This is a genomic window from Caulobacter sp. 602-2, assembly GCF_011043625.1.
Classification (GTDB): domain Bacteria; phylum Pseudomonadota; class Alphaproteobacteria; order Caulobacterales; family Caulobacteraceae; genus Caulobacter.
Map to the genome: position 1 here is coordinate 1 of NZ_JAAKGT010000006.1, position 54,398 is coordinate 54,398.

Genomic DNA, 54,398 nt, shown 5'->3' on the forward strand with positions numbered 1-54,398 from the left:
GAGGGGGAGGATCTGATCAGCGGGATGCTCCCCCTCTGGGGGAGCTGTCGCGGCGCGACTGAGGGGGCGCCGAAGGCGCTCTACCGCGTCCCGGGATCCGGCAGAGGGTCTATCCCCACGATCAGGTCGTCGCGGATCAGGTAGGCGATGATGGCGGTGTTCTGGGACCAAAGGCGGCCGTCGGGGCGGCGCAGGGCGATCTCGACGTCGGCATGGACCCAGCCGTCGGCCTGGCGGCGCACGCGCATCAGGCTGATGTCGACGCCGGCCATGGCGAACTGCCGCTCGAAATAGCCTCGCGCGGCTTCCAGGCCCACGACTTCGCCGCCCTCCAGGACGTTGGCGAAGGCGATGTCGGAATGCAGCTGTGCGACCACGGCTTCGATGTCGCGCCGGCGCGTCGCATCGAAGTGCCGGGTCAGCAACACTTCCGCCTTCGCCATGCTCACGCCTCGTCCAAACGCTCGACGATATCCATGCGCGACACGCGCTCATCGTGGAACGTGTAGATATGTCGCACGCAGCTGTCGGACCAGAGGCGCCCCTCCAGGTTATGCACGGTCTGGTTCGTGGCCACCAGGATGCGGCCGTCCTCCATCACCGTGAACTCCATGGGGGCGGCCTCGACCCGCACCATGCCGTCGCGACGCGTCCAGAAGGCGCGCATCGCCTCGACCCCCACGACCCTGCCGCCGCCGATCTGGTCGGGCCAGTCGACAGCGGGGTCCAACTCGGCCGCGAAGGCGTCGAAGTCGCCCTTGTTGTAGGCGTCGTAGAGCCGGGTCAGGAGGGCGATGCGCGGGGTCATTGGGCTGATGATGGAGCGGGGGCTGGCGAGGGCTCGGGCTTGTAGCCCGTCTCGACCTTCAGATAGGCGATCAGGTCGATGCGGTCCTTGGGGTTGGACAGGCCAGCGAAGGTCATCTTGGTGCCCGGCAGGAAGGTGCGCGGGTTGTCCAGCCAGTGGTCCAGGTGTTCGGCGTCCCAGGTGAAGCCGGCGTTCTTGACGGCGTCCGAGTAGGTGTACTTCGGATGGGTCCCGGCCTTGCGGCCGAAGAGGCCGTAGAGGTTGGGGCCGGTCATGTTCGGGCCGCCTTGCGTGATGGTGTGGCACGAGCGGCAGAGGGCGAACTTGCTCTGGCCGTTCAGCAGGTCGCCGGTGTCGTACGGGGCGGGGAGGGCGGCCAGGGCCGCGGCCTTCTCGGCGGGGGTCGGGGGCGGCGCGGGCGGCGGGGTCGCAGCGCCTTGGCCGGAGGTTTCACCGCTCTTGGAGCAGGCGGCCAGAGACAGGCTCATGGACAGGCAGAGCGTCGCGGCGGCGACGACGGTGAGGGTACGCATCACAATCCCCGTAGGCGTTATGTCGCAAGGCTTGCGACGCCGCGCCGCATTCAAATCCAAGCCGGTTTCTGACCCGTGAATTCATCGCGGAACGACGTTATTCGGTCAAGGTCTTGCCGCAGTTCAAAACGGCTCCCTGCGACATCGTCTGCTATCTAGCGAGATTCGCTTGGGAAATGTGATTTCGAGAACCGTGGGTATGCACGGAAGAATTTGACCGACGTTAACCATGATTCTACCGAAGAAGGGCGGGGGCTGATCCCGCACCCTTAAGAAGCGGAAACCGTCATGGACTGGAACGAGGAACGTACCGCCACGCTCAGGAAGTTGTGGCTCGAAGGGTTGAGCGCCAGCCAGGTGGCGCGCCAGTTGGGCGGCGTCAGCCGCAGCGCCGTCATCGGCAAGATCCACCGCCTGGGCATCACCGTCCGCGAGACGCCGGTGCGCCAGCGCGCCGTCACCGTCCGGGTGTCGCGCCAGGCTCCGCGAGCCCGCACCAGCGCCCCGGCCCAGGCCCGTCCGGCCGCCCGCCCGCAGGCCTCGGTCATGGAAGAGCTGACCCCCACGGCCGGCATCCTCGACCTGTCGATGCACTCGTGCCGCTGGCCGATCGGTAATCCGGACGCCGGCGACTTCGGCTTCTGCGGCCGCGAGACGACCAGCAAGCGCGCCTCGTACTGCCCCGACCACACCCAGGGCGCCTTCCGTCGCTTCCAGAGCTCGGCCGACATCGACGCCTGGACCCGCCAGAGCCTGCCCCAGGAACGCCGCGTCCTCTGACGCGCCCTCAAAAGCCCTCTCAGAGAGAGACATTCCCATGATCCTCATCGAGAACGCCGCCGGCAGCAGCCAGGTGATCACGATCATCCAGGAATTCGCGGGCCACTCGGTCTCGCGCGACCTGCAGCCGGGCGACGCCGCCCGCATCCCGGTCGGCCAGTTCAAGTCGATCGTCGTGCGCGAGACCTATCCGGAAGACTGGATGAGCCGCGTGCGCAGCCGTCAGGCCGCCGCCTGAGGCCAGTAAGGGTTTAGATCTTCGCGGAACAGCGCGCTCGCCCGTAGGGAGGCTGGAGCCAAGCGCTGAGGATCGCGAAGCAAGCCAGACAGTCCGCGTAAAGAACGACCCCCGCGAACCCGGTTCGCGGGGGTCGTCTTTTTTCAGGCCGGCGGCGAGGCCGGGGCCGTGGCGCGGATCAGCTCGTTCAGCAGCAGGCGGCCGCGCGGCCAGGCGCCGTGGCCGGAGTCGACATTGATGTGGCCCGCGCGGCCCAGGTCGACGAAGCGCGATCCCCACCCTCGGGCGAAGGCCTCGGCCCGGTCGATGGCCACGTAGGGGTCGTCGCGGCTGGCCACCACCAGCGAGGGGAAGGGCAGGCGCGGCCGGGGGATGGGCGAGAAGCCGATCAGCAGGCGGCCGGCGGGACCCTCGCGATTGACGTCGGCCGGCGCCACCAGCAGGGCGCCGCGCACGCCCCGGCCGCCGGTCACCTGGGCCAGGTGGCAGACGAGGGCGCAGCCCAGGCTGTGGGCCACCAGGATCGCGCCGGGACGGCTGCGCACGGCCTCGGCCAGGCTGATCGTCCAGTCGCCGAGGGCGGGACGCTCCCAGTCGACCTGATCCACGCGCTCGGCGGTGGGCAGGGTGCGCTCCCAATGGCTCTGCCAATGGTCGGGACCGGAGTTGTAGAGGCCCGGCACGATCAGGATCGGCGGATCGCCGGCGGGATCGGGCGGCGAGATGAAAGACATCGCTGAACTCTTCAAGACGGGACCGCGCGAAGCGGATTTGACCTGCTTGTCGCTCCCGCGAGGCGGGAGGATCAAACCAGATCAATTCAATAGGAATTGAGAAGTGCTGATGACACCATGCTGGCAGCAGGCCGCCTTGCCCTCGAACGGGGGAACGCCCAAGCTCCCGATCCGTTTTGGACAGCGGCCCGCCCACACGGCCCGTCAGCGCCAGGAGCGTGCATGAGTCCCGACGACACCCTGGTCCTGGCCTCCGTCAACGAGGCTGCAGACACCCCGCTTGCCCGCTATCGCGCCGTCCGCGCGCGGACCGAGGCGCTGGCCGCGCCGCTGTCGCCCGAGGACCAGGCCGCGCAGTCGATGCCCGACGCCAGTCCGACCAAGTGGCACCGGGGCCATTCGACCTGGTTCTTCGAGACCTTCCTGCTGGCCCCGTACGCGCCGGGTTACAAGCCCTACGATCCGGCGTTCGGCTACATCTTCAACTCGTACTACGAGGCCATGGGACCGCGGCAGCCGCGGCCGGAACGGGGGCTGCTGACCCGCCCGTCCTGCGCCGATGTCGCCGCCTATCGCCGGCATGTGGACGCGGCCATGGCCCGGCTGCTGTCTGGCGCGCTGTCGCCCGAGATCCTGGAGCGGCTGGACCTGGGCCTGGCCCACGAGGAGCAGCACCAGGAGCTGCTGCTGATGGACATCCAGCACCTGTTCGCCCAGTCGCCGCTGCACCCGGCCTATCGCGAGCGCGACGAGCCGCCGCGCGCCGCCGCGCCGGCCCTGGGCTTTGTCGGCTTCGAGGGCGGGCTCGAGGTGATCGGCGCCGAGGCGCGCGGCTTCGCCTTCGACAACGAGCGGCCGCGCCACCGCGTGTTCCTGGAACCCTTCCGCCTGGCCGACCGCCTGACCACCAACGGCGAATGGCTGGGCTTCATCGAGGACGGCGGCTACGAGCGGCCCGAGTTCTGGCTGTCGGACGGCTGGGCGAGCGTCCAGGCGCAGGGGTGGCGCGCGCCGCTCTACTGGCGCCAGGACGAGGACGGCGCCTGGAAGGCGTTCGGCCTGACCGGCCTGCGCCCGCTGGATCCCGCAGCGCCCGTGGGCCACGTCAGCTACTACGAGGCGGCCGCTTTTGCGACCTGGGCCGGCGCGCGCCTGCCCACCGAGGCCGAGTGGGAGGTCGCCGCACGATCGGGCAGAGGCCTGCGGCAGATGTCGGGCGAGGCCTGGCAGTGGACCGCCAGCGCCTATGCGCCCTATCCGGGCTTCCGTCCGGGGGCAGGGGCGCTGGGCGAGTACAACGGCAAGTTCATGGTCGGCCAGATGGTACTGCGCGGCGGGGCGGCGGGCACGCCGCCGGGCCATGCGCGGGCGAGCTATCGCAACTTCTTCCATCCCGGCCAGCGCTGGATGTTCTCGGGCGTGCGCTTGGCGCGCGACGGCCAGGGCGGGCGTGAGCGGGCGGTGGACGTGGGCTTCCGCGACGACGTGCTGGGCGGTCTTTCCGCCGAAGCCAAGAGCCTGCCCAGCAAGTATTTCTACGACGCCGAGGGCTCGCGCCTGTTCGAAGAGATCACGGTGCTGCCGGAATACTATCCGACCCGCACCGAGACGGCGCTGCTGCGCCGCATCGCGCCCGAGATCGCCGCCCGCATTCCCGAGGGCACGGCGATGATCGAGTTCGGCAGCGGGGCCAGCACCAAGACCCGCATCGTCCTGGACGCCGCGCCGCAGCTGGCGGTCTACGCCCCGATGGACATCAGCGCCTCGGCCCTGGACGCGGCCGCGGCAGCCATCCGCGCCGACTATCCAAGGCTGACCGTGGCGCCGGCCCTGGGCGACTTCACCCATCCGCTGGGCCTGCCGGCGGCGGCGCGGGGACGGCCGGCGGTCGGCTTCTTCCCGGGCTCGACGATCGGCAACTTCCCGACGGACGAGGCGGTCGCCTTCCTGGCGGCGGCGCGCGAGCTGCTGGGCGCCGGCGCGCTGTTCGTGGTGGGGGCCGACATCGCCAAGGGAGCGGACGTGCTGATCCCGGCCTATGACGACGCGGCCGGCGTCACCGCGGCGTTCAACAAGAACCTGCTGGCGCGCATCAACCGCGAACTGGACGCGGACTTCGATCTGGACGCCTTCGCCCATCGGGCGGTGTGGAACGCCGTCGAGAGCCGGATCGAGATGCACCTGGTCAGCCTGCGCGACCAGACCGTCGAGATCGCCGGGCGGTCGATCGCCTTCGCCGCCGGCGAGACCATCCACACCGAGAATTCCTACAAGTACGACCCCGACGTCTTCGCCGCGATAGCGGAAAAGGCCGGCTGGCGCGTCGAGGCGCGCTGGATCAGCGATGCGCCGGCGTTCGGCGTCTTCGCGCTTCGCTCCTGAGAGCGGAAATAAGAAGTCGCGGCCGGCCGCTGGATGGCGGACAGCCCAAGAGCCCGGATCGGCAAGACCGATCCGGGCCCTAAAATCCTGATACGTGCGCCACCACCGTCGGCTGCGTCGCCCGTCCCCCCCTCGGCCGCGGCATTCCTAGAGGTCGCGAGCGCCGAGGCGGCCGCCGCCACGCGACGAAGAACCGCCCTTGCGGCCGGCGTTGGCGGCGAGATCGCGGTCCTTGGCGAAGCTGCGCTTTTCACTGGGGACGCTGGCGCCGCCCTTGCGAGCTATCTCGCGGCGACGTTCCGGATCCATGGCGGCGAAGCCTCGGCGGCCGCGGGGCCGTTCGCTGTCGAGGTCCATGTCTTGCTCCTAATCGGGACTGGTAACGGGAGGAAACGAGCCCGGAGCGGCTCCATAGGGCCGATCGTCGCCCGGCTGCACCGGAGGCGGCTGCAGCGGGACTTCGTCGGGCGTCGAGCCCGGCGGATCGTCCGGCGTTTGCGGCTCCAGCGGAGGCGGGGCGTCGGGGTCGGTCATGGCGTCGTTCCGGTGTTCCGGTGAAGTAACCGGTGAAGCCGAGTTCGGTTTCACGTGTCAGGCGAGACAAATGCAGCGTTAAGGACGATTGTCTGGGGAAAAGGCAGGCTGAGAGCGATGCGCAAGAGCACCTTTGGGACTGGTAAATCGTCATTAATTACAAGGCATTGGCGTCTCATTGCGGGTGTTCTGACGGGCCTTCTGGGGTGGGTTTTCGCCGGTCAGATAAATCTGCCCGAAAGCACGCATATTTTGATCGGGTGGGATGTCGGCGCCGCGATCTACGGCATTTTGCTGTGGCGCCTGTTCCTCACCGCCGACGAGGCGACGCTTCGCGCCAAGGCCGCCGAGGAGGACGAGGGTCGCTCGCTGATCCTGTTGATCGTGCTGTCGGCCATCGCCGCCAGCCTGGCCGCGGTGGTGGCGGCGATGATCGGGGCGCGCTCTCAGGCGGCTTTCGCCAGGAACCTGACGGCGGCCTGCGCGGGCGTCACCCTGGTGCTGTCGTGGATCGTGCTGCACTCGGTGTTCGTGCTGCACTACGCCCACCGCCATTTCGGCGGCGGGGCGGGGAAGGGCGGGTTCGGCTTTCCCGGCGAGCCGGCCCGCACCTACAAGGACTTCGTCTATCTGGCCTTCAGCATCGGGGCGACCTTCCAGGTCTCCGACAACGACGTGCGCACCGGGGCGCTGCGCAACCTGGTCACCGCCCATGCGGTGACGGCCTATTTCTACAACACCGCCATCCTGGCGCTCGGCATCAACATCATCGCCGGGGTGGTGGCGGGGTGAGGCCTCAGCGCGGCGGGCGGCGGCCGCCCTTGCCGCGCCGGCCGCCCTCGCGCGGCTCTTCCTCGCCGTTCATCATGCGCTGGGCCCGGGTCTGGGGCAGCTCGGCCAGGGTCAGGCGGCCGTCGCCGTCCTTGTCGAGCAGCTTGAAGCGGGCGTTGGCCGCGCGGGTCGCCTCGTCGCGGGTGATGCGGCGGTTGAAGTCGGCGTCGGCGCCCATCACCGGCTGGGGCTCGGCCAGCAGGGCGTAGGGCGTGGCGCCCAGCAGCATGTTGCCCAGGCCCCCGTCGCGGCGGGGACGCGGGCCCTCGCCGTCGGGGCCGCCGCCGCCCGAGGGCGGACCCTGTTGCGGCATGGCCGAGGCCTGGACGATCTCGGGGGCGATGTTGCGCTCGTAGGCCGAGACCTCGAAACCGTCGAGGACGCCCGACTTGTCGGCGTCCAGCCTGTCGAAGAAGCGCAGGGAGTCGGCGAGGAACTCCTCGCGGGTCAGCGCGCCGTCGTGGTCGGCGTCGGCCCCCGCGAACCATTGGGCGACCGGATAGGGCTGGCCGGGATCGGCGCGGAACGGCTCGCCGGCTGGACTGATGAACACCTGCCGGCCCCCGCCCATGCCCCCGCCCATGCGAGGCCCGCCGGGGCCGCCTTCGCCCGGAGGCGGGCCGCCGCCGAAGCCGGGACGACCGCCCGGCCCACGGCCGCCTGGCCCGTCCGGCGGGGCGTGACCGCAGGCGGCGAGCGAGAGGGCGGCGAGGGCCAGGAGAGGCAGGGCGCGTGCGGTCATGGAAAGAAGCTCCTTCCGCTCGCTTGAAGCGCCGCCGCATTGCGCGGTTATGTCGGTGCGGCCGCGCTTGATTGCGCGGCCGCAACAACCGTCAGGCCGGCAGGGTGACGCGAGCCCGAAGGCCGCCGCCGGCGCGGTTCACGAGGGCCACGTCACCGCCGTGGGCGCGGGCCAGCGAGCGGACCACGGCCAGGCCCAGCCCGATGCCGCCGGTCTCGCGGTTGCGCGAAGGCTCGCCCCGGAAGAACGGCTCGAACACGCGGTCGAGCTCGGCGGACGGCACGCCCGGGCCGTCGTCGTCGATCTCGAGGATCGCGCTGCCGCCCTGGCGATAGACCCGGCCGCGCGCGGCGCCGCCGTACTTCAGGGCGTTCTCGACCAGGTTGGTGACCAAGCGCTTGAGGGCGATCGGGTCGCCCTCGATGACGATCTTCTCGCTCTCTTCGGCCGTGGCGTCGCCGCCGGTCTCGGCCGCTTCGTCCATGACGCTTTCCAGCAGCGAGGCCAGTTCCAGCTTGGTGCGCTCTGCCGGACGGCTGGTGTCGCGCACGAAGGCCAGGGTGGCTGAGATCATCGCCTCCATCTGGTCGATGTCGCTTTCGAGCTTGCTCCGGACGTCGTCGGGCGTGGTCTCGATGCGGAAGCGCAGGCGGGTCAGCGGCGTGCGCAGGTCGTGGGCCACCGCGCCGATCATGGCCGTGCGGTCCTCGACGTAGCGGCGCAGGCGCTCCTGCATCTCGTTGAAGGCGTTGGCGGCGGCGGCCACCTCGGCCGAGCCCGACAGGCTGAGCGGCGGGGCGCGGGGGTCGCGGCCCAGGCGTTCGGCGGCGGCGGCGAAGGCCGTGATCGGGCCGGCCAGGCGACGGGCGAACAGCCAGGCCAGCGGCGACACCGCGACGACCGACAGGGCCAGGATCAGCAGGATCCGCACCTGCCAGGTGTCGCGCAGGACGGTGAACTTGGGCTCGACCACCAGCCAGCGACCGTCGGCCTGGCGGATGCCCAGCTCGAAGTCGCCGAACAGGAACGGCTCGTCGCGCATGACGGCCGCGATGCGGTCGGTGAGCACCTGCACGCCGGGAGGCTTGGGGCCCGTCGCGCCGGGCGGCGGGGGAGGCGGGCCTCCGGGCCCCCCAGGGCCACCGGGACCGCCCGGACCTTCGGGGCGCGGGCCGCCGGGGCCAGGAGGCGGCGGCGGGCCCTTCTGGCGCTGCGTGCGGACGAAGAAGCGGGGGCCGTTCTCGGTGCGGATCGAGATCCGGTCGACGGGCACGTTCAGTTCGCGGCCGATGGCGACCTTGAACTCGGCGCGGCGCTGGGAGTCCTCGCCGTCGGGCTTGATGCTGGTGCGGTGGCGCACGATCAGCGGGCGGCCGTCGCGCGGGTGCACGGTCTGGCCGGTCTTCAGCGCCCGGCTTATCTCGCTGAGCTTGTAGAGCTCGGGCGGGGGCGGCGGCACGTTGAACACGACCGCCACGCAGATCAGGATCGTTGCGACCAGTGTGACGAGCGCCAGTCCCAGGGCCTGGGCGAACAGGGGCGCGCCGCCGCGCCCCGGGACTGCGAACTTCATGGCGTGCGGGTGACCTTGGGCGTGAACATGTAGCCCTCGCTGCGGATCGTGCGGATCAGCTCGCCGCCGCCGCCGTCGTCCAGCTTGCGGCGCAGCCGGCTGATCTGAACGTCGATGGCGCGGTCGTAGGCGTCGCTGTCGCGGCCACGGGCGAGATCGAGCAACTGGTCGCGGGTCAGCACGCGCTGCGGGCGTTCGACGAAGGCGCGCAGCAGCGAGAACTCGCCGCTGGAGAGGTTGACCACCACCGACTGCGGCGAGCGCAGTTCGCGGCGGACGAGGTCCAGGCGCCAGCCGGCGAACTCGCAGGCGGCCCCCATGGTGTCGTCGCTGGAGCGCGGCTCGGTGCGGCGGCGCAGGACGGCGCGCACGCGGGCCAGGAGCTCGCGCGGATTGCACGGCTTGGGCAAGTAGTCGTCAGCGCCCAGTTCAAGGCCGACGATGCGGTCGGTTTCCTCGCCCATGGCCGAAAGCATGATGATCGCCGGACCGTCCTGGGCCGCCAGGCGGCGGCAGATGGCCAGGCCGTCTTCGCCCGGCAGCATGACGTCGAGCACCACCAGGTCGACCGGGCCCTTGGCCAGGGCCTGCTCCATGGTGCGCGCGTCCTGGGCCGTGTCGACGACATAGCCGTGGCGGACGAGGAAATCGGACACGACGTCGCGGATGCCCGGATCGTCGTCGACGATCAGGATGCGGGCGCCGGCGCCCTTGGCGGTGTCCGCGACGGCGGCGGACGAGGCGGTGGTCGGGGAGGTCTCCATGCCGATGGTCCTTTCATGCCCCTGTCACCGTCAGATTTCACGCTTGCAACAGGCGCGCAACCTGATCGTGGCCGTCTAGCGTCAAATCGCCACGGAGCGTCTTCATGAACCGACTCGTTTCCACCGTCCTTGGATTGTCGCTGCTGGCGGCGAGCGCCGCCCACGCCCAGCCGGGGGGAGGCATGCGCAGCCCCGACGCCGACGGCGACGGCGTGATCACCGCCGCCGAGTACGAGGCCTCGGCCCTGCAGCGTTTCGAGCGCCTGGACGCCAACAAGGACGGTTTCATCGACGCGGCCGAGATCGAGGCGATCCGGCAGCGCTTCGCCCAGATGGGCGGCGGCAGCGGTGGCGGCCCGAGCCGGATGCTCACCGCGCTGGCGGGCCAGGACGCCGACAAGGACGGCAAGGTCAGCAAGGACGAGGCCCTGGCCTCGAGCCGCGCCCAGTTCGCGGCCGCCGACAAGAACGGCGACGGCAAGCTGACGAGCGACGAGTTCCGCCCGGGCCCGCCCGGCGGCCCGCCGCCGCGTCAGTAGGGGCGGCTTACCCCGGCGAGCGGTTCACCGGAGCCGTGTAGCCGGGGCCCTTCATGGCCGCGACCGCGCGGTCGCCGACGAAGGGGTTGGTGCGGCGCTCGGCGCCGAAGCTCGACATCGGTCCGTGCCCGGGCACGAAGCGGACGTCGTCGCCCAGCGGCCAAAGCTTGCCGGTGATGGCGTCGATCAGGTCCTGGTGGTTGCCGCGCGGGAAGTCGGTGCGGCCGATCGAGCCCTGGAACAGCACGTCGCCGACCTGGGCGAACCTGGTCTCGCGGTGGAAGAACACCACGTGGCCCGGCGTGTGGCCCGGGCAGTGCAGAACCTCGAACTCCGTCTCGCCCAGGGTGACGACGTCGCCGTCCTCCAGCCAGCGGTCGGGCACGAAGATGCGCGCCTCGGGCATGCCGTACATCTCGCCGCTTTCCTGGATGCGGTCGATCCAGAACTGGTCGTCCTTGTGCGGGCCCTCGATCGGAACGCCGGTCTTGGCTTTCAGCTCGGCCGCGCCGCCGGCGTGGTCCATGTGGCCGTGGGTGATCCAGATCTTCTCCAGGGTCAGGCCCTGGTCGTTCAGCGCGCGCAGCAGGCGGTCGACCTCGCCGCCCGGATCGATGATCGCGGCCTTCCTGGTCTTGGAGCACCAGACGATCGTGCAGTTCTGCTGCAGCGGCGTGACCGGGGCGATGACGGCGCTGATGGGCGACGGGGAGGTCAAGGTGTCGACTCCAAACGAAAACGGGCGGGAACCGAAGTTCCCGCCCGCCTGAACTAGAGAGACTAGGTCCCCAAGATCAAGACCGTTCCTCGGGCGAACCCGGGGCCGGGGCGCCCGGCATCGGCGGCACGGGGCCGGCCGGCGCGTCGGCCGCCAGTTCCGGAACCTCGACCAGGCCGCGGGCCAGGTGGCTCTTGCGGATGCCGTAGGCCAGGTAGATCATGAGGCCGATGGCGCCCCAGATCGGCAGCACCAGCATGGCTTCGGCCGGCAGGTTGAAGTAGAGGGCCGCGCAGCCGACCATGGCCAGCGGACCGACCACCCACACCAGCGGGGTCTTGAACGGACGCGGACGGTTCGGGTCCTTCACGCGCAGCACCATCACCGCGATCGCCACCATGAAGAAGGCGAACAGGGTGCCCGAGTTCGAGATGTCGGCCAGCTGACCCACCGGGAAGAAGGCGGCGGCGATGGCGACGAAGATGCCCGTGACGATGGTCACGATGTAGGGCGTCTTGAACTTCGGGTGGATGGTGGCGAGCTTCTCGGGCAGCAGGCCGTCGCGGGCCATGACGAAGAAGATGCGGGTCTGGCCGTAGATCATCATCAGGATGACCGAGGGCAGGGCCAGGTTGGCGGCCAGGCCCAGGGCGTTGCCGACCACCGGCCAGTTGATCTCGCGCAGGACGTGGGCGAGGGCTTCGTTCGAGCAGACCAGGCGGCCGCTGTTGTCGGCCAGCGAGCAGGCGGCCTGGAAGGCGGCCGAGCCGGGCTGGACGGCCGAGCCGTCGGCGCTGAACACCGGCTGGGCGCCGATGGCGCCGATCGCACCGGCGGCTACCAGCAGGTAGAAGATGGTGCACAGCGCCAGGCTGCCGATCAGGCCGATCGGCACGTTGCGCTGCGGGTCCTTGGTCTCTTCGGCGGCGGTCGACACGGCGTCGAAGCCGACATAGGCGAAGAAGATCGAGGCGGCGGCGCCGACGATGCCCATGCCGCTGGTGCCTTCCGGACCGAACCAGCCGTTGGGGGCGAAGGGCGAGAAGTTGCCGCTCTTCAGGACCGGGATGGTCAGCACGATGAAGGCGGTCAGGGCGGTGACCTTGATGGCCACGAGCACGGCGTTGACGCGGGCGCTTTCGGTGGTGCCGACGACCAGCAGGGCGGTGACCGACAGGGCCACGATGATGGCCGGGACGTTGACGATGCCGGCGCTGAAGTCGGCGACCGGGATGAAGCCGTTCATCGACCAGGCCGGACCGGCCTTGAACAGGGCGGGCCACTGGAAGCCCAGCGCGTTCTCGATCAGGCCGAGGAAGTAGCCCGACCAGCCGGCCGACACGGCGCTGGCGGCCACGGCGTATTCGAGGATCAGGGCCCAGCCGACCATCCAGGCCAGCGGCTCGCCCATCACGGCGTAGGAATAGGTGTAGGCCGAGCCCGAGACCGGGACCATCGAGGCCAGTTCGGAGTAGCAGAGCGCGGCGATGGCGCAGACGGCGCCGGCGATCACGAAGCTCCACATCATGCCCGGGCCGGCCTTCTGGGCGGCCGCGGCGGTCAGGACGAAGATCCCCGTGCCGATGATGGCGCCAACCCCCAGCAGCGTCAGCTGGACCGGTCCGAGCGAGCGATGAAGGGATTTTTTCTCAGCCGTCGCAAGGATCGCATCAAGCGATTTAACGCGCCACATAGTTCCTCCTGGATAGGCAAGACTCCCCCCCGGGGGTCGCCTTTGGAAAATTTTGCGGACGGTGACCCGTTTATGAGCATGGGGTCAAGGCCGCGCCGCCGAAGCGCGTAAATGTTCTCCGCCGAGGAGGCTAGTCCAGTCCTGCTTGGCGTTGATCCCCAGCCCAGCTAAAGCCGGCGCGATGCTGCCCATTTTTCAGGCCATTCCCGCGCTCAAAGGCGCCTTGTCCGACCGCGAGACCGCCGTTCTCGTGGCCCCGCCCGGCGCGGGCAAGACCACGGCCGTTCCCTTGGCCCTGCTGGAGGAAGCGTGGGTCGGCGGCGGCAAGATCGTCATGCTGGAGCCCCGCCGGCTGGCCGCCCGGGCGGCCGCGTCGCGGATGGCCCAGACCCTGGGCGAGGCGGTCGGCGAGACCGTGGGTTTTCGCGTGCGGCTGCAGTCGAAGGTGTCGGCCAGAACCCGCGTCGAGGTGGTCACCGAGGGCGTCTTCACACGGATGATTCTCGACGATCCGGGCCTGGACGGCGTGTCGTGCGTGATCTTCGACGAGTTCCACGAGCGCAGCCTCGACGCCGACCTGGGCCTGGCCCTTGCCCGCGATTCTCAGGGCCTGCTGCGCGACGACCTGAAGATCCTGGTGATGTCGGCCACCCTGGACGGCGCCCGCGTCTCGGCCCTCTTGGCCGACGCGCCGGTCGTCGAGAGCGAGGGCCGGATGTTCCCGGTCGAGACCCGCTATCTGGGGCGCGACGACCGCCAGCGCCTTGAGGAGCGGGTGGGGCGCGCCGTCGAGCGGGCCCTGGCCGAGGAAAGCGGCTCCATTCTCGTCTTCCTGCCCGGCCAGGGCGAGATCCGTCGCGCCGAAAGCTGGCTGGCCGAGCGCCTGCGCCGCCCCGATGTCGACCTGGCGCCGCTCTATGGCGCGCTGGAGCCGGCCGAGCAGGACCGCGCCGTGCAGCCCGCGCCCGCCGGCCGCCGCAAGGTGGTGCTGGCCACCTCGATCGCCGAGACCAGCCTGACCATCGAGGGCGTGCGCGTCGTCATCGACGCGGGCCTCTCGCGCGTGCCGCGCTTCGATCCGTCCAGCGGCCTGACCCGGCTGGAGACCGTGCGGGTGGCCCGCGCCGCCGCCGACCAGCGCCGGGGTCGCGCCGGCCGAACCGAGCCCGGCGTCTGCTACCGCCTGTGGGACGAGCCGGAGACCCGATCGCTGCCCGCCTTCGCCCGGCCCGAGATCCTGGAGGCCGACCTGTCGCGCCTCGCCCTCGACCTCGCCCGCTGGGGCGCCAAGGACGCCGACGGCCTGGCCTTCCTCGACCCGCCGCCGCGCGCGGCCTTCACCGAGGCCCGGTCGCTGCTGAACCGGCTGCAGGCGCTGGACGCCAATGGCGGGCTGACCGCGCACGGCAAGGCGCTGTCGAACATGCCGCTGGCCCCGCGCCTGGCCCACATGGTCGCCCGCGCCGCCGCCAGCGGCCAGGCCCACCGCGCCGCCGAGATCGCCGCCGTGCTCAGCGAGCAGGGCCTGGGCGGCCGGGGCGTTGATCTGCGCGGCCGGCTGGAGGGCTTTGGCCGCGACCGCACGCCTCGCGCCCGTGACGCCCGCGCCCTGGCCGAGCGCTGGTCGCGGCAGGCCGGCAAGCCCAGCGGCGCCGAGCCGCTGGATGACGCCTTGCTGCTCGCCGAGGCCTATCCCGAGCGGGTGGCCCGCGCCCGCGGCAAGCCCGGCGAATACCAGCTGGCCAGCGGCCGCGGCGTCTATCTGGAGCCGACTGACGCCCTGGCCCGCGAGACCTGGCTGGCCGTCGGCGAACTGGGCGGGGGCGAGGCCCGCGACCGCATCCTGCTGGCCGCCCCCCTGGACGAAGAAGCCTTGCGCGCCGCCTTCGCCGACCGCCTGGTCGCCGAGGACCGCCTGGAGACCAGCGGCGGCGGCAAGCTGCGCGCCAAGCGCCTCTTGCGCCTGGGCAAGCTCGTCGTCGACGAGAAGATCATCGAAAAGCCCGACCCGGCCCTGATCGTCGGGGCCCTGGCCGACCAGGTGCGCAGCGACGGCCTCTCGGCGCTGAGGCTGGGCGAGCGGGGCAGGGGGCTGCTCGACCGCGTGGCCTTCCTGCGCGCCAACGACGGCGACGCCTGGCCGGACCTGTCGGAAGCGGCCCTGGTCGCGCGGCTGGACGAATGGCTCGAACCCCTGCTGGCCGGCCGCTCGTCATTGGCCAGCCTCGACGAGGCCACGCTGGAGGCGGCGATCAAGACCCTGATCCCGTGGGACATGCAGGGCCGCATCGAGGCCCAGGCCCCGGCCCGCTTCACCGCCCCCACCGGCTCGACCTTCGCCATCGACTATGGCGCGGAAGGCGGCCCGCGCGTCGAGGTGCGGGTGGGCGAGCTTTACGGCCTGGCCGAACACCCGTCGGTGGCCCACGGCAAGGTCCCCCTGACCCTGGCCCTCCTGTCGCCCGCCCACCGCCCGATCCAGATCACCAAGGACCTGCCGGGCTTCTGGAAAGGCTCCTGGCGCGAGGTGAAGGTCGAGATGAAGGGGCGTTATCCCCGGCACATCTGGCCGGACGACCCGGCCAGCGCGGCGCCGACGACGCGGGCGAAGCCGCGCGGCACTTAGCCGCTTAGGTCAAGCTTGCGAGACCACGCCTGCTGCGCGCTAAATCAACTTGAGGGGTGCGCTACAGGGAGGTGTTCATGCGCGCCGTTTTTGCTTCAGTGGCCGGCGTTCTGCTTTTGTCTTTCGGCTCGCTTTGTCATGCCGGCGCCTATTCCGACGGCATGTCGAAATGTCTGGTCCGGTCGGCGACTGCCGACGACAAGGCGAGTTTGGTCGTGTGGATGCTCGTCGCGATCAGTTCGCATCCCGCCGCTAAGCCTTATTCCCAGGTGACGCCAAAGCAACGCGCTGATGCGATGGTTGCCGCAGCTACTGTCCTGGACCGTCTTGTCCTGGTCGCGTGCCGACGAGAAGCGGTAGACGTGCTGAGGTACGAGGGGCCGAACGCCCTCGCCAACTCATTCGAGCTGCTCGGAAAAATCGCCACGCAGAGCTTGATGGTGGACCCCGGCGTTTCTCGAAATCTTGGCCTAGTAGGCGCCTACATCAACTCAGATGGATGGAGCGCGCTGGGCCAGGAGGCGGGACTGCCGGAAAACGGCTTGTCCATACGATAGTCGAGCCGATGCGAAGCCGGCAGAGACGCCCTCGACCCAAGCCTCCCCGCACACACGGTGCATGAGGATCCTCTGAAAGGGCGGAGGCCTGCTTCCCCGCCCGATCCAGATCATCAAGGATCTGCCGGGCTTCCTGAAAGGCTCTTGGCGGGAAGTGAGGGGGAGATGCAGGAGTTGTATGGCATCGCGCGCATCCGTCGTTGGCCCACGGCAAGGTCCCCGGATCCTAGTCCAAGCGGCGTAAGAAGACGCCACCGGCCTCAATGTAGCGCGGGGCGATTGGCTGGACAGTTGCTCGGCTGAACTGGTGGGGCGCAGTAAGGAGAAACTCGAGGCGCCATGTAGCTTTACGTGGCGCGGGGCGCTCATGCCATTTGCACGGGAATCATGGCCGCTGTGTTAGAAGTCCTCCAGAATAGGGGCGGGCCGAACCGATGGCGGAAATGACCGAGCAGGAACTCTTCCTGGCGCAGCTCTTCAACCCTAAAGCCATGGCAGTCTATGCGCGGGTGCAGGGCAAGCGCTTTGTGCATTACACATCTGCCCAGAATGGGCTGACGATCATCAAGAACGCCGAGATGTGGATGCGCCACGCCTCGGTGATGAACGACTTCATGGAGATCGAACATGGTGCGGAATGCCTGAAGGCCGCTTGGGACTCGCAGGCTGGTCAAGTGTTTAAGACTTGGCTCGCTGGCCTTTTTGATGGGTTTCTCGACCGTTTGGTCAACGAATACAACAATGGTCAGGAACACCTGAAGAACGAGACCTACTTGACGTCAGTTTCGGTGCATGAAGACGGTGCCGAGGACGCCTACGGCCGACTGTCGATGTGGCGTGCCTATGGAGCGACAACGGGCGTGGCCCTGGTCGTCAACCCGACCGCGTTCATGGGCGATAGTGAGGTGCTGGGTGCCTATTCCGCCCCGGTGATCTATCAAAACCATGGGGAGTTCGTGGCGTGGTACGCCGAGTGGACGGCAACTCTCATGGCTCAGGAGGCAATGCTCAAGGCGCTGGGGCCCGATGAGGTGTTCGCTTACCTTATCCATGCCTTCCGGCAGATCCTGCTGTGCACGAAGCACCCGGGCTTCTACGAAGAGCAGGAATGGCGCATCTATCATACGCCCGCCTTCGATGGTGGCCCGGACAAGGCGCTGGTTAAGAGCTTCGAGACCGTCCACGGTGTGCCTCAGCCGGTGATGAAGATACCGCTCAGACCTGAGGTCGGTGTGCCGGGCCTGGCAATTCGGGAATTGCTCGATCGGGTGATCATCGGACCGACCGAGCACGCCTATCCAATATATCTGGCCTTCAAGGACGCGCTGCAGGCGGCGGGGATCGAGGGCGCGGGTGCGAAGATCACCCGGTCGAACATTCCATTGCGGCAATAGCGGGGGGCAGTGGTTGCATGTGCGAGGGAAATGAGGCGGTGAGTGGCGGGGAGGTGTAGGGCAATCAACGCTCCCGCATCCTTGCCCCCCAACAACAAACCACCCCGCCAGCCTTGCGCTCCCCGACCCCCACGGTGCATGAGGAACCCTGACACGGCGAGGCCTCTGCTTCGCCGCCCGCGCTAACCGGCCTTCCGGCGACGGAGGGAGGACAAGAGACATGACCGAAGCTGCTTCCAAGACGATCAAGGGTCGCACCGGCGACTGGGAAATGGTGCTGGGCCTCGAGGTTCACGCCCAGGTGGCCAGCAAGTCCAAGCTGTTTTCGGGCGCCGCCGTCGGCTTCGGCGCCGGTCCCAACGAGCAGGTCAGCCTCGTGGACGCGGCCATGCCGGGCATGCTGCCGGTGCTGAACCGCTTCTGCGTCGAGCAGGCGGTGAAGACGGGCCTGGGCCTGAAGGCGCAGATCAATCTGAAGAGCCGCTTCGACCGCAAGAACTACTTCTATCCCGACTTGCCGCAGGGCTATCAGATCAGCCAGTTCGACCAGCCGATCGTCGGCGAGGGCGTGGTCGTGGTCGAGCGCGACGACGGCACGACCTTCGACGTGCGCATCGAGCGTCTGCATCTGGAGCAGGACGCCGGCAAGTCGCTGCACGACCAGGATCCGAACGCCACCTATGTCGACCTGAACCGTGCGGGCACGGCGCTGATGGAGATCGTCTCCAAGCCCGACATGCGCACCTCGGAAGAGGCCGCCGCCTACGTGAAGAAGCTGCGGACGATCCTCGTCTATCTGGGCACCTGCGACGGCGACATGGAGAAGGGCAACCTTCGCGCCGACGTCAACGTGTCGGTCTGCCGTCCGGGCGACTACGAGAAGTTCCGCGAGACCGGCAGCTTCAAGCACCTGGGCACGCGCTGCGAGATCAAGAACGTCAACTCGTATCGCTACATCCAGCAGGCCATCGAGTACGAAGCCCGTCGCCAGATCGAGATCCTGGAAGACGGCGGCACGATCGACCAAGAGACGCGCCTGTTCGACCCGAACAAGGGCGAGACCCGCTCGATGCGTTCGAAGGAAGAGGCGCACGACTACCGCTATTTCCCCGATCCGGACCTGCTGCCGCTGGTTCTGGACCCGGCCTGGGTGAAGGAGATCGAGACCACGCTGCCGGAACTGCCGGACGCCAAGAAGGCGCGCCTGCAGTCGGAGTACGGCCTCTCGGCCTATGACGCCGGCGTGCTGATCATCGACGCCGAGCGGGCCGACTACTTCGAGGCCGCCGCCAAGGGCCGCGACGCCAAGCTGGTGGCCAACTGGGTGACGAACGAGCTGCTGGCCAAGCTTTCGGCCGCCGGCACGGCGTTCCCGGACTCGCCGCTGCCCTCGTCGGACATCGCCCAGCTGGTCGAGCTGATCGAGAACGGCACGATTTCGTCGAAGATCGCCAAGGAGGTCTTCGAGCACATGTGGGCCGGCGAAGGCCGTCCCGCGCAGATCGTCGAGAAGCGCGGCCTGGTTCAGATCAACGACACCGGCGCCATCGAGGCGGCGATCGACGAGCTGATCGGGGCCAACCCCGACAAGGCCGCGGCGGTGAAGGAAAAGCCCCAGGCCATCGGCTGGTTCGTCGGCCAGGTCATGAAGGCCACCGGCGGCAAGGCCAACCCGGGCACGGTCAACGACCTGCTGAAGGCCAAGCTGGGTCTCTGAGGTTCGGTGCGTCCTTCGAGGCTCCCCTTCGGGTCGCGCCTCAGGATGAGGGACCTATTGCACTGACTTCCTCTTCCTGAGGCGCCCGCGCAGCGGGCCTCGAAGGACGCACAGACCAAAAGAAAAGGGCCCGTCGCGAAAGCGGCGGGCCCTTCTCTTTTCGGAGGGGACTCGAACTGGGACGCGCCTATTGCGGCGTGGTCGGGTCCTGAGCGGACGACGAGGCGGCCGGATCGCCCGTGTGCTTCTTGTGCTTCTTGGACCTCTGCTCGGGCTTGGCGGCGTCCTCGGCCGCCGGGGCGGTGGTGGTCGAGGTCTCGCCGGGGGCCGTGGCCGAGGTCGGCTCGCCCGCGCTGGCCGCGCTGTCGGCCTGCGGCGTGGTGCTGTCAGTGGTCGCGGGGGCGGTGGTCGAGGCCGACGGATCGGTCGTCGTGGTCGACGAGCCCCAGCTGCTGCTGCTGCTGGACGAAGGCGGAGGGGTCTGGGCGGAGGGATCGGCCGGGGCCTGCTGGGCCAGGGCCGAACCGGCGTAGCCGGCGGCGGCGAGGGCGAGGACGGCGGCGGAGATGCGCAAGCTCTTCATCGGTAAGCGCCTTCGTGTCTGCTGCGTCGGACTGTGACGCGAGGCTCACGCTGGCGGCGGCTTGCGGCCGAAATGACCCGACAATCGGGCTTTGCGGCCCGATGCATGGCGCACGCGCGGCGAGCGTGGCGCAAAAACGGCGCCCCAGGTGGTGTTCCCGGGGCGCCGCAAGACTTTTCAGATATCGACGAAATGCCGACGATCTAGTTGTTGATGATCTCGAAGATCAGGCCCGTGGCGATGGCGGCCAGCACGTAGTCGTTGCCGGCGCGGTACCAGTAGTAGCCGCGGGGCGGGTGACGCAGGTGGTAGCGGCCGTAGTCGTGCACGACGTAGCCGCCGCCGCGATAGTAGGGCGGCAGGTAGCCGCCGCGACGCCAGGCGTTGTAGCCCGGGCGATAGTCCGGACGGCCGTAATAGTGGGCCGGCGGAGCGCCGTAGTGCCAGCGGTCACGATAGTAGTAGCCGTTGTAGCGGCGGTCGTCCCAGCGGTCGTGGCGGTTGTCGCGGCGGTCGTCGCGACGATCCCAACGGCCGTCACGGCGGTCATCGCGGCGATCCCAGCGGTCGCCGCGGCGGTCGTCACGACGGTCCCAGCGGTCCTCGTGGTGGCCGCGGCCCTGGGCCGAGGCCTCGGTGGCGACGGCGGCCATCGGGCCGGCGACCGAGGCCACGGCGGCGATGGTGAGCAACAGACGTTTCATACTGACGTCTCCTTGTGGTCAGCGGTCGCCTGACGGCGGCCTAGTCCCTCGACCTTGGAAACAAGATTGATCCCCGGCGCCTGAACCGTCGCTGAACGGTCATGTCAGGATGGGTGTTGGCGTCGCGCGCGGGCGTGGCCATGTTCTGCGTCATCAAGACCGACATCAGGGAGTCGCGTGCATGACCAGCCCCATCGAGCTGCACTATTGGCCCACGCCCAACGGCTGGAAGATCTCCATCGCGCTGGAGGAGATGGGCCTGCCCTACGAGATGGTCCCGGTGAACATCGGCGCGGGCGAGCAGTTCAAGCCGGAGTTCCTGGCCATCAGCCCCAACAACCGCATGCCGGCCATCGTCGATCCGGACGGTCCGGACGGCCAGCCGATCTCGGTCTTCGAGTCCGGCGCCATCCTGCAGTACCTGGCCCGCAAGACCGGCCAGTTCTACGGGCAGGGCGAGCGCGACCGGGTGAACATCGACCAGTGGGTGATGTGGCAGATGGGCGGTCTGGGGCCCATGGCCGGCCAGACCCACCACTTCCGCCAGTACGCCGGGGCGATCATCGCCGATCAGCGCCAGCTGGCCTACGGCGCGATCCGCTACACCAACGAGACCCACCGCCTGTACGGGGTGCTGAACAAGCAGCTGGCGGGCAGGGATTTCGTCTGCGGCCAATTGTCCATCGCCGACTTCGCCATCTGGCCGTGGGTCGTGCCGTGGAAGAACCAGGGAATCCAGATCGAGGAGTTCCCGAACATCAAGGCGTGGTTCGAGCGACTGAATGCGCGCGAGGCCGTGCAAAAGGGCTTCAAGCTCGGGGCGGAACTGCGTTCCGGCGGCCTGCAAGCGTCTGGAAAAGCTGCCGAAGAGGCGCGCAAGGTTCTGTTCGGCCAGCGGGCGCGTTAACCACCCGTATACCCGTGTTTATCGGGTGTTACTTCAATGATCGAGGCGTGTTGTCGCGCCTCGATTCATGATCTCTGCGCGCTTAACTATATGTTCAGCGAGCAAGGTTTTCTCTGTGTTCATGGCCGAGCTGGACCACTGGGGATCAGCCGGAAGGACTGGGGAACTGAAGTGATGATGATGAGCATCGAACCGCCCGCCGTCGTGATGGGCCTGCCGCTGCCGACCGCTGAATCGACCGGCGACGAGCTGTTCCGCATGGGCATGCTGTATTCGACCGGCCAGGGCGGCGCGCCGCTGGACTACGTCTCGGCCCACATGCTGTTCAACCTGGCCGCCATGCGCGGTTCGGTCGAGGCCAAGGTCTATCGCAAGGAACTGTCGCAAGAGATGGCCAGCGAAGACGTCGCCGAAGCCCAGCGCCAGGCGCGCCAATGGCTGGCTCACGGCTGAACCACGGTTCAGCCGTCTCTACTCTCGGGCCGGACGCTCTCTGGATCCGGCCGTGACTTTCAAGGTCAGTTGCTGAAGCCGTTGATGGCGTAGCTGAAGCTGATCGGCAGCAGGTCTCGGAAGTACTGCTGCATGAACAGGCCCGTCTCCGCCGCCCCGCTGCGCGGCACGTAGACGATGTCGAAGCGGCGAAGCGGCACCAGGTCCGCGCCGCGCGGGTCGGTCAGACCCTTCAGAAGATCCGCCGTGCGCATCATGGCCCGACCGTCGGGGCCGCGCCGGATGATGATCACCTGGCTGCGCTTGGACGAGCTCTTGAACCCGCCGGCCTGGATCACGGCCCGCAGGGCGTCGCCGTCGCCGGCCATGTCGTAGACGCCGGGATTGCCGACCTCGCCGCCGACGAACACCTTCAGCGGCGCCGTCGCCTTGACCGCCACCTGCACCTGCGGACGCAGCAGCTGCTGGCCGTAGGCCTGGGTCAGCGAGGCTTCCAGTTCCTCGATCGTGCGGTCGGCGGCCATGACCGGTCCGACCAGCGGCAAAGCGACGCGGCCGTCGGGCTGCACCACCACCGACTTATTAAGCTCCGTGGCTGAAGGTACGGTCACCTCGAGCTCGTCGCCCGGATAGAAGCGGTAGGCGGGTTCGCTCTCGCTCCAGTCGGCGTAGCCGATGTTGGGGAACTGGCCGGTGGGCCGCGGGGCGGGCGTCAGCGGCTCGCCGTCGACGTGGCCGCAGGCCGAGAGGCTGGCGCTCGCGAGCGCCAGGGCCAGGGCGGTGGAGAGAGCGTTGCGCCGATCCATGCGACGGTTCTTACCAAACATAGGTAACCAAACCTTAAGCCCGGAAGCCCCAGGGTCATGTGGAAATTTGGACCCATTGGATTCGCATGTCGACGAGCGCCTGGACCAGCGTGCCGCACGACCCGCCGTCGCGACGCGACTGGGCGGCGCGGGCCCGCTATGCGCCGACCGATTTCATCACGCTGCTTTGGCGTGAGCGCTGGCTGATGCTGGGCGTGTTCCTGGTGATCCTGTTCCTGGGCGCGGCCTTCGCCTACACGCTGAAGAAGACCTACACCGCCAATTCCAGCCTCTTCGTGCGCCTTGGCCAGGAGTACGTCTACGAGCCGCGCGCCGGCGACGCCGCCCGCGGCGCGGTGCCCGACGTCGACCAGGTGATCCAGTCGGAAAGCGAGATCCTGGGCAGCGGCGAGCTGCGCGAGCGGGTGATCCGCAAGCTGGGCTTCGCCACCGTGTTCCCGGACGCCGCAGCCAAGTACGCCTCGGCCAATCCCGAGCAGAAGCGCAAGATGATCGCCCAGGGGCGCGACAGCGTCGGCCGCAGCCTGAAGATCGAGACCGCGCCCGACAACTCGATCATCCGCCTGTCGTTCCAGCACCAGGACCCGGAGACGGCCGAGAAGGTGCTGAACACGCTGCTGGAAGAGTACCTGATCTATCGCCGCAGCCTGCTGATCAACGACGACGACAAGGTGCTGGCCCGCCAGCGCGACACCTTCGAGCAGCGCCTGGCCGAGACCGACACCGCCTACCAGGCCTTCCTGCAGACCAACGACATCGGCGACTTCACCGCCCAGAAGACGGCCCTGACCCAGCTGCAGGCCCAGGTCGAGGCCCAGAAGTACTCGATCGACGCCCAACTGCAGGACCGCCAGGGCCGCCTGGCCGCCGTGCAGGCCGAGTTGGCCCGCACGCCGTCGGAGGCCGTGCTCTATCGCGATCAGGACATGTCGGCTTCGAGCAAGCTGGCGCAACTGAAGCTCGACCGCGAGGGCCTCTTGGCCCGCTACCTGCCGAACGCCCAGCCCGTGCGCGACATCGACGCCCAGATCGCCCAGCTGGAGCAGGGCGTGGCCAGTGGTCGCACCAACGGCGAGGGCGCGCGCCGCAGCGGTCCCAACCCGATCTGGCAGACCCTGCAGTCGACCCGCAACGACCTGACCGCCGAGGTCGCGGCCCTGCGCCAGTCGCAAGGCGCCTACGCCATGCAGGTGCAGGAAGTGAACGAGCGCCTGCTGCGCCTCTCGCAGCTGGAGCCGCAATTCAACCAGCTGACCCGCGACCGCGACGTGCTGTCAGCCAACGTCCGCGACTTCACGGTCAAGGAACAGCAGGACGAGGCCCAGCGGCAGATGTCGGCCGAGAGCAGCGACAACATCCGCATCGTCCAGCGCGCCGTCGCGCCGTCGCAGGGCAAGAGCCTGCAGAAGCCGGTGATGGTGCTGGCCCTGCTGTTCGCCGCCTTCACCGCCGCCTGCGCGGGCCTGGTGCGGATGCTGCTGCGCCCCGGCCTGCAGACGCCGGCCTCGGCCTCGCGCACCCTTGGCCTGCCGGTCTTGGCGACCGCCGGCGTCAAGCGCGCGGCCTAAGGTCCGAGTGGGCGATTTGGTCGCCTTTCGCGCGAACATGGTTAGGCATTAGTTTTAACGGTCTTCAACGCGCGGCGATTCGGGCGAATGGTGGATTTGAACGTGGAAATGGCGGAACTGTGGGGGGCGCTCGGCGCCCCCGCGGCCGGCCGTGCGCACGTCGTCCAGTTCGTGTCGGCGCGGCGCGGGGAGGGGACCTCGACGGCCGCCCGCGAGTTCGCCCGTTTCGCGTCCAAGCGCGCCGGCCGCCGGACCTGGCTGATCGATCTCGACCTGACCACCTCTCCGCAATACCAGGCCATCGCCGCCGACCCCGAACGCTACGGCCCGCTGGGCTCGGGCGCGGCGGCCAGCCCCGACGGCTCGATGTTCTTCACGGTGCAGCCGCCCGCGCCCCGGCCTGACGGCGGGGTCTGGCCGGACTCCAAGTACATCGCCGCCCACAGCGTCGGCGGTCCACGCTTCTGGGTCACCCGTTTCAAGCGCGAGGCCCTGCGCGGCCGCCAGAAGGCCCACATCCTGCCGGGGGTGGAGTACTGGGCCGCCCTGCGCCGCCACGCCGAGATCATCGTCGTCGACTGCCCGTCGGCCGACACCTCGCAGGCGGCCCTGACCATCGCCCAGCACATGGACCAGACCATCCTTGTGGTCAGCGCCCAGGAGGCTGACGTGCGGCCGCCGGGCCTGCTGCGCGACGCGCTGGCCTCGGCCGGCGGCCGCTGCGCCGGCGTGTTCTTCAATCAGGCCTCGGTGACGCCGCCGAGCTTCCTGCGGGCCATCCTGCCGTGACCTCGTCCTACGGCGGACCGGTCAGCGTCGCGCCGCCGAGGCTCCTGTTTCCCCAGATCGCCATCTTCACCGCCTCGGTGTTCCTGCTGCTGCTCTATAGCGGCGGCTGGGAGCTGCCGCTGGTGGGCGAGAACGCCGACGAGGCCGGATCGGCCATCCTGCGTGTCGCCTACCTGCCGGCCTATGCGGCGGGCTTTGGCCTGATCGCGCTGGATCCGCGCAACAGCCTCCGGGCCAGCGTGCGCCAGCCGTTCCTGTTCGCCCTGATCGGCATCGTTTGCCTGTCGACCTTCTGGTCGATCGCGCCGGACGTCACCACGCGCCGCGCCTTCGCGGTGACCTGCACGACGCTGGGTGGCGTGGCCCTGGCCGCGCGTTTCCGCTGGCGGGAGCTTGCCGAGGTGTTCGCCGCCACCTTCGCGGTGCTGATCATCGCCTCCTACGTGGTCTGCATCGCCGTGCCGCGCATCGGGGTGATGACCGAGCTGTTCCCCGGCGCCTGGCGAGGCCTGTGGCGCGAGAAGAACGGCCTGGGCGGCATGATGGCCTTCGGCTTCTGCATCGTCTCGGCCGCGGCCCTGCTGAACCCCAAGCGGGCCAAGCTCTGGTGGGGCTTCGCCGCGCTGGCGGTCGGCCTTGTGCTGATGTCGACCTCGAAGACCTCGCTGGTGTCGCTGATGCTGGGCGTGGCGGCCCTGGGCTTTGTCCTGATCGCCCGGCGCGGCCCGGCGGCCGGTACGGCGGCGACCTGGACGGCGGTGACGGGCGTGGTGCTGCTGGTCGCCTTCCTGGTGCTGGCTTCGGACGTGTTCTTCGCGATCCTGGGCAAGGACGCCACCCTGACGGGCCGCACCAAGATCTGGAGCGCGGCGCTGGTCGAGATCCAGGAGCGGCCGTGGCTGGGCTTCGGCTATCACGCCATCTGGGGCGACAAGAGCGGCTGGGGCCCCTTCGCCTGGATCAGCAAGAACGCCGGCTTCCAGGCCCAGCACGCCCACAATTCGTGGCTGGAGCAGTGGCTGGGCATGGGCCTGTTCGGCCTGGCCGCCTGGGGCCTGTTCTACATCCAGACCATGACGCTGGCCTTGATCGCCGTGTTCCGTGACCGGGGCGCGTTGCTCGCCTTCCCGTTCCTGGTCGTCTACAGCCTCGTGGCCCTGACCGAGAGCATCGCGGTGGCCTACAACGACTTCCGCTGGGTGCTGTTCGTGGCCCTGGCGGTGAAGCTGTCGTTCCCGGACCGAGAGCTGGAGCGGTAGAGGGGCTTTCTCCCTTCCTACCGTCATTCCCGCCCTTGTGGCGGGAACCCCTCTATCCGCCGCAAGTGCGGGTGAGGCGGCGTGCTGAGCACGCCGCTGGCGCTTCTCGTGCAAGCTGACCCAGGGTTTCCCGCCACAAGGGCGGGAATGACGGGAGAAGGCGGAGTATTGGTGGAAGCCCGGCCCTAAATCCGCGACCACATCGCCGGCCGCTCGGGCACGGCGCCCAGCCGGTCCAGGGTCGCCGAGCGCAGCGCGACGATGCCGCCTTCCAGGGCGCGCCAGGCTTTCATCCGCCCACTGACGACCACGCGCTCGTCCCAGGCGGCCGGGCCGGCCGAGACCACGTCCAGGCCGATCTGGCGGTAGACGCCGCGGGCGGCCGCGATCGCCCAGGCCGAGCGCACGGGCAGGTCGCGCAGGCCCCAGCGGGCCGAGGCGTAGTAGGGTTCGGCGGCTTCCACCAGGCGGCGGGCGAGGGCGGCGACGTCGGCGCGGCGGGCCGGGTCGGTCAGCTGCTCGACCGGCAGGTTCAGTTCGGCCAGCCAGGCGCGGGGCACGTAGACCCGGTCGTTGCGGGCGTCCTCGACGATGTCGCGGGCGATGTTGGTCAGCTGGAAGCCCAGGCCCAGGTCCTGGGCCCGGCGCAGGGTGGCCAGATCCGAGGCCGGCACGCCCATGACGATGGCCATCATCGCGCCGACGACGCCGGCCACGCCCCAGCAATAGGCCAGCAGGTCTTCCAGCGTCTCGTAGGTGCGGCCCTCGACGTCCATGGCGAAGCCGTCGATCAGGTCGAGCGCGTAGCGTTCGGGAATGCCGCGCCCCAGGGCGACGGCCTGGAAGGCGGCGAAGACGGGATCCGTCGGCGTCTCGCCCGCCAGGGCGCTGCGGGTCTGGGCGTAGAGCGCGGCGAGACGCGCGGGCGCGTCGGCCACCGGGCTCATGCCGTGGCCCAGGGTCTGGCCGTCGATGACGTCGTCGCAGTGCCGGCACCAGGCGTACAGCATCTCGGCGTCGGCGCGGGTCTGGGCGTCGAACAGGGCGGCGGCGGCCGCAAAGCTCTTGCTGCCCTTCTGGATCGCTTCCCGGCTCTGGGCCTCGATGTCCTGGGCTTCGAGCGCGCTCATTCGGCGACCGGGGCCTGAGTGGCGAAGTCGTCGATCATCAGCCCCGCGGTGGCCTTGGCGCTGCCGACCACGCCAGGGATGCCCGCGCCCGGATGGGTGCCGGCGCCGACGAAATAGAGGTTGGGGATCACGTCGTCGCGGTTGTGGGTGCGGAAGAAGGCGCTCTGGGTCAGGATCGGCTCCAGCGAGAAGGCCGCGCCCTTCCAGGCGTTGAGGTCCGTGACGAAGTCGTCGGGCGTGATGAAGCGGCTGGTGACCAGATCGGCGGTCAGGCCCGGGATGTAGTGCTTTTCCAGATAGGCCAGGATGCGGTCGCGGTACTTGGGCCCCTCGACCGACCAGTCGATGTCGGCCGTCTGCAGGTTGGGCACGGGCGACAGGGCGTAGAAGGTCGAGCAGCCTTCCGGCGCCATGGCCGGATCGCTGGCGGTCGGGTGGTGCAGATAGAGCGAGAAGTCCTCGGCCAGGCCGTTCTTGCCGTAGATCTCGCCGATCAGCTCCCGATAGCGGTTGCCGAAGCAGATGGTGTGGTGGCGGATCTCGGGGTGCTGGGTCTTGAGGCCGAAATAGACCACGAACAGCGACGGGCTCCAGCGCTTGCTCTCCAGCGCCTTGCCGACCTTCTGGCCGCGCGGCTCCTCGCGCAGCAGGTGGCGGTAGGTGTGCATGACGTCGGCGTTGGAGGCGACGGTGTCGAAGGCCTCGAACCCTTCCTTGGTGACCACGCCCGTCACCCGGCCCTCGCGCACGGCGATGCGCTCGACGGGGTGGGAGAGGCGCAGCTTGCCGCCCAGGTCTTCGAACAGCTTGGCCAGCGCCCGCACCAGGGCGTGGGTGCCGCCGCGCGGGAACCACACGCCGCCCCGACGCTCCAGCGCGTGGATCAGGGCGTAGATCGACGAGGTGGCGAACGGGCTGCCGCCGACCAGCAGGCTGTGGAACGACAGGGCCTGGCGGACGTGGTCGTCCTTCACGAAGCCGGCGACCTTGTCATAGACGCTGCGCCAGGCCTGCAGCTTCATCAGCGACGGCGCCGCGGCGATCATGCTGCCGAAGTCGAGGAAGGGCACGGCGCCCAGCTCGACATAGCCCTTCTGGTACAGTTCCTCGGAATAGTCGTGGAAGCGGCGATAGCCCTCGACGTCGGCAGGGTTGCGGGCGGCGATCTGGCGATCCAGGCCCTCCTGGTCGTTGACATAGTCGAAGACGTCGCCGTCTTCCCACAGCAGGCGGTAGAATGGATCGACCGGCAGAAGGTCGACATAGTCCTCGATGCGCTTGCCCGACAGCTCGAACAGCTCCTTGAGGCAATCGGGATCGGTCACGACGGTGGGGCCGGCGTCGAAGGTGAAGCCTTCCTGCTCCCAGACGTAAGCCCGCCCGCCGGGCTTCTCGCGGCCTTCGAAGAGGGTGACGTCGAAGCCCTGCGACTGCAGGCGCACCGCCAGCGACAGGCCGCCGAAGCCGGCGCCGATGACGGCCGCCTTGGGGCGGGGCGGGACCGGGGCGTGGGCGTTCATGCGTCTTGTCCTCCGAACACGGAACTCTCGCTTATGCACTTCATGGCCGCCGGTATCGGCACCGGCGGCTTGCCGATCAGCACCCGCGCCTTGTCGCGCCAGGTCAGGCGCGCCGCATAGAAGCGTTGGATCAGCGGGACCGACAAGCGGTAGAACCGCTCCAGCACCCGATAGCGCTCTTCCGGCGCGCAGGCGCGGAACAGCATGCGGTTGAGCAGACGCAGGAAGCGCCGCTTGCGCCAGGTCGCCTTGGAATGGGCCTCGACGCAGGCGCGGACGCTGGCGCTGGTGATGCGGGGCAGGGCGGCGATCTTGTCGGCCAGCCGGGCGGCGTCGGGCAGGGAATAGCCGGTGGTCGGCTGGAAGAGGGCGGCGCGCAGGCCGACCTCGGCCACCTGCGGCCGGGCTTCCCGCCAGTAGGCGTCGATGTCGCCGCCAAGGGCGATCGGCAGCACGCCGTGCTCCTCGCGCTCGACCGCCTCGATCGTCCAGCCCTGGCCGCGCGCGTAGTCGGCGATGGCGGCGCTGAGCGAGGCCCGGTCCAGGCCCGGACCGTCGCTGTAGCGGGTGTCCTCGATCAGCAGGCGGTGGGCGTCCAGCGGCAGGACGTAGACGAAGCGGTAGCCGTCGGTCTGAGACACCGTGGCGTCCATGATGATCGGCGCCGAAAGGCCGTGGGGCGTGGAAAGGCGCAGGTCCTGGCCGACGAACTTCTGCCAGCCCAGCGCCAGGCGCTTGCTGCGCCGCGCGCCGCGTCCGTCGATCACCGCGCCCGCGACGATGCGGCGGCCGTCGGCCAGGGTCACCTGGTGCGGATTGACGTCGACCACGGCGACGCTGGTCCAGGCGTCGGCGCCGAGGACGCGGGTCGCCACCTCGTGCAGGCGCTTCGAGGTGATGGCCAGATAGGGCGTGGGCAGGCGGCGGCTGTGGGCGGGAAAGCGCACCTCGTAGCCGGTCCAGCGATGCACGATCAGCGGCCGCAGCCAGCCGCCGATGGCCGCGTCGACATCGGTTTCGAAGTGGCACCAGGTGTGCTCGCCGCCGATGGTCGCCTCGCGCTCCAGCAACAGCACGCGCAGGCCCGGACGCAGCGCCTTGAGGCGCAGGGCGACCAGGCTGTTGGCCAGTCCGCCGCCCACCAGGACGACGTCGGCGCGAAGCGCGGCGGAAGCGGATTCCATCGTTCTGGCTCTAGCACGAAAGAACGACGCTCACGCCAGCGCTATGACGCAAACCTCGCGCCCGTTTGGGCGTTGCACGCCAGCGGGCGAGACGTTAGGGGAGCGCGCACAGGAGCGCCCCCATGACCCACGCCGCCGCCATCATCGACGGGAAGGCCTTCGCCGCCCGCCTGCGCCAGACCATCGCCGCCGAGGTCGCGGCCCTGAAGGCCGAGCACGGCCTGACGCCCGGCCTGGCCGTCGTGCTGGTGGGCGAGGATCCGGCCAGCCAGGTCTATGTGCGCAGCAAGGGCGAGCAGACCCTCGAGGCGGGCATGCACTCCGAGACCCATCGCCTGCCGGCGCAGACCAGCCAGGCCGAACTGCTGGCCCTGGTCGAGCGGCTGAACTCCGATCCGGCCGTGCACGGCGTGCTGGTGCAGTTCCCGGTGCCCGACCACATCAGCCAGGCCGCCGTGGTCGCCGCCATCTCGCCCGACAAGGACGTCGACGGCCTGACCGTGGCCAACGCAGGGCGTCTGGCCAGCGGTCTGCCGGCCCTGACGCCCTGCACGCCGACCGGCTGCATGATGCTGCTGCGCGACCAGCTGGGCGATCTGTCGGGCAAGCGCGCCGTGGTCATCGGTCGCTCGAACCTGATGGGCAAGCCGATGGCCCAGCTGCTGCTGGCCGCCGACTGCACCGTCACCATCGCCCACTCGCGCACCAAGGACCTGCCGGCCGTCGTGCGCGAAGCCGACATCGTCGTGGCCGCCGTCGGCCGTCCGCAGATGGTCAAGGCCGACTGGGTCAAGCCCGGCGCGGTGGTCATCGACGTCGGCATCAACCGCATTCCCAAGGACGATGGCAAGACGCGCTTGGTGGGCGACGTGGCCTTCGACGAGGTCAAGGCCGTCGCCAGCGCCATCACCCCGGTGCCGGGCGGCGTCGGTCCCATGACCATCGCCTGCCTGCTGGCCAACACCGTCCTGGCCGCCAAGCGCCTGAACGGCATCGGCGAGTAGACGAGGGGCCGCGCGGTGGGAGCGCTGCAGCGGACCGAGGCCACGCTTCGCTTCTTCGGCGACGACCTTGATCCGGCGGAGGTTTCCGAGCGTTTGGGCGCAAAGCCGACCGTCGGGGTGCGCAAGGGCGATAGCTGGCGAACCTCCCGCGGCGTGGAGAAGGTCGCACCGACCGGATCCTGGCGACTGGAAGCGCGAGCCGAGCGATCCGGAGACCTCGACGGCCAGATCAGCGAGCTTCTGGGCGCGCTGTCGCAGGACCTCGACGCCTGGCGGGCGCTCGTCGCGCGCTACAAGGCCGACGTGTTCTGCGGGTTGTTCCTGGCGAGCGGCAACGACGGGGTGGACCTGCGGCCCGAGACCCTGGCCGCGCTGGGTGAACGGGGGCTGCGACTGGACTTCGACATCTACGGCGTCGAGGCGTAGGGCTAGGTCCGAAACGAAGAAAGCCGGGGCGCGAGCCCCGGCTTTCTTGTCTTCGATGCTGGTCGCGACCGGTCAGCCGGCCAGGTACTCGGCCACGCGGCCTTCCAGCTCCAGCGCCAGGGCGCGGCCCACGGGGTGCTCGTCGGTCTTGATGTCGTCGCGCACGCAGGCCTTGATCGCGTCGATATGAGCGTCGACCAGGAACATCGGGGCCGAAAGGCGGGTGGCCGGGTCGTCGATCAGCTTGCACAGCGAGGCCGCCAGGCGCGTGATCAGCGGGAATTCGTAGGTGGCGCCCAGGCCCTTCAGGTCGTGGGCGCGCAGATAGAGGGTTTCGACGGTCTGGGCGTTGAGGCCGTCGGCGCGCACGCCCTGGCGGGCGGCTTCCAGCTTGACGATCTCGTCGTTGAGCCATTGGGCGAAATTGCCCGACAGGCTCTTGAGCGCGGCTTCGGCCTTGGCGATTGCGGCCATGTCGATACCGCCGCGTCCGCCCACCTTGAGCTTGAGCATGTTCGGCACCTGGATCACCTCAGCGGTGGGCTTGTTCATCGGGTCGCCTCCCCGTCGGCGTTACTTAGGGAACGGTCACACGACAGGCGTTAACAATGAGTGAGACGAAGGTTTCACTCCACAGGCCCGTGTCGGGTTTCCGACGTTCCCGGCTAGGCCGAGAACTGTTCTGTCAGTACGCGCTCCTCGAGACTGCGGCCCGCGTCGAACAACATCGACAGGGTCGAACCCCGGTCCTCGGAGATATGCACCTCGACGACGTCGCGGACTTCATAATTGTCGGCCACGGCGCTGACGGGTCTCTTATCGCATTCCAGGACCTCGAACGTCACCCTCGCGCTCTGCGGCAAAAGCGCGCCCCGCCACCTACGCGGGCGGAAGGCGCTGATCGGGGTCAGGGCCAGCACGCGGGCGTCCAGGGGAATGATCGGTCCATGAGCCGACAGGTTGTAGGCCGTCGAGCCCGCCGGCGTGGCCACCAGGGCGCCGTCGCACACCAGTTCGCTCATCCGCACCTTGCCGTCGATCGAGATGCGCAGCTTGGCCGTCTGGCGGGTCTGGCGCAGCATCGAGACCTCGTTGATCGCCAGCGCCCGGTGATGGCGACGGCGCGAGTCGATGGCGACCATCGCGAGCGGGTGGATGACGGCGCGTTCGGCGGCGTTGATCCGCGCCAGCAGTTCGTCCTCGCTGTACTCGTTCATCAGGAAGCCGACCGAACCGCGGTTCATGCCGTAGATCGGCTTCTGGTTCAGGATCGTCTCGTGCAGCATTTCCAGCATGAAGCCGTCGCCGCCCAGGGCGACGACGATCTGGGCGTCGTCACCGGCGTCGCCGTAGCGGGCGGCCAGGCGCTCGCGGGCCTCCTGGGCTTCGGGGCGGTCGCTGGCCTTGAAGGTCAGGCGAGTCGAGTACGGCTGGGCTTGGAACATGCCGCCCCAAGTGGCGGGATAGCCGCTTGCTTGTCAAACGGCGGTCTCGCGGGCTCCGTCAGGCGGCGCTGACGGCCTGGCGGAAAGCCATGGCGGCGATGTCGGGGCGGAACGGGCCGAAGGCGCCGCTGGCCCTGCGGGCGGCCTCCGCGCCGCCGCCGGGGCGTCCGCCGTTCAGCTGGCGCACGTGCTCGAGGATGGTCGGAAAGACGCTGCGGTCGATGCCGACGGCCGAGCAGGCCAGGGCCAGCAGTTCAGGACGGTTGCTGTCGATGGCGCGGCGCACCTGGCGCACGTCGAAACGGCCAAGGCGGGCCATGGCGAACACGAAAAGGGGCAGGCGGCCTTCGCGCAGCACCCGCAGCAGGTAGCCCGGGCGCAGCTGGCCGGCGGCGTCGAGCTTTTCGACCAGCGCCGCCTCCATCTCTTCGCGATCGGCCTCGTCCTCGATGGCGAGCGCCGCGGGGGCGGAGGGCTGCAGGCCCAGGTGGGCGGCGTGAGTGGCCTCGTCGACAGCGGCCTGCATCCTGGCCGGATCCAGGTCGAAGCGACCGGTGAGGGCCTCGCGCAGGGCGCGCCCGACCCACAGATAGAGCTGCTCGGCCAGCAGGGGCGACAGGCCCGGGTGGCGGGCCAGGGGCGAGCGCAGGGCCACGACCTCCTTGGCCTGGGCCACCAGGCGGCCCATGGCGTCCTGGTTGATCTCGGCGCTGGCGTTGCCGGCCAGGGCGGTCAGCACGGCCGGCTCGCTCTGGGAGAGGATGGCCTCGACCACCGGCGCGCGCAGGCCCGGCCGGCGGGCGACCTCGATCTGGTGCTCCAGCGTCGCCTGGACCAGCAGGCGGATCAGGTCGTGGTCCTGCAGCACCGGGCTGCGGGCGATGATCGGACGGGCGATCTCGATCTCGTCGAGGGCCAGGATGTTGACCAGGGCCGACGGGGCCCAGGCCGCATCGGCCAGGCGCTCGGCCAGGCGCTGGCGAATCTCGCGCTCGGCCTCGACCACCAGGGTCATGAAGATCGAATCGAGCAGGACCTGGATTTCGGGCGCGGCCGGCTTGCCCTCGGCCTCGCCCGTTTCGCAGAGGTCGACGATGCCGGCGAGCAGGCGTTCGCGGTCTTCCGGCTCGCGGCTGCGGGCCAGGGCAAGAAGCGCGGCGGTCTGTGCGGCTTGGCTCACGACCCTCCTCGGGCGCCAAACGGAACTGTGGCTACCTTGGTGTTCCCAGATGAAAACATGCTTAAACAGGTCAAGCCACGGAACCTGGAGACTAGCGGCGCTCTGTCGCAGGTGAATCCGGGGATGTGAAAGAGGAAACGCGTATGGGGCGAGCACTGATCCTGGCTCTGGACCAGGGAACGACCAGCACCCGGGCCATCCTGTTCGACCACGAGGGCCGGGCGGTGGCCGAAGCCGGACGCCCTCTGCGCCAGAGCTATCCCCATGACGGATGGGTCGAGCACGACGCCGAGGAGATCGCCGCCGCCTGCGTGGCGGTTATCCGCGAGGCGGTCGAAACCTCGGGTGCGGCGCTCGACGAGGTCGTCGCCCTGGGCATCACCAACCAGCGCGAGACGGTGGTGGTCTGGGACAAGGTCACGGGGCGCCCGATCCACCCAGCCATCGTCTGGCAGGACCGCCGCACGGCCGAGGCCTGCGAAAAGCTGCGCAAGGACGGCAAGGAGGCCCGGGTGACCGCCGTCACCGGCCTGCTGCTCGACCCCTATTTCTCCGCGACCAAGATCGCCTGGCTGCTCGACAACGTGCCCGGCGCCCGCGCCCGGGCCGAGGCGGGGCAACTGCTGGCCGGCACGATGGATGCGTGGACGATCTGGAAGCTGACGGGCGGCGCGCGGCACGTGACCGACGCCACCAACGCCTCGCGCACCCTGCTGTTCGACATCGAGCGGCAGGACTGGTCGGACGAGATGCTGGCGCTGTTCGGCGTGCCGCGCTCGCTGCTGCCGCAGGTGCTCGACTGCGCCGCCGACTTCGGAGAGGTCGGCGCGTCGGTGCTGGGCCGGCCGCTGCCGATCCGCGGCGTGGCCGGCGACCAGCAGGCGGCGCTGATGGGGCAGGGCTGCATCCGCCCCGGCGAGATGAAGGCCACCTACGGCACCGGCTGCTTCATGCTGATCAACACCGGTGCGACCAGGGCCGTGTCGGCCTCTCGCCTGCTGACCACGGTGGCCGCTCGCGTGGATGGCCAGGCGACCTACGCCTTGGAAGGCTCGATCTTCGTGGCCGGCGCGGCGATCCAGTGGCTGGGCGAGGGGCTGGGGATCACCGGCGGCCCGCGCGCGGCCGAGGCCCTGGCCCGGGCGGCTAAGGCCGACCATGGGGTCGTCGTCGTGCCGGCCTTCACCGGCCTGGGCGCGCCCTGGTGGGACGCCAAGGCGCGGGGCGCGATCTTCGGTCTGACCCGCGACGCCGGCCTGCCCGAGATCGCCGCGGCCACCTACGACGCCTGCGCCTTGCAGAGCCGCGACCTGATCGAAGCCATGCGCGCCGATGCGCCGGACGCCTTCGCCGGCGAGGCGCAGCTGAGGATCGACGGGGGCATGTCCAAGAGCGCCTGGTTCAGCCAGCGCCTGGCCGACCTGACCGGCCTGCCGGTGGCTCGCTCCAGCTACCAGGAGACCACGGCGCTGGGCGCGGCGTTGTTCGCCGGTCTGGGAGCAGGGCTCTACGACTCGCTGGAGGCGGCCGCCAAGGCGCGTCCCTCGGCCGAGGATCTTCGGCCCGCCATGCCCGTCCACGCCCGCGAGGCGGCCTACGCCCGCTGGCTGGACTGCGTGCCGCGCGTCCGCTCCTGATCCTCAAAATCGCGCGGCGCGCTGCGAAAGGCGTCTCGCCAACCTGGGCGGGCATTGCTATGACATCGCTGTCATAAGCAAGAACCACAAGGGAGGCCTCGACGTATGACCGCGACGCGCCGCACCGTCACGCTGGCTCTGGGAGCCGGCGCCGCACTCGCCGCCGGAGGCCTTTCCATGTCCGCCCAAGCCGCCGTCCAGACCCTGGGCTCCATCCGACGCCTGTCTCCCGCGCTCGACGCCGTGATCGCCGCCGACGCCAAGATCGAGAAGCTGGCCGACGGCTTCGTCTGGTCTGAGGGGCCGGTGTGGGTGAAGGACGGCCAGTACCTCGTTTTCTCCGACGTGCCGGCCAACGTCATGTACCGGTGGAGCCAGAAGGACGGCAAAAGCGTCTTCCTGCAGCCCTCGGGCTATGACGGCCCGCCGACCAAGATCTTCCGCGAGCCGGGCTCCAACGGCATGGCCCTGGACGCGCACGGCGACCTGCTGGTCTGCAATCACGGCTACCGGGCGATCACCAAGCTGGATCTGAAGACCAAGGCGCGCTCGGTGGTGGTCGACCGCTATCAGGGCAAGCGCTTCAACAGCCCCAACGACCTGGCGGTGGCCAAGTCGGGCGCGATCTACTTCACCGATCCGCCTTACGGCCTGGAGGGGCTGGACGCCTCGCCGGTCAAGGAACAGCCCTTCAACGGCGTCTACCTGCTGCGCGCTGACGGCTCGCTGGCGGTGGTCGACGACAAGCTGACCTTCCCCAACGGCGTGGCCCTGAGCCCCGACGAGAAGCGCCTCTACGTGGCGGTCTCGGATCCGAACGGGCCGGTGATCATGGCCTACGACCTTGGCGCCGACGGTCTGCCGACCTCGCGCAAGGTGTTCTTCGACGCGGCCGCCCTGCACAAGGCCGGCTGCCCGGGGCTTCCCGACGGCATGTGCCTGGACACCGAAGGGCGTCTCTACGCCACTGGCCCGGGCGGGGTGCTGGTGATCACCCCGGCGGGCGAGCTGATCGGCGTCATCGAGACTGGCGGCCCGATCGCCAACTGCGCCTTCGGCGAGGACGGCAAGACGCTGTTCCTGACCGCCGACAAGACCCTGGCGCGGGTGCGGCTGAAGACGACCGGACTGGTCTGGTAGCAAGACAAGGAGAGGCGAGGGTGATGAACAAGCGCACGTTCATGCAGGCCGGCCTCGCCGCCGGCGCCATGGCCGCGACGGCTCCCGCAGCCGCGCCGGCCCAGGCCAAGGCCGAAGGCCGCAAGCTCGGCTACGCGATGCTGGGTCTGGGCTACTACGCCACCCAGATCATCATGCCGCGGTTCACCGAGTGCGAGCACTCGAAGCTGACGGCCCTGGTCAGCGGGACGCCGGAGAAGCTCGCCAAGTACGGCGCCCAGTACGGGATCCCGGAAAAGAGCCGATATTCCTATGAGACCTTCGACCGGATCATCGACGATCCGGCCGTCGACATCGTCTATGTGGTCACGCCCAACAGCCTGCACCGCACCTTCACCGAGCGGGCGGCCAAGGCGGGCAAGCACGTGATGTGCGAAAAGCCGATGGCGACCTCGGTCGCCGATTGCGAGGCGATGATCGCCGCCTGCAAGGCCGCTGGTCGCAAGCTGATGATCGGCTATCGCAGCCGCTTCGAGCCGCACAATCTCGACGCCATCGCCCTGGCGCGGGGCGGGGCGCTGGGGCCGGTGGCCACCATCGTCGCCGATCACGGCTGGACCGCCAGCGATCCGAACATGTGGCGGGTGAAGAAGGCGCTGTCGGGCGGGGGCAGCCTGATGGACATCGGCATCTACAGCCTCAACGCCGCCCGCTACCTGACCGGCGAGGAGCCGATCGCCGTCAACGCCATGGAGTCGACGGACCGCTCTAATCCGGTGTTCGCCGAGGTCGAGGACACCATCAATTTCCAGCTGCTGTTTCCGTCAGGGGCGACGGCGAACTGCGTCTCGACCTACAGCGCCAACTGCAACCGCTATCGGGTCTCGGGCCCCAAGGGCTGGGTCGAGATCGATCCGGCCACCAGCTACGGCGGCCAGGCCATGCGGGCCAATCTCGACGGCCAGGCAAGGCCCCGCACGCCGCCGCCGGTGAAGAAGAGCCAGTTCGCCGGCCAGCTGGATCACCTGTCGGAATGCATCCTCACCGGTCGCGACCCGATCGTGCCGGGCGAGGAGGGACTGAAGGACCTGCGGATCATCGAGGTCATCTATCAGTCCGCCCGCGAAGGTCGGACGGTGAAGCTTTAAGGCCCTGCGTCCTTCGAGGCCCGCTGCGCGGGCGCCTCAGGATGAGGAATTCAGTGCAATGAGACCCTCATCCTGAGGTGCGAGCCGGCGGCGAGCCTCGAAGGACGCAGGGCGTGACAACCTTGGGGATGACACCATGATCAACCGGTTCGCCTTCATCCTGGCCGCCGCCCTGACCCTGCCCGCCCTGGCGCACGCCCAGCAGCGCGTGGCCCTGTGGCCGAACGGCGCGCCGGGCTTCGAGGCGCGCAAGGCCATACCCGAGCAGTCAGCCGAGTACTGGGCCAAGTCGATCAACGATCCTTCGGTGACCGCGTATCTGCCGCCGGCCGGCAAAGCGACGGGGGCGGCGGTGATCGTGCTGCCGGGCGGTGGTCACAAGATGCTGGTCATCCATCCGGAAGGGACCGACGTCGCCAAGGTGCTGAATCCCATGGGCGTGGCGGTCTTCGTGCTGAAGTACCGCCTCAGCCAGGAAGAGGGCTCGCCCTACGTCATCGACCACGCCCGACAGGACGCGGTGCGGGCGGTGCGGCTCGTCCGTTCGCGCGCCGCCGAGTTCGGCGTGGACCCGAAGAAGATCGGCCTGATGGGCTTTTCCGGCGGCGGCGAGGTCGTCGACCTGGCGGTCTACGGCTCGACGGCGAAGGACCCGAAGGTCGACGCGGTGGACGCCGTCAGCGGCCGGCCCGACTTCCAGGTGCTGATCTATCCCGGCCCGGCCGGTATTCCCGACAAGATCCCGGCCGATACACCGCCGGCCTTCATCCTGGCGGCCGACGATGACGAGTGCTGCTCGGCGCCGCCGGTGGAGCTGCTTTCGAAGTTCCGCGCCGCCAGGGTTCCGGTCGAGTTCCACCTGTTCCAGAGCGGCGGCCACGCCTTCAACATGGGATTCCGCACCGACAAGGTCGCCATCAGGGCCTGGCCTGAGCGGTTGCGCGACTGGATGGCCGACAACGGGTGGGCGACCAAGCGATAGCTCTATCCGCGGTCATCTCTCGGTAGTGACCTTGGCTGATAACTCCGGTTGTGAAGCGCCGCGACGCTCGTTTTGTGCGAGGCGCGCGGTGCGCAGTTCAGGGAGTTCGTCGCATGGTTCTTTCGTTGCTTGGTCGTACGGTCCAGACGCCCGAAGCCTTTTCGGAGCGCTGCCGGCTGGTGCTCAACCTGATCCCTTCGGGTCCGGAGTGGTTGGCCTGGGCGATACGCGACAGCAACGCCCACTTCGCCTTCGCAGACGAAGAGGGGCTTCTCGGCGCCGTGCCGGACCTGCATGACAGCGCTCTGATCTTGCTGCCGGCCCTGGGGCTGCAGGTGTGCTCGGCCAAGCTGGTCACGCTGGAGATCGACGCGCTGAAGGCGCTGGTGGCGGCCGAGCAGGCAGGCGGCGAAGAGGCGCTGGCCAAGGCGCGGGCTGTGCTGGTCGAGCACGGTTTGCTGACCCAGGCCGATCTGGCGGCCGGCCCGGCTTTCCTGGCGACTCTCGGCGTCGGCGATGCGCCGGTGTTCCAGATCATGGACTATCCGGCGCATGTGGCCGTCCTCGCGCTGGCCGATGTGCTGAGCGGTGTGGACGCCGAGCTGGCCAGGGAAGCGGCGGCCTTCGCCCTGACCGTTTCCAGCACGCCGGCCGAGTTCGCCGACCACGTGGAAATCTACGTCGCGCTGGCTGGCGAGGGCGAGGCTCCGGCGGCCCGCGCCGCCAGGATCGCGGGCGTGGTGCGGGCGCTGAAGGGCAAGGTGTTCGGCTATCTGAGCACGCTGCTGATCAACGAGGCGCATATCGCCGGGATCGTGCGCCAGGCCATCGGCCAGCTGCTGACGCGGGGCCTCTTCCTGGGATTCACCCGCCTGTCGCTGGCCGTGCGCGAGGTGGTGGCGGTCGGTAAGCCGATGGCGCTCGAAGACGTCGATGCGGCGGTGCGAACCTGCATCGAGCCCATCTCCGGCCTGCTCGCGGGCGGTCTCTTGGGGCTGCGCAAGGGCGAGCTGCGCCAGGACGGCGCCATCGAGTTCCCGATCGAGATTTGCGGGCGGCGACTGGTGATCCTGCTGACGACCGGCGGCACGGTCAGCCTCGACCGGGCCAGGCTTGCGGCCTAGTCGGCCGCATCCACGTAGGCCTTCACCCGCGCGAACAGCTCCTCGAACATCGGCGTCGTCAGGCGTCCGGTGTTCGTGTTGAGCCGCGAGCAGTGATAGCTGTTGAAGATGCGGTAGGGGCCGGCCTGGAACTCCGAGCCGTGGCCGGGGATGCCGGCCGAGGCCTTCAGGCCCAGGGTTTTCAGCACATTGCGCCGCGAGACGTCGCCCAGGGTGACGATGGCCTTGAGGTTGGGGAACATGTCCAGCCGCGCCTTCAGGAACGGGCGGCAGGTGTTCTCCTCGCTGGTCTCGGGCTTGTTGCCGGGCGGGGCGCAGCGCACCGCGTTGGTCACCGCCGCGCCGACAAGCTGCAGGGAGTCGTCGATGCGCGCCTCGAACCTGCCGGTGGCGAAGCCGTACTTGATGAGCGTCTCGTAGAGCAGCGTGCCGGCGTAGTCGCCGGTGAACGGCCGGCCGGTGCGGTTGGCGCCCTTGCGGCCGGGTGCAAGGCCCACGACCAGCAGGCGGGCGTCCTTGTCGCCGAACGAGGGGGCCGGGCCGTTGAAGTAGTCCGGATAGAGCTCCTGGTTCTCACGGCGATAGGCCACCAGGCGCGGGCACAGCGGGCAGTCGCGCGGCGGTTCGGCCGGGGAGGGGACGACCTCGCCGGCGATGTTGGAATGCTGCATGGCGTCGGCTCGTTCTCAGTACTCGTCTTCGGCTTCGCGCTCGGCCGGGGTGCGTTGGTCGGTCGAGGCGTAGCGCTGCTGCGGCGCGCGTTGCGGGCGGCCGATGATGTTGCCCAGGTCGGCCAGGTCGACGAAGTTGTCGGCCTGCCGGCGCAGGTCGTCGCTGGTCATCGGCGGCTGGCTCTTCATGGTCGAGACGACGGTGACGCGGCGGCCCTTGCGCTGCACGGCCTCGACCAGGGCGCGGAAGTCGCCGTCGCCCGAGAACAGCAACAGGTGGTCGACCGTGTCGGCCATCTGCAGCATGTCGACCGCGATCTCGATGTCCATGTCGCCGCGCCAGCGCTTGCGGCCCTGGCTGTCGGTGTATTCGCGGGCCGGCTTGGTCACCAGGGTGAAGCCGTTGTAGTCCAGCCAGTCCACCAGCGGACGGATCGGCGAGTAGTCGTCGTTCTCGGCGATGGCGGTGTAGTAGTAGGCGCGCACGAGCAGGCCGCGCTTCTTGAACTCGTCGAGGAGCTTTCGATAGTCGATGTCGAAGCCCAGCGCCTTGGCGGCGGAATAGAGGTTGGCCCCGTCGATGAACAGCGCCAGCCGCTCGGTCGGATAGAAGGTCACGGGTCTAATTCCTTGAAAAATCGGCTGGATAAAAATGGTCGGGACGCGGCCGTGGTCGTCGCCCTCGGCTGTAATCTGCCCGGAGCCTACACGAGTCGCGAGGCTCTGTTGGAGGCCGCCGTGGCGGCGCTGGCCGGCGAAGGGCTGGCGGTGGTCGCCCGTTCCGGCTGGTGGACGTCGGCCGCCTGGCCGGATCCTTCGGGACCCGCCTATCTGAACGGCGTGGCGCTGGTGGAGACCGAGCTTTCGCCCGCCGGGGCGCTGGCGGCCCTGCACCGCGTCGAGGCCGCGTTCGGCCGCGCCCGGTCCGAGCGCAACGCCGCCCGCACGCTGGATCTCGACCTGATCGCCCACGGCCGCACGGTGATGGACGGAAACCTCGTCCTGCCCCATCCCCGCGCCCACGAGCGCCTGTTCGTCATGGGCCCCCTGGCGGAGGTGGCGCCGGACTGGATCCATCCGGTGCTGGGCAAGAGCGCCGTACTGCTGGCCGCCGACGCTGAGGTGGGGGGCGACGCCCGTCCCGTCGGCTGATCTTCGGGAAATCTACGGCCGCGCTGGACTTTGCTTTTCGGAAAAGGCATACACGCCGCCTCGCGAAAGCTGGGTGACAACCGAAGCGGCGTTGCGTGACGCCGCACGGAGCCCTATTTTGCGAGACCTTACGGTCAGCCCGAGGAATTCATGGCCCGCGTCACCGTCGAAGATTGCGTCGAGAAGGTTCCGAACCGCTTCGCGCTCGTCCTGCTGTCGGCGCATCGCGCTCGCGGCATCTCGGCCGGTGCGGCCCTGATGGTCGATCGCGACAACGACAAGAACCCGGTCGTCGCCCTGCGCGAGATCGCTGACGACGTGATCGATCACGAGGGGCTCAAGGAGCACCTGATCACCACGCTGCAGCGCGTCGACGAGCACTCGGAAGCCGAGGAAGAGGCCGAAACCCTCGCCCTGCTGGCCGACCCGACCCACATGCAGATGAGCGAACTGGAACTCGTTCGCGCGCTGCAAAGCGACCGCGACGGCGGTCAGGAGGAGCGGTACTGAGCCCCGACGGCGCAGACCCTCTGATCATCGAAGCGGCGCCCGCCGCCGCTCCGTCCGAACGCGCGCCCGAATCCTCTCCTTCACCAGGGGGGGATTCGGGCGCGTCTTCGTCTGAGCCCCAGGCCGCAGCGCCCGAGGCTCCGCCGGCGCCCAAGCCGCGCAAGTTCCTTCGCCAGTACGAGCTGATCGAGCGCGTCCACGCCTACGATCCCACGGCCGACGAGGCCCTGCTCAACCGCGCCTACGTCTTCGCCATGCGCATGCACGGCAGCCAGACGCGCGCCAGCGGCGACCCCTACTACGCCCACCCGATCGAGGTGGCGGGCATCCTCACCGAGTACCGGCTCGACACCGCGACCATCGTCACGGCGCTGCTGCACGACGTCATCGAGGACACGCCGGTCACCAAGGAAGAGATCGGCAAGCTGTTCGGCGAGGAGATCGCCGAACTGGTCGAGGGCGTCACCAAGCTCTCGAAGCTGGAGCTGCAGGCCGAGCACACCCGCCAGGCCGAGAACCTGCGCAAGTTCATCCTGGCCATCTCCAAGGACGTGCGCGTCCTGCTGGTCAAGCTGGCCGACCGTCTGCACAACATGCGGACGCTGCACTTCATCAAGAACCAGGCCAAGCGCGAGCGCATCGCGCGCGAGACGCGCGACATCTATGCGCCGCTGGCCCGCAACATCGGCTGTCACCGCATCTGCACCGAGCTGGAGGAGCTGTCCTTCCAGCACACCAACCCGGTCGCCCGGGACGCCATCGTCCGGCGGCTGGAAAAGCTGCGGGAAGAGCAGGGCGGGGCGGTTCAGCTGGTGAGTCAGGAAATCCTGGCGCGCCTGGAGTCAGCCAATCTGCCGGCCCGCGTCTTTGGCCGGGAAAAGGCTCCCTATTCGATCTGGCGCAAGCTGCAGCGCAAGTCGATCGGCTTCTCGCAGATGTCCGACATCTACGCCTTCCGCGTGATCGTCGACAGCGAGGAGGACTGCTACCGCGCCTTGGGCGTGGTTCACCGCGCCTGGTCCAGCGTGCCCGACCGCTTCAAGGACTTCATCTCGACGCCGAAGCGCAACAACTACCGCTCGCTGCACACCACGGTGGTGGGGCCGCGCGGCATGCGCATCGAGATGCAGATCCGCACCGAGTCGATGGACCGGGTGAACGAAGAGGGCGTGGCTGCCCACTTCCGCTACAAGGACGCCTCGTACGGGCTCGACCTGGAAGGCATGGAGGCCGCCGGCGGCCGCGACCCGCTGGCCAACCTGCGCCAGCTGGTCCAGGTGCTCGAACACGGCGGCGACAGCGAGGAACTGGTCGAGCACGCCAAGCTCGAGATGTTCCTCGATCAGGTGTTCGTGTTCACCCCCAAGGGCAAGCTGGTCAGCCTGCCGCGGGGCGCGATGCCGCTGGACTTCGCCTACGCGGTTCACACCAGCGTCGGCGACACCTGCATCGGTGTGAAGATCAACGGCGAGCTGAAGCCGCTGCGCACCATCCTGACCAACGGCGACGTGGTCGAGGTGATCCGCGGCTCCAAGCCCGTGGTGCCGCCCGATTGGCGTTCTTTGACGGTGACCGGGAGGGCCCGCTCGGCCATCCGGCGTCACATCCGCCAGACCGAGAAGGAAGAGTTCCTGCGCCTGGGCCGGGTGTCGGTCGAGCAGATCTTCGAGCGGGCCGGCAAGAACCTGAAGGACGTGTCGCTGCGGCCGATCCTCGAGCGGTTCGCGCTGGAGAGCGAAGAGGCCCTGTTCGACGCCGTCGGCCGCGGCCGGGTCACCCCCAGCCAGGTGCTGGAAACTGCGTTCCCGGGCATGGTCGACGCCGATCGCGAGGCGGCCACGGCGCGCCGCAAGATCGAGGGCGGCAAGGGCGCGCGGCTCTATGTGCGCGGCGGCGGGCTGACCCCCGGCGTTTCACTGCACTTCGCCCACTGCTGCAGCCCGGTGCCGGGCGACCGCATCGTCGGCATCCTGCGCGAAGACAGCGCCAAGGATCAGGACGGTGGACTGGACGTCCATACCATCGACTGTCCCAAGCTGGCCGAGTACGAGGACCGCGAGGACCTCTGGCGCGATCTGAACTGGACGCCCGAGGCCGAGCGCGACACCGTCTCGCTGGCCCGCCTGCACGCCACCATCGGCAACGCGCCCGGCGTGCTGGGCCAGGTCTGCACGATCATCGGCGAGGCGGGCGGCAACATCGTCAACCTGCGCATGCATCACAGGCAGAGCGACTTCTTCGACACCGACATCGACGTCGAGGTGCGCGACGCCAAGCACCTGACCAACATCTCGGCGGCGTTGCGCACCTGCCCGTCGGTCGAGACGGTGGACCGGACGCGGGGCTGACCCCGCGTCTGTCGCTGCAGATCAAGCCGCCGCCTTGGCCGGCTGTTCGATCCAGAGGCCAAAGCCCACCGCCAGGCGGTTCCAGCCGTTGATGACGTTGATCATCAGGGTCAGCTTGACCTGCTCCTCTTGCGTGAACTCGGCCGCCAGCGCGGCATGGGCGACTTCCTGCGTGTGGCCTTCCGACAGGCGGGTCAGCGCCTCGGTCCAGGCCAGGGCGGCGCGTTCGCGCGGCGTGTAGCAGGGGGCCTCGCGCCAGGCCGACAGCAGGTAGATGCGCTGCTCGGTCTCGCCCTGGGCGCGGGCTTCGGCCGTGTGCATGTTGATGCAGTTGGCGCAGGCGTTGATCTGCGAGGCGCGGATCTTGACCAGTTCGATCAGGCTCGGCTCCAGGCTGGCGGCGATGACGGTCGAGGCGGTGAACCACGACTTCATCACGGCCGGAGCGGCGGCGAAGGGATCGAGCTTGGCGGTCATGGCGGGTCTCCTTTCAAGAGGGTTGCGCCGCCATGACGAGGCAAGGTCCGCGTGTGTGACGCGACCCGCCGAAAAAAGTTCAGTTCGCGCCGCGCAGGGCCGCCACGGCGTCCTGCGTCGCCTGGGTCAGGGGGGAGGGCAGGGCGTCGAGCGCGAACCAGCCCCAGTCGGCGAGGGCTTCCGGCTCCTGGATGGCCGGTTCGCCCACGCAGCCGTCGGCGCGATAGGTCACCGCCAGCCAATGGCTGTCGGCCGTGATCATGTCGGTCACGGCCAGCACCGGGCCGGCGACGATCCCGATGCCGAGTTCCTCGCGGATCTCGCGCTCGGCGCAGGTGCGGCCGGGCTCGCCCCAGTCGAGCTTGCCGCCCGGCTGGCCCCAGTGGCCGGCTTCCGGCTGTCGGCGGCGCTGGACCAGCAGGATGCGGCCCTGGGCGTCGATGATGGCCGCGCCGCAACCGACGCGAGGGCGGGGAGGGGAGTCGTTCATGCCGTTGTCCTACGCCCCTTTGAGGGTGGTTTGTAGACTCGCCGCGCTGGTCTATATCCACGCCTCATGACCAACGATGACGTCCTCGACGAATTCCGCGCCGCCGGCGCCCTGCGCGAAGGCCACTTCGTGCTCTCCAGCGGCCTGCACAGCCCCGTCTTCCTGCAGAAGAACCTGGTGTTCATGCGGCCCGAGCGCTGCGAGCGCCTGTGCAAGGCCCTGGCCGACAAGATCATCGCCACCGTGGGCCATGTCGACGTGGCGGTTTCGCCCGCCGTCGGCGGCATCATCCCGGGCTACGAGACCGCCCGTCACCTGAACGTGCCGTCGATCTATGTCGAGCGCGAGGGCGGCGGCTTCAAGTTCCGCCGCGGCTTCCACCTGGAGCCCGGCCAGAAGGTCGTGATGGTCGAGGACATCGTCACCACCGGCCTGTCGTCGCGCGAATGCATCCAGGCGATCAAGGACGCCGGCGGCGACGTCGTCGCGGCGGCCTGCATCGTCGACCGCTCGGGCGGCAAGGCCGATGTCGGCGTGCCGCTGATCGCGCTGGCCAGCCTCGAAGTGCCGGCCTATCCGGCTGACGCCCTGCCGCCCGAACTGGCCGCGATCCCGATCGAGGATCCGGGCAGCCGCCGGCTGAAGGGCTGAGCCCCATGCTCCGGCTCGGCGTCAACATCGACCACGTGGCCACGATCCGCAACGCGCGCGGGTCGAGCTATCCCGAGCCGGTGCGCGCCGCCGAGCTGGCGCTCGCGGCTGGCGCCGACGGCATCACCGCGCACCTGCGCGAGGACCGCCGGCACATCAGCGACGCGGACATCGCCGTCCTCACCGACCTCTGCCTCAAGCGCGGCAAGCCGCTGAACTTCGAGATGGCGGTCACCGACGAGATGGTCGGTATCGCCATGAACGCCAAGCCGCACGCGGCCTGCCTGGTGCCCGAGCGGCGCGAGGAGGTGACCACCGAGGGCGGGCTCGACGTCGTGAAGGGCGCCAATCGCATCGCCGACGCCACCGCGCGCCTGCGCACCGTCGGTGCGCGGGTGTCGCTGTTCATCGAGCCCGACCACGCCCAGATCCAGGCCTCGGCCGATGTCGGCGCCCAGGTCGTGGAACTGCACACCGGCGCCTATTGCGACGCCGCCCGCGCCGGCCAGACCGAACGCGCGGCCGCGATCCTGGAACGCCTGAAGTCGGGCGCGGCCTTCGCCGCCTCCCTGGGCCTGGAAGTGCATGCCGGCCACGGCATCGACTACGCCACGGTCAAGCCGGTCGCCGCCATTCCGCAGATCGTCGAGCTCAATATCGGCCACTTCCTGATCGGCGAGGCCATCTTCGTGGGCCTGCCCCAGGCCATCCTGCGCATGCGGACCCTGATGGACGCGGCGAGGCTGGAGGCGGCGGCGTGATCATCGGCATCGGTTCGGACCTCAGCGACATCCGGCGGATCGAGAAGACCCTCGAACGCTTCGGCGAGCGCTTCACCAACAAGGTCTTCACCGAGATCGAGCGCAGGCGCTCAGAGCGCAAGCCCGACCGCGCCTCCAGCTACGCCAAGCGCTTCGCCGCCAAGGAGGCCTGCTCCAAGGCCCTGGGCACCGGCCTCAAGCAGGGCGTGCATCTGGGCGACATGGGCGTGGTGAACCTGCCGTCGGGCAAGCCGACCATGGCCCTGACCGGCGGCGCGGCGGCCAAGCTGGCCCAGCTGATCCCCGAGGGCATGGTCCCGGTGATCCACCTGTCGCTGACCGACGACCACCCCTACGCCCAGGCCTTCGTGATCATCGAGGCCGTGCCGGCGAGCTGAGGCGCTAGAGTCGGGGCTGGATCAAGGGCTGGCGCAATCGCTCGACGTCCGGGACCGATATCTTCACCTCTCCCAGGTCTCGGGAGCGGGCGGCCAACGGCAGGTCGCGGGCGCTCTGGTCGCGAACCACCACGATCGCGCCGGCCGTCGTCTGCAGGCCGATCCGCGACTTGCTGTTGATGCTCCAAAGCCCGAACTCGCCCAGATAGGTCGTCGTCCCGGGCGCGATGTCGAAGGTGAGGCCCAGCTCTTCGAAATCTCGCTTCAGGTAGATTGTTCCGCCTGCTCCGGTGGAGGTTTGGATGCTGCGGATTTCATAGCGGCCGGCGGGCAGGTCCTTGACGATCACCTTGGCCTTGAAGTCCATCGCCGACACATAGCTGTAGCCCATGTCGGCGGCCGGGCCGGTCAAGCGTTCGGAGATCTCGCCGGAGAAATCCGGCGGGCTAGAGTACAGGCTTTGCGAGCGGCTGATGACGGTCTTGCCGGGAGCGTCCAGTCGCCTGATGTCCAACGTGACACCACTGCGGAACGGCAGCGAGATAGAGAGCGCCAGGCGGCTCGGCGTGGAAGTCCTGGCGGCTTGGACGGGTGCAGAGGCTTGGGAGCTCCCGCTGTCGGCGCGCCTCGTCGGTGCCTGGACAGAGGCGGGAGCGACGGCGGCCCGGTCAGGCTGAGCCGCGACCGGGGCCGGCCGCGCGGGCTGCGCCGGCGTCTTGCTGGGCGAGGCTGAGGATGGTTCGAGCGCCCGCAGGGCCGAGCAGGGTACGCCGATGGAATCCGCGTAGCGCTGCCGGTCAGGATCGCAGGCCGAAGGCTGCGGCGAGGTCGGCGGCAGCGACTGGGCGGCTGGTCTCTGGGGCGCGAGCGTGAGCGCGGCGGCCAGCGCGATGACCGGCGCGATCGCCTTCAGTTGACGCATGGAAACGACCCCGCCCGATGTGGATAGGCGCAAGGTTGGGTCGCCCAGGTAAAATCAATCCTAAATTGTCGCGCGAATTCGGACTCGCTCAACGGTCATCCGATGGGCGCCGTCCCGCGTCGGAAGCGCGCGCCGCCGCCTTCGTAGCCGATCGCCTCGAAGGCGCTGACCGCGCCCTTGGCGTCGCGCTCGAACACCACGCGGCGGCTCGACTCGCCCGCCACGGTGAAGGTCTCTCCGCCCAGGGGCAGCAGAATGGTGAGGGGGCGGCGACCGCGCTTCATGGCCAGGCGACCGTCGACCTGCACGATCTCGACCGCGCCGTAGGCTCCGACATAATCGGCCAACGGCTTGGTCGCCGGCGGCGCGGCTTCGGCGCGAAGGGCCTCCAGCGCCCAGCGGACGTCCTGGGCGGCGGGGCCGGTCGCGGTCTTCAGCACGGCTTCCAGGGCCAGGGCGCGGGCGGCGTCCAAAGCCCCCGCGGCGGGGACGGCTACGTCGGGCTGCACCCCGTCGCCCTCCCAGTTGGTCTTGGTGATCGGGCTGACCGGCGAGCCGCCGGAGACGAAGACCGAGAAGCCGCTGGCCAGCGGCACGGGACCGCCGAGATTGGCCGCGCCGCCGCTAGCCTCGCCGACGATCACGGCGCGCTTGGCGTTCTTCAGCGTGTAGGCCAGGGCCTCGGCGGCCGAGCCTGTGCGGCCGCTGATCAGCACGTACAGAGGCGTGTCCAGGCGCGGAGTCGGATACCAGTCGCCCGGGGCCTCGCTCAGGGTTCCCTCGCGATGCCTGAAGGTGTTGTAGATGTCGGCGCCCTTGGGCGTGAAGGCGCTGGTCAGGTAGCCGACCATGGCCGGCGAGCCGCCGCCGTTGTCGCGCAGGTCGATGATGACGGCGTCGGTGTTGGCCACCGTCTGCAGCGCCGCCTCGATGGCCTTGCGGGCCGGGGCGTCGGGCTGGCCGAACGGGAAGTGGGCGAACATCCGCATGTCGATATAGCCGAGGTTGCCGTTCAGGATCTCGACCCGGCGGATTCCGTAGTTGGCGCGTTTGGCCGGGTCGACGCGCGGGGAAGCCGGACCGGCCGCCGGCGCTGGTCCGGGCCCGGGCCGCGGGGCGGGCGCCGGCTCGGCCGACCACGAAACGTTGAAGTGATGATCCAGCGGCCGCAGCCGCTCGCTCAGCGTCGTGGCCAGGTCGCGAGGATCGGTCAGACGATCATAGGCGCCCTTGGCGGCCTCGGCCCGGAGGTCCCGCGCCACCGCCGCGCCCTTGGCGGCGTCGTAGTAGTTGTCGGCGATCGCCTTGGCCACGTCCTCGACCACCGGGCGCGGCGCGACCTCGGCCGACCTGGCCTGCCAGGCGGCCATCAGGCCCACGGAGAGAATGAACAGCGGAACGAGCGGGCGCATCGGCGGTATCCCCGGAAATCGGCGGCCGAAGAACATCATTCGCCGATCGTGGCGGCCAATGAATAATCTTTAAGGCGAGCGGGCCTTCCGGCGCCAAACGGCCGCCACGAAGCGTCACTATCGCCGGCGGTGCTTGCCCGCGACGACAACCGCGTCTAGCAAGACCTGTCGGGCTCGCCCGACCCCCATTCGCAAAGAGCCCCGCGCGCATGACCGAAGCCGTCGAGACCACGCCCCCCGAAGAAGAAAAGGGCGGCGCCGTCAACGAATTCATCGAGATCATCAAGACCGTGGCCTATGCCCTGGGCATCGCCCTGGTGCTGCGGGTGCTGCTGTTCCAGCCGTTCACGATCCCGTCGGCCTCGATGGAGCCCAACCTCTATCAAGGCGACTACATCATCGTCTCGAAGTTCTCGTACGGCTACTCGAAGCACTCGATCCCGTTCAGCCCGCCGCTGTTCAAGGGCCGCATCCTGGGCTCGGCGCCCAAGCGGGGCGACATCATCGTCTTCAAGCTGCCGCGCGACGGCCATGTCGACTACATCAAGCGCCTGGTCGGCCTGCCGGGCGACAAGATCCAGGTTCGTGGCGGCGCGCTCTACATCAACGGCCAGGCCGTCAAGCGCCAGGAGCAGGCCGACGTGCTGGTCGACAGCGGCTACGGCTTCACCCAGCCGATGAAGCGCATCCAGGAAACCACGCCCGAGGGCCGCACCTACCTGACCCAGGCCGACGCAGGCCCGGACACGCAGGGCGACAACACCGGCGTCTATGAGGTTCCGGAAGGCTGCTACTTCTTCATGGGCGACAACCGCGACAACTCGGCCGACAGCCGCTTCAACCCGGGCATCTCGCCGTTCAAGACGGACTCGGGGACCTGCAAGTGGAACTACGAGAACGACCAGTACACCGGCGACGCCATCGGCGTGGGCTTCGTCCCGGCCGAGAACCTGGTCGGCAAGGCGCAGATCATCCTGCTGTCGTGGAACGCGGACGCGCACCTGTTCAAGCCGTGGACCTGGTTCATGGACGCGCGCCCGAGCCGCTTCTTCCGCGTGCTGAAGTAAGATCATGGCCGTGAAGGACAGACGGGTCGCCGCCGTCGGCGACCTGGAGCGCCGGATCGGTCATCGGTTCGAGGATCGCGAACTGCTCGAGCGGGCGCTGACGCACGCCAGCGTCGGCGACGGGGCCAAGGCCAAGATTCGCGACAACGAGGTGCTGGAGTTCATCGGCGACCGGGTGCTCGGGCTCCTGGCCGCCGAGGCGCTTTCCGAGCGTTTCCCCAAGGCCAAGGAGGGCGAGCTGGCGCCCCGCCTCAACGCCCTGGTCAGCCGCGAGACCTGCGCTCGCGTGGCCAAGGGCGCGGAACTGGGCCCGGCGCTGCGGCTGTCGGCTTCGTCCAGCAAGATCGGCGGCCGCGAGACGGAATCGATCCTGGCCGGGGCCTGCGAGGCGCTGATGGCCGCTCTCTACCAGGACGGCGGACTGGAGCTGGCCCGCAAGGTGTTCCTCGACCTGTGGTCCGAGGAGTTCGACCGGGCCGGGCAGGGGCGTCCGCGCGATCCCAAGACCGCCTTGCAGGAATGGGCGCAGAGCAAGGGTCGGCCGCTGCCGTCCTATCGCGTGCTCGACCGCACCGGTCCCGACCACGCGCCGGAGTTCACGGTCGAGGTCAGCGTCAAGGACGTCGATCCGGCCATCGCCAAGGGCAAGTCCCGCCAGGAAGCCGAGAAGGCCGCGGCCAAGGCGCTGCTGGAGCGCGTGGGCGGGTAAAGCGATCTCTCCCTCCCCCTTGATGGGGGAGGGCTTTTGCAGTGCTGCTGTGCTACACGCACGCCCAATGACTGAAAACACCTCCAACACCCGCGCCGGGTTCGCCGCCATCATCGGCGCGCCGAACGCCGGCAAGTCCACCCTGGTCAACCGCATGGTCGGGGCCAAGGTCTCGATCGTCACCCAGAAGGTGCAGACGACGCGCTTCCCCGTGCGCGGCGTCGCCCTGGCCGGCGACACCCAGATCGTTCTCGTCGACACCCCCGGGATCTTCAGCCCGCGCCGCCGCCTCGACCGCGCCATGGTGCGCTCGGCCTGGGCCGGTTCGGAAGAAGCCGAAGTCACCGTCCACCTGGTCGACGTGCAGGCCGAACTGGCCGACCGCGCGCGCAACGCCACCCCGGCCGAGCACCGCGCCGTGCAGGACGTCCAGACCATCATCGAGGCGCTCAAGGAGAGCGGCCGCAAGGTGATCCTGGCCCTCAACAAGATCGACGGCATCAAGCGCGACACCCTGCTGGCCGTCGCCAAGGACTTCTTCGACACCGGCGTCTACACCGACGTGTTCATGATCAGCGCCGAGACCGGTGCGGGCGTCGACGACCTGACCGCCAAGCTGGCCTCGATGATGCCGGAGAGCCCCTGGCTCTATCCGGAAGACCAGACGGCCGACCTGCCGGCCCGCCTGCTGGCCGCCGAGATCACCCGCGAGAAGATCTATCTGCGCGTCCACGAGGAACTGCCCTACGCGGCCTCGGTGGAGACCACCTCGTTCGAGGAGCGCGCCGACGGCAGCGCCCGCATCGAGCAGACCATCTATGTCGAGCGCGAGGGCCAGCGCGCCATCGTCTTGGGCAAGGGCGGCCAGGTGCTGAAGTGGATCGGCCAGGCCTCGCGCGAGGAGCTGCAGGATATCCTCGACCGCAAGGTCCACCTTTTCCTTCACGTGAAGGTCAAGGAGAACTGGGCCGAGGAACGCGGCCTGTTCAGCGACATGGGGCTGGACTTCGACGTCTAGCCGTAGACGTCGGCGATCGGCCTGCGCTGGCGCGTCTGCAGGATCATCGGCTGGTCGGTGATGACCACGTTGGCCGTTCCGGCGGTCAGCGACTGGAGCTTCAGTCGCAGATCGCCGGCCTCGCGCTGGGCTAGGATGAAGGCCTCGCCGTCGGCGCGGCTGGAAAACAGCAGCTGGGTGTCGCCGTAGGGCCTCCAGGGCGAGCGGCTGAGGGCGGCGATGCCGGCCTGGGCCTCGTCGAACAGCGCCTGCTCCCATTCCTGGATCTTGGCGCTGCGGTGCACCTGCAGTTTCGCCGAGTCGTCGAAGTCGGCGATCTTGCGGGCGGCGACCTCCTGCGAGACCTTGGCCTGGCCGACGGCGGCGACGAAGGCGACGCGGGCCTTGGCCAGGCGTTCGGGATAGCCGGCGTGATAGGCCTCGGCGGCGGCGCGGGCGACCCCGATCCGTTCGCGGGCCGCCTTGCGGTCGCCCGCCGTCAGCAGCACTTCGGGATCAAGGCGGATCTCGCGGGCGCAGGCGTCCAGAGCCTTGGTCAACTCGGCGCGGGCGGCCTGTTCCTCGGCGACGGCGCGGGCGTTGACCTTGGCTACCGCCGCTTCCATGCCCTTCACGTCGCCGGCCTTGTAGACCTCGACCTGGTGGCGCGCGAAGGGGCTGAGGAAGAGGCAGGCGAAGATGATCGCCAGCAAAGCGTTGAAATAGGCCGGGCCGCGCGCCTCGTGCTTCCAGCGCACGTAGCCGAAATAGAGCAGGCACCAGAACGCCAGCGTACCCAGAAGGGTCGGAATCAGCGCAGCGTTGAAGGCCGCCGTCAGCGCGTTCGAGGTGAAGCCCGACGAGAACTGCGGACCACGATAGAGACCATAGGCGATCGCGGCGGCCGCCGCGGCGATCGCGACGAGCACGAAGGCCGGCCAGGTGATCGGCGGCTTGGGCCGGCGGCGCGGGGCCGGGCTGGCGAAAGTGTCGATCATGCAATCCCCCACCGCGCCGTACGCATGGCGCATGCTCGCGCTTAGCAAGCTGCGTGAATTGACTCAACCATCGGTCGCTTGTCGGGCGATTGGCGCGGGGTTGACTTCGCCCGGCTCCGGCAGCCTTTGAGGCTCCGAACGTCATGGAAGGCCCCAGCTCTTGCGTCCCCTCGAGACTACGACCGCCACGCCCGCACCCGCCGCCCCGGCGGTCGATCTGGACGCCTATCTGGCCCGCATCGGCTACGAGGGCCCGCGCGAGCCGACGCTCGCGGTGCTGAGGTCCATCTGCCAGAAGCATCCGGACGCGATCCCGTTCGAGAACCTCGATGTTCTGCTGGGGCGGGGGATCAGCATCGTTCCCGCCGAGGTCGACGCCAAGCTGATCGGGGCTGGTCGGGGCGGGTACTGCTACGAGCAGAACAGCCTGCTCAAGCGGGTGCTCGCGGCGCTCGGCTTCGAGGTCGAGGGGCTGATGGCCCGCGTGCTGTGGATGGCGCCTGAGGGCGCGCCGCCGCGTCCGCGCTCGCACCAGGTGCTGGGCGTGACGCTGGAAGGCGAGACCTGGCTGGCCGACGCGGGCTTTGGCGGCTGCGTGCTGACCGCGCCGCTGCGGCTGTTCGCCGACGGCGAGCAGCACAGCCCCAACGGCGCCTTCCGCATCGTCGACGCCTCGCATGACG

At 69.2% G+C, this 54,398-nt stretch carries 57 protein-coding genes (1 of these 57 running past the window's edge); 31 read left to right on the top strand and 26 right to left on the bottom strand.

The features are described from left to right. Positions 1-80 precede the first annotated feature (80 nt). Genes G5B46_RS13645 through G5B46_RS13655 form a run of 3 tightly spaced genes read right to left on the bottom strand, consistent with a single transcriptional unit; the run spans position 81 to position 1,341 of the window. On the bottom strand, positions 81-443 hold the full coding sequence (locus tag G5B46_RS13645; RefSeq protein ID WP_165259411.1) for a nuclear transport factor 2 family protein: 363 nt from the start codon (positions 441-443) through the stop codon (positions 81-83). A 2-nt stretch (positions 444-445) separates the two neighbouring features. Further along, positions 446-808 carry a nuclear transport factor 2 family protein gene (locus tag G5B46_RS13650; protein WP_165259413.1) on the bottom strand — a complete coding sequence of 121 codons (363 nt, stop codon included), beginning with the start codon at positions 806-808 and terminating at the stop codon, positions 446-448. Beyond that, positions 805-1,341 (bottom strand): cytochrome c family protein, encoded by a 537-nt coding sequence (locus G5B46_RS13655; RefSeq protein ID WP_165259415.1) that lies wholly within the window; start codon positions 1,339-1,341, stop codon positions 805-807. The genes G5B46_RS13650 and G5B46_RS13655 overlap by 4 nt, the downstream gene beginning before the upstream one ends. A gap of 288 nt (positions 1,342-1,629) precedes the next feature. Between G5B46_RS13655 and G5B46_RS13660 the strand changes: the two genes are divergently transcribed. Both G5B46_RS13660 and G5B46_RS13665 read left to right on the top strand, forming a co-directional pair. Then, a complete protein-coding gene (locus tag G5B46_RS13660) occupies positions 1,630-2,121 on the top strand; it encodes a GcrA family cell cycle regulator (protein ID WP_165259417.1) in 492 nt (163 codons plus the stop codon). A 31-nt stretch (positions 2,122-2,152) separates the two neighbouring features. Further along, positions 2,153-2,359 (top strand): hypothetical protein, encoded by a 207-nt coding sequence (locus G5B46_RS13665; protein WP_165259864.1) that lies wholly within the window; start codon positions 2,153-2,155, stop codon positions 2,357-2,359. 143 nt (positions 2,360-2,502) lie between these two features. Here G5B46_RS13665 and G5B46_RS13670 read toward each other — a convergent pair whose 3' ends face one another. Next, entirely contained in the window at positions 2,503-3,093 is a 591-nt protein-coding gene (locus G5B46_RS13670) for an alpha/beta hydrolase (protein ID WP_165259419.1), read from the bottom strand. Between the two features lie 222 nt (positions 3,094-3,315). On the opposite strand from G5B46_RS13670, the gene egtB reads away from it, so the two are divergent. Beyond that, a complete protein-coding gene (egtB, locus tag G5B46_RS13675; RefSeq protein ID WP_165259421.1) occupies positions 3,316-5,475 on the top strand; it encodes an ergothioneine biosynthesis protein EgtB in 2,160 nt (719 codons plus the stop codon). Between the two features lie 147 nt (positions 5,476-5,622). Here egtB and G5B46_RS13680 read toward each other — a convergent pair whose 3' ends face one another. Next, positions 5,623-5,832, bottom strand: coding sequence for a general stress protein (locus tag G5B46_RS13680; RefSeq protein ID WP_058350544.1), 210 nt, complete (start codon positions 5,830-5,832; stop codon positions 5,623-5,625). 429 nt (positions 5,833-6,261) lie between these two features. Here G5B46_RS13680 and G5B46_RS13685 point away from each other — a divergent pair, with 429 nt between their 5' ends. Then, positions 6,262-6,801, top strand: coding sequence for a DUF1345 domain-containing protein (locus G5B46_RS13685; RefSeq protein WP_240903484.1), 540 nt, complete (start codon positions 6,262-6,264; stop codon positions 6,799-6,801). Between the two features lie 4 nt (positions 6,802-6,805). Here the strand turns inward: G5B46_RS13685 and G5B46_RS13690 are convergent, their stop codons facing one another. The 3 genes from G5B46_RS13690 to G5B46_RS13700 all read right to left on the bottom strand — a co-directional run bounded on the left by G5B46_RS13690 (position 6,806) and on the right by G5B46_RS13700 (position 9,919). Continuing rightward, a complete protein-coding gene (locus G5B46_RS13690) occupies positions 6,806-7,582 on the bottom strand; it encodes a hypothetical protein (RefSeq protein ID WP_165259426.1) in 777 nt (258 codons plus the stop codon). A gap of 91 nt (positions 7,583-7,673) precedes the next feature. Beyond that, positions 7,674-9,155: an ATP-binding protein gene (locus tag G5B46_RS13695; RefSeq protein WP_165259428.1), complete on the bottom strand. Its 1,482-nt coding sequence runs from the start codon at positions 9,153-9,155 to the stop codon at positions 7,674-7,676. Beyond that, positions 9,152-9,919, bottom strand: coding sequence for a response regulator (locus tag G5B46_RS13700; RefSeq protein WP_101711996.1), 768 nt, complete (start codon positions 9,917-9,919; stop codon positions 9,152-9,154). The genes G5B46_RS13695 and G5B46_RS13700 overlap by 4 nt, the downstream gene beginning before the upstream one ends. Before the next feature lie 104 nt (positions 9,920-10,023). Here G5B46_RS13700 and G5B46_RS13705 point away from each other — a divergent pair, with 104 nt between their 5' ends. Further along, complete coding sequence (locus G5B46_RS13705; protein WP_165259430.1) at positions 10,024-10,458, top strand: EF-hand domain-containing protein; 435 nt, start codon at positions 10,024-10,026, stop codon at positions 10,456-10,458. 7 nt (positions 10,459-10,465) lie between these two features. Here G5B46_RS13705 and G5B46_RS13710 read toward each other — a convergent pair whose 3' ends face one another. Continuing rightward, positions 10,466-11,176, bottom strand: coding sequence for an MBL fold metallo-hydrolase (locus G5B46_RS13710; protein ID WP_165259432.1), 711 nt, complete (start codon positions 11,174-11,176; stop codon positions 10,466-10,468). 76 nt (positions 11,177-11,252) lie between these two features. Next, entirely contained in the window at positions 11,253-12,869 is a 1,617-nt protein-coding gene (locus G5B46_RS13715; protein ID WP_165259434.1) for an amino acid permease, read from the bottom strand. Positions 12,870-13,050: 181 nt separating this feature from the next. Between G5B46_RS13715 and hrpB the strand changes: the two genes are divergently transcribed. The 4 genes from hrpB to gatB all read left to right on the top strand — a co-directional run bounded on the left by hrpB (position 13,051) and on the right by gatB (position 19,163). Then, positions 13,051-15,495, top strand: a complete 2,445-nt coding sequence (gene hrpB, locus G5B46_RS13720) for an ATP-dependent helicase HrpB (RefSeq protein ID WP_165259436.1) — start codon at positions 13,051-13,053, stop codon at positions 15,493-15,495. A 77-nt stretch (positions 15,496-15,572) separates the two neighbouring features. Further along, positions 15,573-16,052 (top strand): hypothetical protein, encoded by a 480-nt coding sequence (locus G5B46_RS13725; RefSeq protein ID WP_165259438.1) that lies wholly within the window; start codon positions 15,573-15,575, stop codon positions 16,050-16,052. A gap of 443 nt (positions 16,053-16,495) precedes the next feature. After that, positions 16,496-17,446, top strand: coding sequence for a DUF2971 domain-containing protein (locus G5B46_RS13730; RefSeq protein ID WP_165259440.1), 951 nt, complete (start codon positions 16,496-16,498; stop codon positions 17,444-17,446). A 220-nt stretch (positions 17,447-17,666) separates the two neighbouring features. Next, positions 17,667-19,163 (top strand): Asp-tRNA(Asn)/Glu-tRNA(Gln) amidotransferase subunit GatB, encoded by a 1,497-nt coding sequence (gene gatB, locus G5B46_RS13735; protein WP_165259442.1) that lies wholly within the window; start codon positions 17,667-17,669, stop codon positions 19,161-19,163. 187 nt (positions 19,164-19,350) lie between these two features. On the opposite strand, the gene G5B46_RS13740 is transcribed toward gatB, so the two are convergent. Continuing rightward, positions 19,351-19,746 carry a proteophosphoglycan 5 gene (locus G5B46_RS13740; RefSeq protein ID WP_165259444.1) on the bottom strand — a complete coding sequence of 132 codons (396 nt, stop codon included), beginning with the start codon at positions 19,744-19,746 and terminating at the stop codon, positions 19,351-19,353. Between the two features lie 203 nt (positions 19,747-19,949). Then, positions 19,950-20,450: an RcnB family protein gene (locus G5B46_RS13745; RefSeq protein ID WP_165259447.1), complete on the bottom strand. Its 501-nt coding sequence runs from the start codon at positions 20,448-20,450 to the stop codon at positions 19,950-19,952. A gap of 181 nt (positions 20,451-20,631) precedes the next feature. Between G5B46_RS13745 and G5B46_RS13750 the strand changes: the two genes are divergently transcribed. Both G5B46_RS13750 and G5B46_RS13755 read left to right on the top strand, forming a co-directional pair. Next, positions 20,632-21,357 carry a glutathione S-transferase N-terminal domain-containing protein gene (locus G5B46_RS13750; RefSeq protein WP_165259449.1) on the top strand — a complete coding sequence of 242 codons (726 nt, stop codon included), beginning with the start codon at positions 20,632-20,634 and terminating at the stop codon, positions 21,355-21,357. Between the two features lie 174 nt (positions 21,358-21,531). Continuing rightward, the gene (locus tag G5B46_RS13755; protein ID WP_165259451.1) at positions 21,532-21,810 is read left to right on the top strand and encodes a sel1 repeat family protein; all 279 of its coding nucleotides are present in this window, start codon (positions 21,532-21,534) and stop codon (positions 21,808-21,810) included. A 65-nt stretch (positions 21,811-21,875) separates the two neighbouring features. Here G5B46_RS13755 and G5B46_RS13760 read toward each other — a convergent pair whose 3' ends face one another. Next, positions 21,876-22,616 carry a polysaccharide biosynthesis/export family protein gene (locus G5B46_RS13760; protein ID WP_165259453.1) on the bottom strand — a complete coding sequence of 247 codons (741 nt, stop codon included), beginning with the start codon at positions 22,614-22,616 and terminating at the stop codon, positions 21,876-21,878. Positions 22,617-22,702: 86 nt separating this feature from the next. Between G5B46_RS13760 and G5B46_RS13765 the strand changes: the two genes are divergently transcribed. From G5B46_RS13765 to G5B46_RS13775, 3 genes are all read left to right on the top strand, one after another. Beyond that, positions 22,703-24,205 carry a GumC family protein gene (locus G5B46_RS13765; protein ID WP_165259455.1) on the top strand — a complete coding sequence of 501 codons (1,503 nt, stop codon included), beginning with the start codon at positions 22,703-22,705 and terminating at the stop codon, positions 24,203-24,205. A gap of 108 nt (positions 24,206-24,313) precedes the next feature. Then, positions 24,314-24,994, top strand: coding sequence for a sugar kinase (locus G5B46_RS13770; protein WP_240903485.1), 681 nt, complete (start codon positions 24,314-24,316; stop codon positions 24,992-24,994). A gap of 44 nt (positions 24,995-25,038) precedes the next feature. Continuing rightward, positions 25,039-26,253 (top strand): O-antigen ligase, encoded by a 1,215-nt coding sequence (locus tag G5B46_RS13775; protein ID WP_165259866.1) that lies wholly within the window; start codon positions 25,039-25,041, stop codon positions 26,251-26,253. A gap of 185 nt (positions 26,254-26,438) precedes the next feature. Here the strand turns inward: G5B46_RS13775 and G5B46_RS13780 are convergent, their stop codons facing one another. The 3 genes from G5B46_RS13780 to crtY are packed head-to-tail and all read right to left on the bottom strand — an operon-like array spanning position 26,439 to position 30,087. Next, positions 26,439-27,383 carry a phytoene/squalene synthase family protein gene (locus G5B46_RS13780; RefSeq protein WP_165259459.1) on the bottom strand — a complete coding sequence of 315 codons (945 nt, stop codon included), beginning with the start codon at positions 27,381-27,383 and terminating at the stop codon, positions 26,439-26,441. Next, positions 27,380-28,903 (bottom strand): phytoene desaturase, encoded by a 1,524-nt coding sequence (locus G5B46_RS13785; RefSeq protein WP_165259461.1) that lies wholly within the window; start codon positions 28,901-28,903, stop codon positions 27,380-27,382. The genes G5B46_RS13780 and G5B46_RS13785 overlap by 4 nt, the downstream gene beginning before the upstream one ends. Beyond that, on the bottom strand, positions 28,900-30,087 hold the full coding sequence (gene crtY / locus G5B46_RS13790) for a lycopene beta-cyclase CrtY (RefSeq protein ID WP_165259463.1): 1,188 nt from the start codon (positions 30,085-30,087) through the stop codon (positions 28,900-28,902). Before crtY ends, G5B46_RS13785 begins: the two co-directional genes overlap by 4 nt. Before the next feature lie 122 nt (positions 30,088-30,209). Between crtY and folD the strand changes: the two genes are divergently transcribed. Beyond that, positions 30,210-31,091 carry a bifunctional methylenetetrahydrofolate dehydrogenase/methenyltetrahydrofolate cyclohydrolase FolD gene (folD, locus tag G5B46_RS13795; protein WP_165259465.1) on the top strand — a complete coding sequence of 294 codons (882 nt, stop codon included), beginning with the start codon at positions 30,210-30,212 and terminating at the stop codon, positions 31,089-31,091. 15 nt (positions 31,092-31,106) lie between these two features. After that, entirely contained in the window at positions 31,107-31,517 is a 411-nt protein-coding gene (locus tag G5B46_RS13800) for a DUF4279 domain-containing protein (RefSeq protein WP_165259467.1), read from the top strand. Between the two features lie 72 nt (positions 31,518-31,589). Here the strand turns inward: G5B46_RS13800 and G5B46_RS13805 are convergent, their stop codons facing one another. The 3 genes from G5B46_RS13805 to G5B46_RS13815 form a co-directional block, all read right to left on the bottom strand. Continuing rightward, positions 31,590-32,069, bottom strand: coding sequence for an Hpt domain-containing protein (locus G5B46_RS13805; protein ID WP_165259469.1), 480 nt, complete (start codon positions 32,067-32,069; stop codon positions 31,590-31,592). Between the two features lie 113 nt (positions 32,070-32,182). Next, the gene (locus G5B46_RS13810) at positions 32,183-32,962 is read right to left on the bottom strand and encodes an NAD kinase (protein ID WP_165259471.1); all 780 of its coding nucleotides are present in this window, start codon (positions 32,960-32,962) and stop codon (positions 32,183-32,185) included. 58 nt (positions 32,963-33,020) lie between these two features. Next, positions 33,021-34,142, bottom strand: coding sequence for a DUF2336 domain-containing protein (locus tag G5B46_RS13815; protein WP_165259473.1), 1,122 nt, complete (start codon positions 34,140-34,142; stop codon positions 33,021-33,023). Positions 34,143-34,285: 143 nt separating this feature from the next. Here G5B46_RS13815 and glpK point away from each other — a divergent pair, with 143 nt between their 5' ends. The 5 genes from glpK (at position 34,286) to G5B46_RS13840 (ending at position 40,152) form a co-directional block, all read left to right on the top strand. After that, complete coding sequence (gene glpK / locus G5B46_RS13820) at positions 34,286-35,779, top strand: glycerol kinase GlpK (RefSeq protein ID WP_165259475.1); 1,494 nt, start codon at positions 34,286-34,288, stop codon at positions 35,777-35,779. Positions 35,780-35,956: 177 nt separating this feature from the next. Beyond that, positions 35,957-36,919 carry an SMP-30/gluconolactonase/LRE family protein gene (locus G5B46_RS13825; RefSeq protein ID WP_165259477.1) on the top strand — a complete coding sequence of 321 codons (963 nt, stop codon included), beginning with the start codon at positions 35,957-35,959 and terminating at the stop codon, positions 36,917-36,919. Beyond that, on the top strand, positions 36,826-38,046 hold the full coding sequence (locus tag G5B46_RS13830; RefSeq protein ID WP_165259867.1) for a Gfo/Idh/MocA family oxidoreductase: 1,221 nt from the start codon (positions 36,826-36,828) through the stop codon (positions 38,044-38,046). Before G5B46_RS13825 ends, G5B46_RS13830 begins: the two co-directional genes overlap by 94 nt. A gap of 136 nt (positions 38,047-38,182) precedes the next feature. After that, complete coding sequence (locus G5B46_RS13835) at positions 38,183-39,028, top strand: alpha/beta hydrolase (protein ID WP_165259479.1); 846 nt, start codon at positions 38,183-38,185, stop codon at positions 39,026-39,028. Positions 39,029-39,141: 113 nt separating this feature from the next. After that, complete coding sequence (locus G5B46_RS13840) at positions 39,142-40,152, top strand: hypothetical protein (RefSeq protein ID WP_165259481.1); 1,011 nt, start codon at positions 39,142-39,144, stop codon at positions 40,150-40,152. Here the strand turns inward: G5B46_RS13840 and G5B46_RS13845 are convergent. Further along, positions 40,149-40,823 carry a uracil-DNA glycosylase gene (locus tag G5B46_RS13845; RefSeq protein WP_165259483.1) on the bottom strand — a complete coding sequence of 225 codons (675 nt, stop codon included), beginning with the start codon at positions 40,821-40,823 and terminating at the stop codon, positions 40,149-40,151. The two genes, G5B46_RS13840 and G5B46_RS13845, sit on opposite strands and share 4 nt — an antisense overlap. 15 nt (positions 40,824-40,838) lie before the next feature. Next, positions 40,839-41,441: an NYN domain-containing protein gene (locus G5B46_RS13850; RefSeq protein ID WP_165259485.1), complete on the bottom strand. Its 603-nt coding sequence runs from the start codon at positions 41,439-41,441 to the stop codon at positions 40,839-40,841. Between the two features lie 51 nt (positions 41,442-41,492). On the opposite strand from G5B46_RS13850, the gene folK reads away from it, so the two are divergent. The 3 genes from folK to G5B46_RS13865 all read left to right on the top strand — a co-directional run bounded on the left by folK (position 41,493) and on the right by G5B46_RS13865 (position 44,833). Then, on the top strand, positions 41,493-41,975 hold the full coding sequence (gene folK, locus G5B46_RS13855) for a 2-amino-4-hydroxy-6-hydroxymethyldihydropteridine diphosphokinase (RefSeq protein ID WP_165259487.1): 483 nt from the start codon (positions 41,493-41,495) through the stop codon (positions 41,973-41,975). Positions 41,976-42,125: 150 nt separating this feature from the next. Next, the gene (gene rpoZ, locus G5B46_RS13860; RefSeq protein ID WP_058350513.1) at positions 42,126-42,485 is read left to right on the top strand and encodes a DNA-directed RNA polymerase subunit omega; all 360 of its coding nucleotides are present in this window, start codon (positions 42,126-42,128) and stop codon (positions 42,483-42,485) included. Between the two features lie 182 nt (positions 42,486-42,667). Continuing rightward, complete coding sequence (locus tag G5B46_RS13865; protein ID WP_165259869.1) at positions 42,668-44,833, top strand: bifunctional (p)ppGpp synthetase/guanosine-3',5'-bis(diphosphate) 3'-pyrophosphohydrolase; 2,166 nt, start codon at positions 42,668-42,670, stop codon at positions 44,831-44,833. A 21-nt stretch (positions 44,834-44,854) separates the two neighbouring features. Here the strand turns inward: G5B46_RS13865 and G5B46_RS13870 are convergent, their stop codons facing one another. Both G5B46_RS13870 and G5B46_RS13875 read right to left on the bottom strand, forming a co-directional pair. Next, positions 44,855-45,310 (bottom strand): carboxymuconolactone decarboxylase family protein, encoded by a 456-nt coding sequence (locus tag G5B46_RS13870; RefSeq protein WP_165259489.1) that lies wholly within the window; start codon positions 45,308-45,310, stop codon positions 44,855-44,857. Between the two features lie 79 nt (positions 45,311-45,389). Further along, the gene (locus tag G5B46_RS13875; protein ID WP_165259491.1) at positions 45,390-45,800 is read right to left on the bottom strand and encodes an NUDIX domain-containing protein; all 411 of its coding nucleotides are present in this window, start codon (positions 45,798-45,800) and stop codon (positions 45,390-45,392) included. Between the two features lie 66 nt (positions 45,801-45,866). Here G5B46_RS13875 and pyrE point away from each other — a divergent pair, with 66 nt between their 5' ends. From pyrE to acpS, 3 genes are read left to right on the top strand one after another with little or no spacing between them, the layout of a single operon-like run. Continuing rightward, entirely contained in the window at positions 45,867-46,451 is a 585-nt protein-coding gene (gene pyrE / locus G5B46_RS13880; RefSeq protein ID WP_165259493.1) for an orotate phosphoribosyltransferase, read from the top strand. A 5-nt stretch (positions 46,452-46,456) separates the two neighbouring features. After that, entirely contained in the window at positions 46,457-47,212 is a 756-nt protein-coding gene (locus tag G5B46_RS13885; protein ID WP_165259495.1) for a pyridoxine 5'-phosphate synthase, read from the top strand. After that, positions 47,209-47,610, top strand: a complete 402-nt coding sequence (gene acpS, locus G5B46_RS13890) for a holo-ACP synthase (RefSeq protein WP_165259497.1) — start codon at positions 47,209-47,211, stop codon at positions 47,608-47,610. Before G5B46_RS13885 ends, acpS begins: the two co-directional genes overlap by 4 nt. 4 nt (positions 47,611-47,614) lie before the next feature. On the opposite strand, the gene G5B46_RS13895 is transcribed toward acpS, so the two are convergent. Both G5B46_RS13895 and G5B46_RS13900 read right to left on the bottom strand, forming a co-directional pair. After that, positions 47,615-48,532: a hypothetical protein gene (locus tag G5B46_RS13895; RefSeq protein ID WP_165259499.1), complete on the bottom strand. Its 918-nt coding sequence runs from the start codon at positions 48,530-48,532 to the stop codon at positions 47,615-47,617. A gap of 95 nt (positions 48,533-48,627) precedes the next feature. After that, positions 48,628-49,944 (bottom strand): S41 family peptidase, encoded by a 1,317-nt coding sequence (locus tag G5B46_RS13900; protein ID WP_165259501.1) that lies wholly within the window; start codon positions 49,942-49,944, stop codon positions 48,628-48,630. A 209-nt stretch (positions 49,945-50,153) separates the two neighbouring features. Between G5B46_RS13900 and lepB the strand changes: the two genes are divergently transcribed. The 3 genes from lepB to era all read left to right on the top strand — a co-directional run bounded on the left by lepB (position 50,154) and on the right by era (position 52,738). Then, positions 50,154-51,011: a signal peptidase I gene (gene lepB, locus G5B46_RS13905; protein ID WP_165259503.1), complete on the top strand. Its 858-nt coding sequence runs from the start codon at positions 50,154-50,156 to the stop codon at positions 51,009-51,011. Between the two features lie 4 nt (positions 51,012-51,015). After that, positions 51,016-51,720, top strand: a complete 705-nt coding sequence (gene rnc, locus G5B46_RS13910; RefSeq protein ID WP_165259505.1) for a ribonuclease III — start codon at positions 51,016-51,018, stop codon at positions 51,718-51,720. Between the two features lie 67 nt (positions 51,721-51,787). After that, the gene (gene era, locus G5B46_RS13915) at positions 51,788-52,738 is read left to right on the top strand and encodes a GTPase Era (RefSeq protein ID WP_058350501.1); all 951 of its coding nucleotides are present in this window, start codon (positions 51,788-51,790) and stop codon (positions 52,736-52,738) included. Here era and G5B46_RS13920 read toward each other — a convergent pair. Further along, positions 52,735-53,715 (bottom strand): hypothetical protein, encoded by a 981-nt coding sequence (locus G5B46_RS13920; protein WP_165259507.1) that lies wholly within the window; start codon positions 53,713-53,715, stop codon positions 52,735-52,737. The genes era and G5B46_RS13920 overlap by 4 nt on opposite strands. A gap of 160 nt (positions 53,716-53,875) precedes the next feature. Here G5B46_RS13920 and G5B46_RS13925 point away from each other — a divergent pair, with 160 nt between their 5' ends. Beyond that, on the top strand, positions 53,876-54,398 hold the 5' portion of the coding sequence (locus G5B46_RS13925) for an arylamine N-acetyltransferase (protein ID WP_165259509.1). The gene runs 356 nt beyond the window's last position; 523 of the gene's 879 nt are visible here — the first part of the coding sequence; its start codon is at positions 53,876-53,878; its stop codon lies off the right edge, out of view.

Excerpts from the sequence above, each read along its gene's own strand:
- rpoZ (WP_058350513.1), top strand. The coding sequence starts at position 42,126 with ATGGCCCGCGTCACCGTCGAAGATTGCGTCGAGAAGGTTCCGAACCGC.
- G5B46_RS13875 (WP_165259491.1), bottom strand. The coding sequence starts at position 45,800 with ATGAACGACTCCCCTCCCCGCCCTCGCGTCGGTTGCGGCGCGGCCATC.
- G5B46_RS13660 (WP_165259417.1), top strand. The coding sequence starts at position 1,630 with ATGGACTGGAACGAGGAACGTACCGCCACGCTCAGGAAGTTGTGGCTC.
- G5B46_RS13650 (WP_165259413.1), bottom strand. The coding sequence starts at position 808 with ATGACCCCGCGCATCGCCCTCCTGACCCGGCTCTACGACGCCTACAAC.
- G5B46_RS13810 (WP_165259471.1), bottom strand. The coding sequence starts at position 32,962 with ATGTTCCAAGCCCAGCCGTACTCGACTCGCCTGACCTTCAAGGCCAGC.
- G5B46_RS13885 (WP_165259495.1), top strand. The coding sequence starts at position 46,457 with ATGCTCCGGCTCGGCGTCAACATCGACCACGTGGCCACGATCCGCAAC.
- folD (WP_165259465.1), top strand. The coding sequence starts at position 30,210 with ATGACCCACGCCGCCGCCATCATCGACGGGAAGGCCTTCGCCGCCCGC.
- G5B46_RS13695 (WP_165259428.1), bottom strand. The coding sequence starts at position 9,155 with ATGAAGTTCGCAGTCCCGGGGCGCGGCGGCGCGCCCCTGTTCGCCCAG.
- egtB (WP_165259421.1), top strand. The coding sequence starts at position 3,316 with ATGAGTCCCGACGACACCCTGGTCCTGGCCTCCGTCAACGAGGCTGCA.
- G5B46_RS13870 (WP_165259489.1), bottom strand. The coding sequence starts at position 45,310 with ATGACCGCCAAGCTCGATCCCTTCGCCGCCGCTCCGGCCGTGATGAAG.
- G5B46_RS13745 (WP_165259447.1), bottom strand. The coding sequence starts at position 20,450 with ATGAAACGTCTGTTGCTCACCATCGCCGCCGTGGCCTCGGTCGCCGGC.
- G5B46_RS13785 (WP_165259461.1), bottom strand. The coding sequence starts at position 28,903 with ATGAACGCCCACGCCCCGGTCCCGCCCCGCCCCAAGGCGGCCGTCATC.
- G5B46_RS13705 (WP_165259430.1), top strand. The coding sequence starts at position 10,024 with ATGAACCGACTCGTTTCCACCGTCCTTGGATTGTCGCTGCTGGCGGCG.
- G5B46_RS13895 (WP_165259499.1), bottom strand. The coding sequence starts at position 48,532 with ATGCGTCAACTGAAGGCGATCGCGCCGGTCATCGCGCTGGCCGCCGCG.
- G5B46_RS13750 (WP_165259449.1), top strand. The coding sequence starts at position 20,632 with ATGACCAGCCCCATCGAGCTGCACTATTGGCCCACGCCCAACGGCTGG.
- hrpB (WP_165259436.1), top strand. The coding sequence starts at position 13,051 with ATGCTGCCCATTTTTCAGGCCATTCCCGCGCTCAAAGGCGCCTTGTCC.
- G5B46_RS13900 (WP_165259501.1), bottom strand. The coding sequence starts at position 49,944 with ATGCGCCCGCTCGTTCCGCTGTTCATTCTCTCCGTGGGCCTGATGGCC.
- G5B46_RS13715 (WP_165259434.1), bottom strand. The coding sequence starts at position 12,869 with ATGTGGCGCGTTAAATCGCTTGATGCGATCCTTGCGACGGCTGAGAAA.
- G5B46_RS13655 (WP_165259415.1), bottom strand. The coding sequence starts at position 1,341 with ATGCGTACCCTCACCGTCGTCGCCGCCGCGACGCTCTGCCTGTCCATG.
- G5B46_RS13670 (WP_165259419.1), bottom strand. The coding sequence starts at position 3,093 with ATGTCTTTCATCTCGCCGCCCGATCCCGCCGGCGATCCGCCGATCCTG.
- G5B46_RS13840 (WP_165259481.1), top strand. The coding sequence starts at position 39,142 with ATGGTTCTTTCGTTGCTTGGTCGTACGGTCCAGACGCCCGAAGCCTTT.
- G5B46_RS13725 (WP_165259438.1), top strand. The coding sequence starts at position 15,573 with ATGCGCGCCGTTTTTGCTTCAGTGGCCGGCGTTCTGCTTTTGTCTTTC.
- pyrE (WP_165259493.1), top strand. The coding sequence starts at position 45,867 with ATGACCAACGATGACGTCCTCGACGAATTCCGCGCCGCCGGCGCCCTG.
- G5B46_RS13835 (WP_165259479.1), top strand. The coding sequence starts at position 38,183 with ATGATCAACCGGTTCGCCTTCATCCTGGCCGCCGCCCTGACCCTGCCC.
- G5B46_RS13765 (WP_165259455.1), top strand. The coding sequence starts at position 22,703 with ATGTCGACGAGCGCCTGGACCAGCGTGCCGCACGACCCGCCGTCGCGA.
- G5B46_RS13825 (WP_165259477.1), top strand. The coding sequence starts at position 35,957 with ATGTCCGCCCAAGCCGCCGTCCAGACCCTGGGCTCCATCCGACGCCTG.
- G5B46_RS13845 (WP_165259483.1), bottom strand. The coding sequence starts at position 40,823 with ATGCAGCATTCCAACATCGCCGGCGAGGTCGTCCCCTCCCCGGCCGAA.
- G5B46_RS13805 (WP_165259469.1), bottom strand. The coding sequence starts at position 32,069 with ATGAACAAGCCCACCGCTGAGGTGATCCAGGTGCCGAACATGCTCAAG.
- G5B46_RS13755 (WP_165259451.1), top strand. The coding sequence starts at position 21,532 with ATGATGATGAGCATCGAACCGCCCGCCGTCGTGATGGGCCTGCCGCTG.
- G5B46_RS13730 (WP_165259440.1), top strand. The coding sequence starts at position 16,496 with ATGACCGAGCAGGAACTCTTCCTGGCGCAGCTCTTCAACCCTAAAGCC.
- G5B46_RS13770 (WP_240903485.1), top strand. The coding sequence starts at position 24,314 with ATGGCGGAACTGTGGGGGGCGCTCGGCGCCCCCGCGGCCGGCCGTGCG.
- lepB (WP_165259503.1), top strand. The coding sequence starts at position 50,154 with ATGACCGAAGCCGTCGAGACCACGCCCCCCGAAGAAGAAAAGGGCGGC.
- G5B46_RS13740 (WP_165259444.1), bottom strand. The coding sequence starts at position 19,746 with ATGAAGAGCTTGCGCATCTCCGCCGCCGTCCTCGCCCTCGCCGCCGCC.
- G5B46_RS13680 (WP_058350544.1), bottom strand. The coding sequence starts at position 5,832 with ATGGACCTCGACAGCGAACGGCCCCGCGGCCGCCGAGGCTTCGCCGCC.
- era (WP_058350501.1), top strand. The coding sequence starts at position 51,788 with ATGACTGAAAACACCTCCAACACCCGCGCCGGGTTCGCCGCCATCATC.
- rnc (WP_165259505.1), top strand. The coding sequence starts at position 51,016 with ATGGCCGTGAAGGACAGACGGGTCGCCGCCGTCGGCGACCTGGAGCGC.
- gatB (WP_165259442.1), top strand. The coding sequence starts at position 17,667 with ATGACCGAAGCTGCTTCCAAGACGATCAAGGGTCGCACCGGCGACTGG.
- G5B46_RS13645 (WP_165259411.1), bottom strand. The coding sequence starts at position 443 with ATGGCGAAGGCGGAAGTGTTGCTGACCCGGCACTTCGATGCGACGCGC.
- G5B46_RS13780 (WP_165259459.1), bottom strand. The coding sequence starts at position 27,383 with ATGAGCGCGCTCGAAGCCCAGGACATCGAGGCCCAGAGCCGGGAAGCG.
- G5B46_RS13690 (WP_165259426.1), bottom strand. The coding sequence starts at position 7,582 with ATGACCGCACGCGCCCTGCCTCTCCTGGCCCTCGCCGCCCTCTCGCTC.
- G5B46_RS13760 (WP_165259453.1), bottom strand. The coding sequence starts at position 22,616 with ATGGATCGGCGCAACGCTCTCTCCACCGCCCTGGCCCTGGCGCTCGCG.
- crtY (WP_165259463.1), bottom strand. The coding sequence starts at position 30,087 with ATGGAATCCGCTTCCGCCGCGCTTCGCGCCGACGTCGTCCTGGTGGGC.
- glpK (WP_165259475.1), top strand. The coding sequence starts at position 34,286 with ATGGGGCGAGCACTGATCCTGGCTCTGGACCAGGGAACGACCAGCACC.
- G5B46_RS13700 (WP_101711996.1), bottom strand. The coding sequence starts at position 9,919 with ATGGAGACCTCCCCGACCACCGCCTCGTCCGCCGCCGTCGCGGACACC.
- G5B46_RS13920 (WP_165259507.1), bottom strand. The coding sequence starts at position 53,715 with ATGATCGACACTTTCGCCAGCCCGGCCCCGCGCCGCCGGCCCAAGCCG.